At 63.9% G+C, this 54,832-nt stretch carries 58 protein-coding genes, 1 tRNA gene and 1 pseudogene (1 of these 60 cut by a window edge); 30 read left to right on the top strand and 30 right to left on the bottom strand.

Annotation, left to right across the window (positions count from 1 at the left end; genetic code table 11):
- Window positions 1–573, bottom strand: a pseudogene (locus IF809_RS19250) (LysR family transcriptional regulator) (it extends 299 nt beyond the left edge of the window).
- A 113-nt stretch (window positions 574–686) separates the two neighbouring features.
- On the opposite strand from IF809_RS19250, the gene IF809_RS19245 reads away from it, so the two are divergent.
- A complete protein-coding gene (locus tag IF809_RS19245; protein WP_453983449.1) occupies window positions 687–1,109 on the top strand; it encodes a tautomerase family protein in 423 nt (140 codons plus the stop codon).
- A gap of 43 nt (window positions 1,110–1,152) precedes the next feature.
- On the opposite strand, the gene IF809_RS19240 is transcribed toward IF809_RS19245, so the two are convergent.
- Entirely contained in the window at window positions 1,153–1,866 is a 714-nt protein-coding gene (locus IF809_RS19240; RefSeq protein ID WP_462838211.1) for a DNA helicase, read from the bottom strand.
- Between the two features lie 201 nt (window positions 1,867–2,067).
- Window positions 2,068–2,805, bottom strand: a complete 738-nt coding sequence (gene lipB / locus IF809_RS19235; RefSeq protein ID WP_462838210.1) for a lipoyl(octanoyl) transferase LipB — start codon at window positions 2,803–2,805, stop codon at window positions 2,068–2,070.
- Between the two features lie 112 nt (window positions 2,806–2,917).
- Between lipB and IF809_RS19230 the strand changes: the two genes are divergently transcribed.
- Together IF809_RS19230 and IF809_RS19225 are read left to right on the top strand one after the other, a co-directional pair.
- Complete coding sequence (locus tag IF809_RS19230; protein WP_011088012.1) at window positions 2,918–3,160, top strand: FliM/FliN family flagellar motor switch protein; 243 nt, start codon at window positions 2,918–2,920, stop codon at window positions 3,158–3,160.
- 176 nt (window positions 3,161–3,336) lie between these two features.
- A tRNA-Leu gene (locus IF809_RS19225) sits at window positions 3,337–3,421 on the top strand.
- A gap of 84 nt (window positions 3,422–3,505) precedes the next feature.
- Here the strand turns inward: IF809_RS19225 and IF809_RS19220 are convergent.
- The 3 genes from IF809_RS19220 to IF809_RS19210 form a co-directional block, all read right to left on the bottom strand.
- Complete coding sequence (locus tag IF809_RS19220; RefSeq protein ID WP_462838209.1) at window positions 3,506–4,327, bottom strand: DUF2182 domain-containing protein; 822 nt, start codon at window positions 4,325–4,327, stop codon at window positions 3,506–3,508.
- 50 nt (window positions 4,328–4,377) lie between these two features.
- On the bottom strand, window positions 4,378–5,007 hold the full coding sequence (locus IF809_RS19215) for a DUF1326 domain-containing protein (RefSeq protein ID WP_462838208.1): 630 nt from the start codon (window positions 5,005–5,007) through the stop codon (window positions 4,378–4,380).
- 158 nt (window positions 5,008–5,165) lie between these two features.
- Complete coding sequence (locus tag IF809_RS19210; RefSeq protein ID WP_164939034.1) at window positions 5,166–5,423, bottom strand: hypothetical protein; 258 nt, start codon at window positions 5,421–5,423, stop codon at window positions 5,166–5,168.
- A 238-nt stretch (window positions 5,424–5,661) separates the two neighbouring features.
- Between IF809_RS19210 and IF809_RS19205 the strand changes: the two genes are divergently transcribed.
- Entirely contained in the window at window positions 5,662–6,036 is a 375-nt protein-coding gene (locus tag IF809_RS19205) for a hypothetical protein (protein WP_128966727.1), read from the top strand.
- 10 nt (window positions 6,037–6,046) lie between these two features.
- Here IF809_RS19205 and IF809_RS19200 read toward each other — a convergent pair whose 3' ends face one another.
- Window positions 6,047–7,297, bottom strand: a complete 1,251-nt coding sequence (locus IF809_RS19200) for a polysaccharide deacetylase family protein (protein ID WP_453983454.1) — start codon at window positions 7,295–7,297, stop codon at window positions 6,047–6,049.
- A 180-nt stretch (window positions 7,298–7,477) separates the two neighbouring features.
- Window positions 7,478–8,284: a polysaccharide deacetylase family protein gene (locus IF809_RS19195; RefSeq protein WP_453983455.1), complete on the bottom strand. Its 807-nt coding sequence runs from the start codon at window positions 8,282–8,284 to the stop codon at window positions 7,478–7,480.
- A gap of 83 nt (window positions 8,285–8,367) precedes the next feature.
- Here IF809_RS19195 and mgtE point away from each other — a divergent pair, with 83 nt between their 5' ends.
- The 4 genes from mgtE (at window position 8,368) to IF809_RS19175 (ending at window position 12,137) form a co-directional block, all read left to right on the top strand.
- Window positions 8,368–9,789: a magnesium transporter gene (gene mgtE, locus IF809_RS19190; protein ID WP_462838207.1), complete on the top strand. Its 1,422-nt coding sequence runs from the start codon at window positions 8,368–8,370 to the stop codon at window positions 9,787–9,789.
- Between the two features lie 69 nt (window positions 9,790–9,858).
- Entirely contained in the window at window positions 9,859–10,170 is a 312-nt protein-coding gene (locus IF809_RS19185; RefSeq protein ID WP_453983457.1) for a helix-turn-helix domain-containing protein, read from the top strand.
- A gap of 142 nt (window positions 10,171–10,312) precedes the next feature.
- Entirely contained in the window at window positions 10,313–11,131 is an 819-nt protein-coding gene (locus tag IF809_RS19180) for an aldo/keto reductase (RefSeq protein WP_128966722.1), read from the top strand.
- A gap of 49 nt (window positions 11,132–11,180) precedes the next feature.
- Entirely contained in the window at window positions 11,181–12,137 is a 957-nt protein-coding gene (locus IF809_RS19175; protein WP_462838206.1) for a hypothetical protein, read from the top strand.
- 673 nt (window positions 12,138–12,810) lie between these two features.
- Here the strand turns inward: IF809_RS19175 and IF809_RS19170 are convergent.
- Window positions 12,811–13,521 carry a DUF599 domain-containing protein gene (locus IF809_RS19170; protein ID WP_453983460.1) on the bottom strand — a complete coding sequence of 237 codons (711 nt, stop codon included), beginning with the start codon at window positions 13,519–13,521 and terminating at the stop codon, window positions 12,811–12,813.
- Between the two features lie 121 nt (window positions 13,522–13,642).
- Here IF809_RS19170 and IF809_RS19165 point away from each other — a divergent pair, with 121 nt between their 5' ends.
- The 5 genes from IF809_RS19165 to IF809_RS19145 all read left to right on the top strand — a co-directional run bounded on the left by IF809_RS19165 (window position 13,643) and on the right by IF809_RS19145 (window position 16,833).
- A complete protein-coding gene (locus IF809_RS19165; RefSeq protein ID WP_453983461.1) occupies window positions 13,643–14,305 on the top strand; it encodes a glutathione S-transferase family protein in 663 nt (220 codons plus the stop codon).
- Between the two features lie 139 nt (window positions 14,306–14,444).
- Window positions 14,445–14,813, top strand: coding sequence for a YidB family protein (locus tag IF809_RS19160; RefSeq protein ID WP_453983462.1), 369 nt, complete (start codon window positions 14,445–14,447; stop codon window positions 14,811–14,813).
- Between the two features lie 205 nt (window positions 14,814–15,018).
- Window positions 15,019–15,210 carry a hypothetical protein gene (locus IF809_RS19155; protein WP_128966717.1) on the top strand — a complete coding sequence of 64 codons (192 nt, stop codon included), beginning with the start codon at window positions 15,019–15,021 and terminating at the stop codon, window positions 15,208–15,210.
- 156 nt (window positions 15,211–15,366) lie between these two features.
- On the top strand, window positions 15,367–16,350 hold the full coding sequence (locus tag IF809_RS19150) for a hypothetical protein (RefSeq protein WP_453983463.1): 984 nt from the start codon (window positions 15,367–15,369) through the stop codon (window positions 16,348–16,350).
- A gap of 42 nt (window positions 16,351–16,392) precedes the next feature.
- Window positions 16,393–16,833 (top strand): DUF1489 family protein, encoded by a 441-nt coding sequence (locus IF809_RS19145; RefSeq protein WP_128966715.1) that lies wholly within the window; start codon window positions 16,393–16,395, stop codon window positions 16,831–16,833.
- Here the strand turns inward: IF809_RS19145 and panC are convergent.
- Window positions 16,830–17,681, bottom strand: a complete 852-nt coding sequence (panC, locus tag IF809_RS19140; RefSeq protein WP_453983464.1) for a pantoate--beta-alanine ligase — start codon at window positions 17,679–17,681, stop codon at window positions 16,830–16,832. The two genes, IF809_RS19145 and panC, sit on opposite strands and share 4 nt — an antisense overlap.
- Window positions 17,682–17,939: 258 nt before the next feature.
- Between panC and IF809_RS19135 the strand changes: the two genes are divergently transcribed.
- The 4 genes from IF809_RS19135 to IF809_RS19120 all read left to right on the top strand — a co-directional run bounded on the left by IF809_RS19135 (window position 17,940) and on the right by IF809_RS19120 (window position 21,774).
- The gene (locus IF809_RS19135) at window positions 17,940–18,863 is read left to right on the top strand and encodes a division plane positioning ATPase MipZ (RefSeq protein ID WP_453983465.1); all 924 of its coding nucleotides are present in this window, start codon (window positions 17,940–17,942) and stop codon (window positions 18,861–18,863) included.
- Between the two features lie 343 nt (window positions 18,864–19,206).
- Window positions 19,207–20,067: an alpha/beta fold hydrolase gene (locus tag IF809_RS19130; protein WP_128966712.1), complete on the top strand. Its 861-nt coding sequence runs from the start codon at window positions 19,207–19,209 to the stop codon at window positions 20,065–20,067.
- A 154-nt stretch (window positions 20,068–20,221) separates the two neighbouring features.
- Window positions 20,222–20,977 (top strand): VWA domain-containing protein, encoded by a 756-nt coding sequence (locus IF809_RS19125; protein ID WP_453983466.1) that lies wholly within the window; start codon window positions 20,222–20,224, stop codon window positions 20,975–20,977.
- A 71-nt stretch (window positions 20,978–21,048) separates the two neighbouring features.
- Window positions 21,049–21,774, top strand: coding sequence for a DnaJ domain-containing protein (locus IF809_RS19120; RefSeq protein ID WP_453983467.1), 726 nt, complete (start codon window positions 21,049–21,051; stop codon window positions 21,772–21,774).
- Window positions 21,775–21,990: 216 nt separating this feature from the next.
- Here IF809_RS19120 and IF809_RS19115 read toward each other — a convergent pair whose 3' ends face one another.
- Window positions 21,991–23,808: a serine hydrolase gene (locus IF809_RS19115; protein WP_453983468.1), complete on the bottom strand. Its 1,818-nt coding sequence runs from the start codon at window positions 23,806–23,808 to the stop codon at window positions 21,991–21,993.
- Window positions 23,809–24,196: 388 nt separating this feature from the next.
- Between IF809_RS19115 and IF809_RS19110 the strand changes: the two genes are divergently transcribed.
- Entirely contained in the window at window positions 24,197–24,535 is a 339-nt protein-coding gene (locus IF809_RS19110) for a phasin family protein (RefSeq protein ID WP_128966708.1), read from the top strand.
- Between the two features lie 66 nt (window positions 24,536–24,601).
- On the opposite strand, the gene IF809_RS19105 is transcribed toward IF809_RS19110, so the two are convergent.
- From IF809_RS19105 to IF809_RS19095, 3 genes are read right to left on the bottom strand one after another with little or no spacing between them, the layout of a single operon-like run.
- A complete protein-coding gene (locus IF809_RS19105) occupies window positions 24,602–25,195 on the bottom strand; it encodes a TadE/TadG family type IV pilus assembly protein (protein WP_128966707.1) in 594 nt (197 codons plus the stop codon).
- A complete protein-coding gene (locus IF809_RS19100) occupies window positions 25,192–25,743 on the bottom strand; it encodes a TadE/TadG family type IV pilus assembly protein (protein ID WP_453983469.1) in 552 nt (183 codons plus the stop codon). The genes IF809_RS19105 and IF809_RS19100 overlap by 4 nt, the downstream gene beginning before the upstream one ends.
- An 8-nt stretch (window positions 25,744–25,751) precedes the next feature.
- The gene (locus tag IF809_RS19095; protein WP_453997334.1) at window positions 25,752–27,161 is read right to left on the bottom strand and encodes a TadE/TadG family type IV pilus assembly protein; all 1,410 of its coding nucleotides are present in this window, start codon (window positions 27,159–27,161) and stop codon (window positions 25,752–25,754) included.
- 479 nt (window positions 27,162–27,640) lie between these two features.
- Between IF809_RS19095 and clpS the strand changes: the two genes are divergently transcribed.
- Entirely contained in the window at window positions 27,641–27,973 is a 333-nt protein-coding gene (gene clpS / locus IF809_RS19090; protein WP_027530069.1) for an ATP-dependent Clp protease adapter ClpS, read from the top strand.
- Between the two features lie 318 nt (window positions 27,974–28,291).
- On the top strand, window positions 28,292–30,703 hold the full coding sequence (gene clpA / locus IF809_RS19085) for an ATP-dependent Clp protease ATP-binding subunit ClpA (RefSeq protein ID WP_128966703.1): 2,412 nt from the start codon (window positions 28,292–28,294) through the stop codon (window positions 30,701–30,703).
- A 78-nt stretch (window positions 30,704–30,781) separates the two neighbouring features.
- Here the strand turns inward: clpA and IF809_RS19080 are convergent, their stop codons facing one another.
- The 4 genes from IF809_RS19080 to IF809_RS19065 all read right to left on the bottom strand — a co-directional run bounded on the left by IF809_RS19080 (window position 30,782) and on the right by IF809_RS19065 (window position 33,849).
- Window positions 30,782–32,203, bottom strand: a complete 1,422-nt coding sequence (locus IF809_RS19080; RefSeq protein ID WP_453983471.1) for an MFS transporter — start codon at window positions 32,201–32,203, stop codon at window positions 30,782–30,784.
- A gap of 90 nt (window positions 32,204–32,293) precedes the next feature.
- Entirely contained in the window at window positions 32,294–32,632 is a 339-nt protein-coding gene (locus tag IF809_RS19075) for a c-type cytochrome (protein WP_462838205.1), read from the bottom strand.
- Between the two features lie 12 nt (window positions 32,633–32,644).
- Window positions 32,645–32,794 carry a hypothetical protein gene (locus tag IF809_RS19070; protein ID WP_462838204.1) on the bottom strand — a complete coding sequence of 50 codons (150 nt, stop codon included), beginning with the start codon at window positions 32,792–32,794 and terminating at the stop codon, window positions 32,645–32,647.
- A gap of 98 nt (window positions 32,795–32,892) precedes the next feature.
- Window positions 32,893–33,849, bottom strand: coding sequence for an AraC-like ligand-binding domain-containing protein (locus IF809_RS19065; protein WP_453997340.1), 957 nt, complete (start codon window positions 33,847–33,849; stop codon window positions 32,893–32,895).
- Window positions 33,850–34,031: 182 nt separating this feature from the next.
- On the opposite strand from IF809_RS19065, the gene IF809_RS19060 reads away from it, so the two are divergent.
- Both IF809_RS19060 and IF809_RS19055 read left to right on the top strand, forming a co-directional pair.
- On the top strand, window positions 34,032–35,048 hold the full coding sequence (locus IF809_RS19060; protein WP_453983474.1) for a carbon-nitrogen hydrolase family protein: 1,017 nt from the start codon (window positions 34,032–34,034) through the stop codon (window positions 35,046–35,048).
- A gap of 28 nt (window positions 35,049–35,076) precedes the next feature.
- Complete coding sequence (locus tag IF809_RS19055; RefSeq protein WP_462838203.1) at window positions 35,077–36,117, top strand: phenylacetaldoxime dehydratase family protein; 1,041 nt, start codon at window positions 35,077–35,079, stop codon at window positions 36,115–36,117.
- Here the strand turns inward: IF809_RS19055 and IF809_RS19050 are convergent.
- A complete protein-coding gene (locus IF809_RS19050; protein ID WP_453997344.1) occupies window positions 36,114–36,752 on the bottom strand; it encodes an HAD family hydrolase in 639 nt (212 codons plus the stop codon). The genes IF809_RS19055 and IF809_RS19050 overlap by 4 nt on opposite strands.
- Before the next feature lie 71 nt (window positions 36,753–36,823).
- Window positions 36,824–37,870, bottom strand: coding sequence for a TRAP transporter substrate-binding protein (locus tag IF809_RS19045; RefSeq protein WP_462838202.1), 1,047 nt, complete (start codon window positions 37,868–37,870; stop codon window positions 36,824–36,826).
- 39 nt (window positions 37,871–37,909) lie between these two features.
- On the opposite strand from IF809_RS19045, the gene IF809_RS19040 reads away from it, so the two are divergent.
- Window positions 37,910–38,935, top strand: a complete 1,026-nt coding sequence (locus tag IF809_RS19040) for a transglycosylase SLT domain-containing protein (protein WP_453997347.1) — start codon at window positions 37,910–37,912, stop codon at window positions 38,933–38,935.
- 101 nt (window positions 38,936–39,036) lie between these two features.
- A complete protein-coding gene (tsaA, locus tag IF809_RS19035) occupies window positions 39,037–39,528 on the top strand; it encodes a tRNA (N6-threonylcarbamoyladenosine(37)-N6)-methyltransferase TrmO (protein ID WP_453983479.1) in 492 nt (163 codons plus the stop codon).
- A 116-nt stretch (window positions 39,529–39,644) separates the two neighbouring features.
- Here tsaA and IF809_RS19030 read toward each other — a convergent pair whose 3' ends face one another.
- Genes IF809_RS19030 through IF809_RS19015 form a run of 4 tightly spaced genes read right to left on the bottom strand, consistent with a single transcriptional unit; the run spans window position 39,645 to window position 42,648 of the window.
- Window positions 39,645–40,073, bottom strand: coding sequence for an HIT family protein (locus IF809_RS19030; RefSeq protein ID WP_453983480.1), 429 nt, complete (start codon window positions 40,071–40,073; stop codon window positions 39,645–39,647).
- Between the two features lie 54 nt (window positions 40,074–40,127).
- On the bottom strand, window positions 40,128–41,369 hold the full coding sequence (locus IF809_RS19025; RefSeq protein WP_462838201.1) for a GNAT family N-acetyltransferase: 1,242 nt from the start codon (window positions 41,367–41,369) through the stop codon (window positions 40,128–40,130).
- Window positions 41,370–41,424: 55 nt separating this feature from the next.
- A complete protein-coding gene (locus IF809_RS19020) occupies window positions 41,425–42,171 on the bottom strand; it encodes a glycerophosphodiester phosphodiesterase (protein WP_453983482.1) in 747 nt (248 codons plus the stop codon).
- Window positions 42,172–42,180: 9 nt separating this feature from the next.
- On the bottom strand, window positions 42,181–42,648 hold the full coding sequence (locus tag IF809_RS19015) for a RidA family protein (RefSeq protein WP_128966690.1): 468 nt from the start codon (window positions 42,646–42,648) through the stop codon (window positions 42,181–42,183).
- Between the two features lie 260 nt (window positions 42,649–42,908).
- On the opposite strand from IF809_RS19015, the gene IF809_RS19010 reads away from it, so the two are divergent.
- Together IF809_RS19010 and IF809_RS19005 are read left to right on the top strand one after the other, a co-directional pair.
- The gene (locus IF809_RS19010) at window positions 42,909–43,754 is read left to right on the top strand and encodes a cell envelope integrity EipB family protein (RefSeq protein ID WP_128966689.1); all 846 of its coding nucleotides are present in this window, start codon (window positions 42,909–42,911) and stop codon (window positions 43,752–43,754) included.
- A gap of 70 nt (window positions 43,755–43,824) precedes the next feature.
- The gene (locus IF809_RS19005) at window positions 43,825–44,226 is read left to right on the top strand and encodes a RidA family protein (RefSeq protein WP_057751440.1); all 402 of its coding nucleotides are present in this window, start codon (window positions 43,825–43,827) and stop codon (window positions 44,224–44,226) included.
- 150 nt (window positions 44,227–44,376) lie between these two features.
- Here IF809_RS19005 and IF809_RS19000 read toward each other — a convergent pair whose 3' ends face one another.
- The 3 genes from IF809_RS19000 to IF809_RS18990 form a co-directional block, all read right to left on the bottom strand.
- A complete protein-coding gene (locus tag IF809_RS19000; protein WP_462838200.1) occupies window positions 44,377–44,781 on the bottom strand; it encodes an ACT domain-containing protein in 405 nt (134 codons plus the stop codon).
- A gap of 62 nt (window positions 44,782–44,843) precedes the next feature.
- A complete protein-coding gene (locus IF809_RS18995; RefSeq protein WP_462838199.1) occupies window positions 44,844–46,133 on the bottom strand; it encodes a DNA polymerase IV in 1,290 nt (429 codons plus the stop codon).
- Complete coding sequence (locus IF809_RS18990) at window positions 46,130–46,441, bottom strand: DUF3572 domain-containing protein (RefSeq protein ID WP_462838198.1); 312 nt, start codon at window positions 46,439–46,441, stop codon at window positions 46,130–46,132. The genes IF809_RS18995 and IF809_RS18990 overlap by 4 nt, the downstream gene beginning before the upstream one ends.
- 291 nt (window positions 46,442–46,732) lie before the next feature.
- Between IF809_RS18990 and IF809_RS18985 the strand changes: the two genes are divergently transcribed.
- Together IF809_RS18985 and IF809_RS18980 are read left to right on the top strand one after the other, a co-directional pair.
- Complete coding sequence (locus tag IF809_RS18985; RefSeq protein WP_008566616.1) at window positions 46,733–47,098, top strand: response regulator; 366 nt, start codon at window positions 46,733–46,735, stop codon at window positions 47,096–47,098.
- Between the two features lie 14 nt (window positions 47,099–47,112).
- A complete protein-coding gene (locus IF809_RS18980) occupies window positions 47,113–48,486 on the top strand; it encodes a PleD family two-component system response regulator (protein WP_453983487.1) in 1,374 nt (457 codons plus the stop codon).
- Between the two features lie 182 nt (window positions 48,487–48,668).
- On the opposite strand, the gene IF809_RS18975 is transcribed toward IF809_RS18980, so the two are convergent.
- The gene (locus IF809_RS18975; protein WP_462838197.1) at window positions 48,669–49,280 is read right to left on the bottom strand and encodes a TetR/AcrR family transcriptional regulator; all 612 of its coding nucleotides are present in this window, start codon (window positions 49,278–49,280) and stop codon (window positions 48,669–48,671) included.
- Between the two features lie 130 nt (window positions 49,281–49,410).
- On the opposite strand from IF809_RS18975, the gene IF809_RS18970 reads away from it, so the two are divergent.
- Together IF809_RS18970 and IF809_RS18965 are read left to right on the top strand one after the other, a co-directional pair.
- Window positions 49,411–50,649 (top strand): MFS transporter, encoded by a 1,239-nt coding sequence (locus IF809_RS18970; RefSeq protein ID WP_462838196.1) that lies wholly within the window; start codon window positions 49,411–49,413, stop codon window positions 50,647–50,649.
- 147 nt (window positions 50,650–50,796) lie between these two features.
- Window positions 50,797–52,872 carry a LuxR C-terminal-related transcriptional regulator gene (locus tag IF809_RS18965; protein ID WP_462838195.1) on the top strand — a complete coding sequence of 692 codons (2,076 nt, stop codon included), beginning with the start codon at window positions 50,797–50,799 and terminating at the stop codon, window positions 52,870–52,872.
- 868 nt (window positions 52,873–53,740) lie between these two features.
- Here IF809_RS18965 and rpmG read toward each other — a convergent pair.
- Window positions 53,741–53,908 carry a 50S ribosomal protein L33 gene (gene rpmG / locus IF809_RS18960; protein WP_057756569.1) on the bottom strand — a complete coding sequence of 56 codons (168 nt, stop codon included), beginning with the start codon at window positions 53,906–53,908 and terminating at the stop codon, window positions 53,741–53,743.
- A 125-nt stretch (window positions 53,909–54,033) separates the two neighbouring features.
- Window positions 54,034–54,832, bottom strand: a 799-nt coding sequence (locus IF809_RS18955; RefSeq protein ID WP_462838194.1) for an NtaA/DmoA family FMN-dependent monooxygenase, incomplete at its 5' end; no start/stop codon positions are given.

The raw sequence follows: 54,832 nt of genomic DNA, 5'->3' as shown, positions 1-54,832 counted from the left end.
CCCGGACGCCGCAGGGCGGAGCGAGGGTCGCGAGCGGCAGTGGCTCGCCTTTCGGCAGCGTGAAGCGTCTTGACGCGAACCAGCCGAATTCGTCCTCCGTCAGCTTCTCGCCGCCGCGACGATGCCTTCCTGACGTACGATCACCGCATCGAGCTCGCCCGCGTCATAGGCATCCTGCATCTCGCGCGAGAAGCCGATGGTGACGGCAAGCGTGAGGTTTGACGACGTGGCGTGCAGGCGTTCGAGCAGCGGCACCAGTTCAGGGCCTGCGGCGTGATCGGAGATACCGAGCGAGAGCGACCGTGCAGTCGGTGCATCGCCGGAGAGCGCGAGGTCATGCGCGGTCATCAGCGCGCGGGCGCGATCGAGGAACGCCGCGCCATCGGCGGTGAGCCGGACCGCGCGCGGCGAGCGTTCGACGAGGCGCTTTGTCAGCAACGTTTCCAGTCGTTACAGCTTGAGGCTGACCGCGGCCTGCGTCGTGCCGAGCGCCTCTGCGGCACGGGTGAAGCTCTGCAGGTCGGCAACCAGCAGGAAGGCCTCGACGGTCGTGATGTCGAGTGTTGCTGTCATTACAATCTGTTATCACTGGTATCAATCCTGATAAGATACCAAAATGCAGAGGGACGGTCTAGCTTCTCACCAACGCCGCGTCGACCCAGCCGCGGCATTTGAGGAGAACGACCATGCCCCTGATCACCGTAGCCTACACCTCGTCCCGCCAGTCGCCTTCGATGAAGGCGGATATCGCCAGCGCCGTGTCCGAGCTGACGGCCGGGATTCTGCACAAGGACCCCAACGTCACCGCGATCATCGTGAAGTCGGTCGATGCTGGGGACTGGTTCGCCGGCGGCAAGTCGCTCGCCGAGCAGAAGCTCGCCAGCTACTGGATCGACATCCACGTCACCGAAGGCACCAACACCAAGGACGAGAAGGCGGCCTATCTCGCCGCAATGTTCAAGCGCATGGCCGAGATTTTGGGCCCGCTGCACCCTGAGACCTATCTGCACGTCGACGAGGTCAGGGGCGATGCCTACGGCTTTGGCGGCTTGAGCCAGGAACGCCGTTATATCGCCGGCAAGCTCGACGTGTCGCTGAAGGCAGCGTGAGGCTTTTGAGCCGCGGGTGAGTGATCTCACCCGCGCTCGTTTGTCAGCTTGCGACCCGGAACTGGACTTCTGAATCATTCATGAAGCATGTCTTGTTGAACAGCTTCAGGTCCAGCGGGTTCGGCAGTCTGACATCGCTGAGCTCGGGGCAGGGCTTGGTCGCGGGATCATAGGACCGGTCGATCTGCGAGATGAAGACGATGATCAGCCCGTTGTCGCGTGCGAAGGATTTCAGCGCGCACACCTGCACGGTCAGATCGGGGTTCTCCCGCCTCTGGTCGAGCAGTTGCAGATAGTCGATCACGACGACCGTGCCGCGCGGCGCTGTTGCCATCTGCTTGACGATGTAGTCGGCGCTGATGGCATCGGAGCAATCGACCTCGAAGAGCTCGTCGAATTGCGCAGGCTGGGCGCCGATCGCACGCAGGCGGTCCAGCACGTCCTTCTCGGTGTAGTCGAGCGAGAAGAAGGCCGCGCGATGGCCTGACTTCATCGCCTCCACCGCGAGTTCGAGGCTCATCAAGGTCTTGCCCTGGCCGGGACGCGCGCCGACCAGCACCAGGTCGCCGGGCCTGAACTGCGGAAACAGCTTGTTGGCGGGCGTCAATGCCGCGGCCTTCGCCGCAAGCATGCTCCAGGCGGAAAAGCCTTCCGTCGTGGCGATGCGATCGAGCGCGTCGTGAAGCGGGATGCCTTCCTGGCGGGACAGGCGTTTTGCTTTGCGCTTCAGATGATAGATCGGCGCAGACAGTTTCATCGTCAGAACCTCCTGATGCGAGCAGAAAGCGCAATCCCTCCTTATGCCCAGTGCTCGAACAGTCGGTCCGATGGTCTAGTCGCCCGGCATGAGGTCTGCTTTCCCGGCGGAGGGGGGAGGCGTGGGTGGCACCGGAGACAAGCGTAGCTGATTCCGCGACGAGCGGTGAAGATGCCTCGCCAGGCTCGAACAGAAGAAGTATCAGGCGGCCGCTTCCGGCAGCAGTGCGCGAGTCGGTCCGAACAGGTCTTCAAACGCCTGCCGGAGCGCGACGTCGACATCTTCCATCGTCACGAGCTGGCCGAGATCGACCAGCGAGGTGACGCCGTAGCGGGGATCGGCGACGCCGCAAGGCACGATGCCGGCGAAATGCGACAGGTCCGGTTCGACATTGATCGCGATGCCGTGGAACGAGACCCAGCGCTTCAGCCGCACGCCGATCGCCGCGATCTTGTCCTCGTGCCCCTCGCCCTTGTCGGGCCGCTTCACCCAGACGCCGACCCGGTCCTCGCGCCGCTCGCCGCGGATGTTGAAGGCGGCGAGCGTCTTCAGGATCAGCTCCTCCAGGCTCGCGACATAGACCCGTACGTCCGGCCTGCGGCGCTTGAGGTCGAGCATGATGTAGGCCACCCGCTGGCCGGGGCCATGATAGGTGAGCTGTCCGCCGCGCCCGGTTGCGAACGTCGGGAAGCGGGCGTCGAGCAGGTCGGTCTCCTTGCCTGACGTCCCGGAGGTGTAGAGCGGGGGGTGCTCGAGCAGCCAGACCAGCTCGGGGGCCTCGCCCGCCGCGATCGCCGCGACCCGCGCCTCCATCTCGGCCACCGCTTGCGGATAGGGCACCGGCGCGTTGGAGATTCGCCACTCGACGGGCTCGCCGCCGGCGGCGGAAAACGACGTCAAATCGAGTTGTTGGCGGGAGTTTCGAGGCGGATTAACCATTGGCTAACCATAACGTGGTGATGATCGCAGGCGCAAATGCCAAGTCCTTTGGCGTTGAGTTCCAGATCTTAAGTCTCAAAGGTCTTAAGTCTCCAGTTGCGGCGGTTTGACAGTGCCCACACTCGATAAAGTCACCGTGGATCTCATGGTCGTGCTCGGGACGACCACCATGCCGATCCACCAAGTATTACGTCTTTCCCGCGGCGCCATCATCGAGCTGGATGCAACCGAGGCTGACGAGGTCAAGGTCCTGGCCAACAATCTACCGGTAGCCTCGGGCGTCGTGCTGGTCGACCGCAACCGGATCGCGGTCGAGGTCAAGCAGATGCTGCCCAGGACGCCGGGGACGCGGTAGCGCCCCGGGGACGCGGTAGCGCCCGCCCACCTGATAGGGCCGATCCGGGCGGGTGAGACTTTCCTGTCAAGCTTGTGGAATTCAGGGCCTTTGCAGGCTTGTATCCCCCTGATGGATTTGTTAGATCGGCGGCCGCTGATCCGGCCAGCCTCAAGACCTCAGGCCGGTATCTCCTAGCGCTCGTGGCGGAACTGGTAGACGCGCTGCCTTGAGGTGGCAGTGGGTAACACCGTGGGGGTTCGAGTCCCTCCGAGCGCACCAATATTCTCTCATAAAATGTTGAAATAGCTCATGGAGTGCTCGCGGACTATCCGTGCTTCGTGGCAATTGCTGAGCGGTCGCTCATCACTGCGGTAAGACCAGCAGCAGCCAGGAGCCCGCGGCCACGCATGCAAGGCCGGCGGCGCGCGCGATCCATCGTCCCACCGGGATGAGTTTCTCCAAGAGAACGAGCAGCGCCAGGAGCGCAATCCAAAGCACGTTCATCACCCCGCCTACGAACAGAAGCGCCATCAAAGCCCAGCAGCAGCCCACACAATAGCCGCCGTGCCGCAACCCCAGCAGCAGGCAGCCTCGTGGGCTGCCGCGAAAGCCGCCGTGGCGCATCAGGAACGTGAACGGCGACTGACATTGGGCGAGGCAGACCTCCTTGAGCGGTGTCCATTGATAGATTCCCGCCGCGATCAGCACGATTGCGCCGAGCAGGTTGCTCACCATCACCATCCGGGAATCCAAGAGGGCTGCCCGCTCGGTCATCCATTGGAGCAAGGTGGCTGCCAGCGAGAAGCCGCTCCAGGCGAGGAGATAGCCGGCAGCAAACCACCCGGTCGCGGCGAACGGCTTGCCCTGCGCCTTGCCCCGTCGGCCGACGCGGGCGTACATCAAAATCATGGGCGCTGCCGAGGGCGCCATCATTCCGACCATCATCACCGCCCACATCACGAACACATAGGCGAACTCGATCGCTCGCCACGGCTCGCTCGCCGGCATCATGATTCCGATACCGGCCGGGATCATCCGGAAGCCGGTCATGTCCATGCCGCCCATGTCCATGTCGTTGGCGAGCCAGAGCACATAGCTCCAGGCCAGCGCGACAATGATGCCGATGGCGCCGCTCACGACCCAGCGGTCGCGGCGCAGCACGGTTTCCAGGGCGCTGTCGGTCATTTGTGATGGACGTTGCCGGCCTCCTCGCAGGGCCGGCGTCGGAAGCTGCATCAAGTCTGGTTCGACCAGCGGATCGGCGCATAGAGGCCGTTCCTACCGGAATTATCCCAGTGCATGCCGTGATCGCTGAACGTGTTGCCGGCGGCGCCGACCGCCATGACCATGTTATCGGGGCTCACGGGATGACCGATGTTGGCCCACATTTCGCCGCTCGGATGCATCGTCGGCAACGGATCAACGGACATATGCAAAATACCCGGGATTTCCGCGGACCGGGTCTTGCCGTCGATACGGAACGTGATCGGGACCTTGCGTACGCCCAGGTTCTTGCTGATCAGCGGTGCGAAAGCGGCCATCGGACCACCGGCGGCGCCGGTGAAGATCGCTGCGAGCGCCTCGGTCTGCCGATCGTCGGCGCGCTGATCGATATAGGCGGCCACCGACCAATCTCCGTCGGCCATCACTCCGGGTGCGTGGAGGATGACCAGGACATTGAGTCCATCGAGCGCGATCTCGCCATAGCGACCGCTTTCGACGTGGAAGATCAAGGGGACGTTGCAGAAGCCCTCGGTCGGTTGCGATGTCAGCGGGGGAGCCGCCGACACGAGGCAGGGACACACGATGCTGCAATTGCAGTTTTCGAAATAGTCACCGGAAAGCTGCCATGGAACATCTGCCATCGCTCTCTCCCGCCAAGTCAATTCGAGAGATTTCTCTCGAACGAGCTGCGTGTCGTTGAAAGCTACGCCGGGCGGCGAAGTCCCGCAAGCCGGGAAAAAGCACCGATCGGGCGGAAATGCAGCCGAACCTTTTTGACCATTCCGCCCGAGCGCGCCTTTCAGCCGTATTCCTCGCCGATCCCATATTCCCGATAGATCTCGAGCGGATCGAGCTCGGGAAACAGGCGGCATTTGGCCTGGGCCAGATGCAGGCTCACCGCCGCCGGCTCCTTGCCGTTCGACAGCATCTTGCGGATGTCGTCCATATGTGCGGTCGGCTGGTGCTTGGCCTCGAGCTGCTCGAGCGCGACCAGGGCGGTCGCGAGCGCCTCGGTCAGAACCCAGTCGTCGTGCCCCGTGATTCCCTTCTTCGGCATCGGCAGACCCCAATCCGCAAGACTTCGCCGGTAGCGGTGGCAGCAGTCTACCGTAGCTTCCGTTGAATCTCCATCGAGCAGCGTTGGGCGGAGTGGCGCCTGGACTAGGGCGCCTCGCGCTCTCGCTTGCATTATGGCGGCACGTGGCTAAAAGGCGGCGGCGCGCGGGCGATCGTATTTTTGCTGAAACAGAGTTGGCGTAGACGGGCCTCGCGCGACTCATCCGGCTGGAGCCAGCATGGTCTTTCTAAGCTTCGTCTACCGTTTCCTGACCAATTTCGCATTCATGGCGCTGGTCTATTTCAGCCTGAACTTCATGGAGAAGTACCAGAACCGGGCGGTCCTCGCGATCCTGGTGCTGATCTATGCCGGCATGCGCGCGGCCTCGACGCTGCGGGCGTTCTACTTCTTCCAGAAGATCGAGAAGCTCGAAGCCGAGACCAAGCGGCTTCAGGCGCCGATCAATGACGGCTCGGGCGGGACCATCGCGCGCAAGCAGATCGTGATGGACGTCGCCCGGCTGCGCCGCGACGGCGAGCTCAAGTCCTATATGGACCTGTTCTTCCTGGCGCTGATCGTGCTGCTCTGCGTCGCCGCCATCATGCGGCAGTAACGGCTTCTGTTCAGGCGCGTTTCTTCACGCTGGTGGCAAGGCGGGTCGGGCGGGGCGCCGCGCTCTTGACCTGAGCTGCGTGCGCCGGCGCTGCGTGGGCAGGCGTCCGGCGCGCCTGCATCCTGCTAGCCTTTCCCTTGCCGGCATGCGGCGCCTCGGCCGCCATCGCGAGCCGCGTCGCCGCCCGGCGCGACAAGGTGGTCGACAGCAGCACTTCGACCGAGCCCTCCGGGATTGCGAAGAGATCGCGACTGGGCGCGGGCAGGGTGGCCGCGATATCGGCCTGTGCCATAGTTTTGTGCGGCAGCAATTGTGGCTGGCGAGCGGTCTGGGCGTTGAGATCGGCGAGGTCGGGCGCCGCCAAGGTCGCGGTCTGCGTGAAGACGAAATGCGGCACGGCTGGCCAGCGTGCGATCGGCGTCGTCTCCGTCGGCGGATGCAGCAGCCACTCGACCGGCGTGGTCGGCGTCGCCGGCCGGTCGGGCGTCGCGGGCACCACATGCACGATGTGATAGCCGCGCGCCTTCAGCTCGCGGATGATCTTCGGCAGCGCAGCCACGGTGCGGGCCTGGATGTCGTGCAGCAGCAGAATGCCCTTGCCCTTGGCCTCCAGCCGCTGGATCGCGAGCTGGTAGACGCGATCGGGCGAGACGTGCCGCCAGTCGTCCGCCGGGAAGTCGGCGCTCCAGACCTGGATGCCGCGCGAGATCAAATAGTCCTCGACGCCGTCAGCGCGCATCAGGCCGGGAATGCGGAAGAACGGCGCCAGCTTGGATGGGTCCGTCATTGCCGCCGAGGTCCACTCGATGCCGCCGTTGATCTCGGCCTCAGCCTTGTCGATCGGCATCCTGTTCATCGTCAGCGGATGGGTCATGCTGTGCGTGCCGACGGTGTGGCCCGCCGCCACCAGCTTGCGGACGCCTTCCGGATTCGCCTTGGCCTGGCTGCCGATGGTGAAGAAGGTCGCCTTGATGCACTCGCTCGCGAGGATCTGAAGCACCTGATTGGAGTATTTCGGCAGCGGACCGTCGTCGAAGGTGAGGACCACCTCGTGGTCTTTCAGCGGCAGCGTCTCGCGATACTGCATGGTGCCGATGCGCGGATGCTCGCGCGGGTCGACGACGAGGGTGCGCGACGTGCCGAGCGCATCAGGATGACCGGGGCAGTCGGCTGCGAAGGCGGCCGGCGACGCCGCGGTCAACACCCCCAGAAGCAGGACGGTCCACGATCGCGTCCGGATCACAGCACTACTGCCGGTCATGAACCCTGTAAGTCCTCATCTGCGACTGTCGCCACAATTAGGTCGGTGACATCGGGAAACGGTTCAGGCGCAACGACCGTTCCAGCCTCAGCCTCCCCTCAATCCTTGCATGGCGTAGCATGAACAGAGTGTTAATAGGCCTCAGATCACCCCATTTTGGTCAGGCGTGACATTCCGGCATCAATGCGCGTCGGCGTTGTTCCGCGCCGTGCCTGCCGGGACCACGTGAACCACGTGAAAGCCGTTCTCTTTGAGGTATCGCAGGAAGGCCGGCATCATGGCGGCCGTGCGCGCCTTGGGATCGTGGAACAGGATGATGCCCTTGCTGGCGGCAGCCACGCGCTCGGTGATCAGCTTCAACTCCTGCTCCGGCGTCATCTCGTTCCAGTCGCTGGCCCACAGATCGGCGCCGAACACGACGATGCCGCGCGACTGGAGCAGGTCGAGCTCGGCCGGCGTCGCTTCGAAATAGGGGAAGCGGAAGAACGGGGTCGACGGTGTCGTGGTCGAGACCCCGTGCAGCGCCATCTCGTCGGCGGCGATGCCGCGGTCGATTTCGCTGCTCGCCTTGCCGGCCGGGATCTTCGCCATGAACGGATGTGAGAAGGTGTGGTGACCGATAGTGTGGCCCTCGCGCGCAATGCGCTTGACCATATCAGGGTGTTCGGCGGCGTGCTGGCCGATCATGAAGAAGGTCGCGCGAACGCATTCTTGCGCCAATGCCGCCAGCACCTTCGACGTCGTCGGCGGATACGGACCGTCGTCGAAGGTCAGCACGACCTCGTGATCGGCGAGCGGCAGCGTCTGCGGAAAGCTCTTCAATCCGACGCGCGGCGTGGTCCTGGCATCGACGCTCAGGACGCGCGAGGTGCCGAGCGCATCCTTGCGCGGGCAGTCCGCGGCCGCAACAGAGCCGATCGTGCCGGGGCAGGCGAGAGCCAGGCCCATCGTGATCGAAGTCCATTTCGGTCGATGCATCTTTGCCATTGCGCTCGCGATTGCCTTGTGGGTATTGCCTGAACCATCGGCCCAGACCACTCGTTCCAACCTGTCAGACGGCGAGGCGCACCATGGATGAACATATGGACGGTGCTCACGCCGCTGAGGCTTCGGTACTCGACCACGTGCCGATGCGCAATGAAGACGGCCAAATCAGGCACGAATTCGTCGAGGAAGTCGCCCATGCGATCGAGGCTGCGGATAGCGCCGCGCTGCGCGCCTGCGTCGCCGAGCTGCACGAGGCCGACCTCGGTGATCTCATTGCGGCGCTGGCGCCCGACAACCGCGTCCGGCTGGTCGAGCTGACCGGCGCCGACTTCGACTTCTCCGCGCTGAACGAGGTTGACGAGAGCGTGCGCGAGGAGATCCTCGACGAGCTGCCGCCCGAGACGGTCGCCGAGGGTGTCCGCGAGCTCGAATCCGACGACGCGGTCGAGCTGCTCGAGACCCTCGACGAGGACGAGCAGGAGGAGATCCTCGAGAAGCTGCCGCTCAAGGAGCGCGTCGCGCTCGAGCGAAGCCTGCTGTATCCGGAAAACTCAGCCGGCCGGCGCATGCAGACCGAGTTCATCGCCGTGCCGCAGGATTTCACGGTCGGGCAGGCGATCGACTACATGCGCGATACGCCCGACCTGCCGGACCGCTTCTACGAGATCTATGTCGTCGACAAGGACCAGCACTGGCAGGGCGCGATTCCGCTCGACGTGATCCTGCGCGCGCGCCGGCCGGTGCCGCTCACCGAGCTGACCGATGAGGATCGCCGCCGCGTCTCCGTCCTGGAAGACCAGGAGGAGGTTGCGCGCATGTTCGGCAAGTACAATCTCGTCGCGGCCCCCGTGCTCGACACCCAGGACCGCCTCGTCGGCGTCATCACCGTCGACGACGTGGTCGACGTCATCGAGGAAGAGGCGGACGAGGACCTCAAGGCGCTCGGCGGTGTCACCAGCGACGAAGAGCTGTCGGACACGTTTCTGACCATTGCACGCGGCCGCTTCAACTGGCTGCTGATCAATCTCGCCACCGCTTTCCTCGCGTCCTCCGTGCTCGGCCTGTTCGAAGGCCAGCTCGAACAGATGGTGGCGCTTGCCGTGCTGGCGCCGATCGTGGCGAGCCAGGGCGGCAATGCCGCGACGCAGACCATGACGGTCGCGGTGCGCGCACTGGCCACCCGCGAGCTCGGCTCCTCCAATGCCTGGCGCGTGATCATCCGCGAAACCTTGGTCGGCCTCATCAACGGCGTCGCCTTTGCCGTGATCACGGGCATCGCGGCGGTGGCCTGGTTCAAGATCCCGGGCCTCGGCCTCGTCATCGGCCTTGCGATGATCTGCAACCTCATCGCAGGCGCGCTCGGCGGCATCCTGATCCCGATGGCGCTCGAACGCGTCAGGGCCGATCCGGCCGTGGCTTCCGGCACGTTCGTGACGACGGTGACCGACGTCGTCGGCTTCTTCTCCTTCCTCGGCATGGCGACGCTGTGGTTCGGGTTGAAGTAGGTGGCGTATCCCGGGCTACTTTAATCCGACTTTAAGCGACCTGCCGCATCATCGCCCGTGCTTGGGGGAATGAGCATGCGGTTGCGGCTGAAGGCGGACGGACGGGTCGTTGAATTGCGGGACGGGCAAGAGTTTCCCGTCCAGCCGGTCCCGCCTGCGGTTGAGAGTCCACCGGAAGAGGCTGGTTCGCTCGTGGTGCGCGATTTGCGCCGGCGCGCCTGCCTCACCCAGATGGAGTTTGCCGCCAAGCTCGGCGTGCCCGTCGAGACCATCCGCAACTGGGAGCAGGGCAAGCGCGCCCCGCGCGGACCCGCCCGGGCCCTGCTGGCTGTGATCGCGCATGCACCCGACACGGTGTTTCAGGCGCTGGCCAAGGCCTGACGTCAAGGCCTGATACCTCCCGTTGACGTTGCGGCCCAAGATCCTCACCCGGGGCCGATGTCGTCCGTTGCACTCTGGCGGACCGGGTCCATAATGACGCCACTGACGAGTCTGGGGGCTGCCGCAACAGAGAGGATTCCTCATGCTGTTCGTCGAGGCCAATGGCGCAAAAATCCCGGCGATCGGGCTGGGGACCTGGGAGCTGAGCGGCCGGAGCTGCGCGCGCGTCGTCGAGCAGGCGCTACGGCTCGGCTATCGTCACATCGATACCGCCCAGGTCTACGACAATGAGCGCGATGTCGGCGATGGCCTGCGCGCCTCCGGCGTCCGCCGCGATGACGTCTTCCTCACCACGAAAGTCTGGACTAACCATTTCGCGCCCCACGATCTCGAGCGGTCGGTCAAGGAAAGTCTGGCGCGCTTGCGGCTTCCCGCCGTCGACCTCGTGCTGCTGCACTGGCCCAATCCGCACGTGCCGCTGGAGGAGACGCTGGGTGCACTGGCGCATGCCAAGCGCATGGGCCTGACGCGGCACATCGGCGTTTCCAATTTCACGGTGGCGCTGATCGAGCAGGCCGCCGCCCTGTCGAGCGAGCCGCTGGTCTGCAACCAAGTCGAATATCACCCCTACCTGGATCAGGCGAAGGTGAGGGCGGCCTGCGACCAGCACGGGATGGCGCTGGTTGCCTACAGCCCGATCGCCAAGGGCCGCATCAAGTCCGACCAGACGCTCCTGGAAATCGGTCACGCCCATCATAAGACGCCGGCGCAAATCTGCCTGCGCTGGCTGGTGCAGCAGAATGTGTCGGCGATTCCCAGGACCTCACGGGTCGAGCGCCTGTCGGAAAACATCGAGATCTTCGATTTCGAGCTCTCGGATGACGAGATGGGGGCGATCTCCGCGCTGGCCAGCCCCAAGGGCCGCCTGACCGATTTCGGCTTCGCGCCGAAATGGGATTGAGGGGAGCCTGCGGTATGCTAGGAGCAGGCCGGCAACCCAAGATCGGGCGATGGAACTGCGGAAGATCATACGGACGGACATTGCGGCGTCGGCGATTGCACATCTGACGCTGGTGGCGCTGATCATCGTGATCAGCGAGGTCCATCCGTTTCATTCCCTGCCGCCCGAGACCGTGACCGTCGATATCGTCACGCCGGAGCAGGTGAAGCAGGAGGAGGCCAAGGCAGAAGAGAAGGCCGAGGAAAAAGAGAAGCCGCCGGAGCCGCTTCCCGACCTGAGGCTGCCCAAGCTGGATCTCACCGACAAGCCGGATGAGGCGCCGAAGCCTGCGCCGTCCAGCGAGAAGGCGCCGCCGCAGCAGAAGCAGGCCTCCCACGAGCCGCGACAGAAACAGCCACAGGCAGCAAAGCAGCAAGAGGCCAACGCACAGCCGCAATCTCAGCAACCCCAAGCGCAGCAGCGGCCGCAGCCGTTTCCATCGCAGGTGCCGCCGCAACAGCTGCCACCTCAGCCTCAGGCGACGCAGCAGCCAGCTCCGGCGGTGCCACAGCCGCAGGCCGCACCTCCGGCCTATCAGGCGCCGGAGCCCGACGTGACCGTCAAATATGGCGTCATGCTCGGCCTGCCGCCCGAATTGCCGCCCGCGCCGAAAGACGCGCCCAAGGATGACGGCGGTGATGCCAAGGATTCGATCGCAGCCAAGCTGCCGCCTGAGGTCATCGCCGAGCTTCGCCGTCACCTGAGGAACTGCGCGAAACTGCCGGCGGGCGTTGCGCCGACCGACGCCGTGCGTATCAAGCTGCGCGCGCTGCTCGCCACCGACGGCACACTGGCGCGTCCGCCGATCCTGATCGAGGCCCCTCCGTCCGCGAAGGGAGTGGCCATCGTGAAGTCCGCGATGAGCGCGATGCAGGCCTGCCAGCCCTACAAGATGCTGCCCGTCGACAAATACGCGGAATGGAAGGTGATGGACCTGACGTTCACGCCGCAGGATTTCGGGTCGTAGTCGGCGCAGAGTGCCCGACGGGCAAAACACCGCTGAGGCTGTCAATCCGCTTGCGCGAAGATATCCCGCTTTACCGAAATTCGGAAATGACGTATGTGTCGCCCATCCCGGCTTGGTCTTGAGGGGCGATCGTCCGTCACGTTCGCGAGCCGGGGATGCGGTGGACGCGGCAGCGTCGGCACGATGGGGTGCGGGCAGGGCGGGTAGTCCCTGTGAGCCCGAAACCTGCGTGGGGACGAACGAGGCTGTTCAGTTCGTTGCGCCAACATTCCTGCAGCGCGTGTGCACACTGCTGCAAGACCCTGTGGCCGGCGAATGCGCGTACGGCAAAACCGTGTGGTCCTGGCCGTCGTAGCTACGGTCAAGCCGTCGCGGAGGTGTGGAACGCCCGACCGGGTTAACTGCATCGCCAATTCGCGAGGCGAGGGAGGCCAGAGGGAAATCGGCTCCCGGGAGAGCGCGGCATAAGCCGTCAAACCATCGCGCAGGGAAGGCCGAGTGATTGGCACCACCTGTATGCCGCTGTGCGGTCTTTTTGCGCTACATCTTCGCGCAGCAGACCGCGGGAAACCGAGAGGCCGCGGCGTACTGGATTCCCCCGCCTTCGCGGTGAATGACAATGTCATGTGGAGACCCGCAGCCCCTCACTCCAACGATGTGGGAGGAGCGGGGCTCAATGACCGTGCGTCGTGGCGCCACCGCCATCAATCGGCGCCATCGCCGCCCAGGCACTGGACGCGAATTGCCGCCGCCAGGTCACGATCACCACGGCGGCCGTGGTCACGAACAGCACCCAGGGGCTGACGAACCAGCCGAGATAGCCGAGCGCGAAGAAGAAGGCGCGCTGGCCGCGGTTGAAATGGCGGCCGGCGGATTCGAACACGCGCGAGGTGCGGATCACATGGGCCTCGGCCTCCGGCGTGTCGCGCATGGAGGACGGCGGCATGCCTCCGAACAGGATGGCGACATAGTTGAACAGGCGATAGGCCCAGGCGAACTTGAAAAAGGCATAGACGCAGATCAGCACGAGGCCGACGCATTTCAGCTCCCACAGCGCCGGCGAGGGGCTGAGGTCGATCGGCAGCTTTGCCAGAATGGTGATGGCGTCGTTGGTCGCATGCAGCAGCGCCAGTGCGCCGCCGAGCGCGAACAGGCTCGTGGAGGCGAAGAAGGCGGTGCCGTTCTGCAGCGACGCCATGATCTGCATGTCCACCATGCGCGTCTCGCGCTCGAGCAGGCGACGGACCCAGACCTCGCGATACCTGTTCATCCGCGCTGACAGGCTGTCGCGGCCATAGGCGGAATGCTCGAGCGTGACGGCATAGGCCAGCCATTCGATAATGAAGAAGCCGACGGCGGTGATGTCGACCCAGTGCCTGCTCATGTCCGTCTCCTTGCGAGCCGCCACGATTGCCACGCATGGCTGGTAGCAGCAACGATTGATTGGCGGCAGGCGATGGCGTTAAAAGCAGCGCATCCAACAGACCTCCGGAAGGATCGGTGACATGGCAGCGCTCAAGCTCGCGATCGGCAACAAGAACTACTCGTCCTGGTCGATGCGGCCCTGGCTTGCGCTCCGCGCCAACGACATCCCGTTCGTCGAGACCATGATCCCGCTCTACACCGACGATCCCGCCGACAAGGAGCGGATCCTGTCCTTCAGCCGCGCGGGCAAGGTGCCGGTGCTGGTCGACGGCGATATCACGGTGTGGGATTCGCTTGCCATCATCGAGTATATTGCCGAGCGATATCCGGAGAAGAAGCTGTGGCCCGACGACGTCGCCGCGCGCGCGTTTGCCCGTTCGGTCTGCGCCGAGATGCATTCGGGTTTCATGGCCCTGCGCAGCGAGTGCGGGATGAACCTGCATCGGCCGGTGCGTCCCGTGACGCTCTCGGCGGACGCCAAGGCCAACATCGCGCGCGTGCAGGAGATCTGGCGCACGTGCCGGACCCGCTACGGCGCCGGCGGGCCGTTTTTGTTTGGCCGCTTCGGCGCGGCGGACGCGATGTATGCTCCGGTCGTCCATCGTTTCCGCACCTATGCGATCGAGGTCACGCCGGAGACCCAGGCCTATATGGACACGATGATGGCGATGCCGGCGTTCCAGGAGTGGACCCGCGATGGGCTCGCCGAAACGCTTGTCATCGAGAAGTTCGAGAACGTGTGAGCATGAGCATGACCCGGACAAGCGGGACAGGTTCTCCGCCAAGGTCATGCTTGCTTGAAATGTGATTGGGCGCCGCTTGACGGCATGCCGGCCCGCGGCGCTCAATCGAAGCGGATACGGCTCAGAAGAGGGGACGGCCATGGGAATTCTGGACTCGCTGGAGAACAACCCCGCGCTGCGCAGCGCGCTCGGCCAGCTCGGCGCCGCCGTCCTGCCGGCCGTGCTGAGCGAGGTGATGGGCAACAACAACCAGGGCGGCCTGGGCGCGATCGTCGCCAAGCTCGAGCAGGCTGGCTTTGGCAACCAGGTCAAGTCATGGCTCGGCAACGGCCAGAACCTGCCGATCTCGGCCGACCAGCTCCGCACCGTGCTGGGCAACGACACCGTCCGTCAGCTCGCCGCGCGCTACAACATCCCGGTCGACCAGCTCGGCGAGATCCTCGCCCAGGAGCTGCCGAAGGCCGTCGATCAGGCGAGTCCGAACGGTCAGCTGCCTAACGGCGCCTGAGGCCCGGTGGCTCCGGCGGTATCACAGGACCCCTGGTTCCCCACCTATCCTCCTGAGAACGTTGCGGGATTGGCGCATTTGGCATGCCCGCATACCGCTGGCCAAAACGCCGCATCGCGTGCTATACGTCACGCCGGGTTTCAGCCGGTCGTCGCAGTGGGGACCCTGGGCACGGCCGGCGCTGTTTGAGTGATGGAGATGGGCGTTGAAGCATAAATTCCCCGTGGGAACGCGCGTATTGTTCACGGCCAGCAATGTCGCGCGTCCGGCTGCGAGTGGCTCATACGAGGTTATTCGCCTGCTGCCGACGGAAGGCGACGACTACCAGTACCGGATCAAGAGCTCGACCGAAGCCTTCGAGCGGGTCGCCAAGGAAAGCCAGCTCGCGCTCTCGTAATGCGCTGAGGGCAATACCCACTGACATCGCGGACGAATTTGCTCGGCACGCCGTCAAAAGGCCCGCTTCACCTCGACAAGGTGGGCCGGGGGCAGTTGCCGGTTCGCGGTGCTCGCTTGACCATCAGCTCTTTGCTCGCGTGAGGGGACGTCGCGCATGAACTGGGCATGGGCCTCGTCGCTCGACCAAATCTGGCGCTCGCCGGCCTTTCCGATGTGGATGACGCTGGCGGCTGCCGGCTTCTTCGGATTGATCCTGCTGATCACGCTCGCGCGTGCCGAAAAATCGGTCGCCAACGGCGCGCTGACCGTCATCACGCTGCTCTCGATCGGCATCGCCGTGGCTGCGACCATGCGCATCTACGGGCCTGCGGCGCCCGAAACCTCGACCGTGGAAGCCCGCACCCAGGCCACGGTAACCGCGACCTTGCCGGCGCTGGCCTGCCTCGATGATCTCGCAGGCGATGCCGTGGCGGTTGGTTGTGAGAAGGCGCTGTTCGGCGCGCCCGATGCCGCCGCCGCCGCTGTCGCCTACACCGCCGCGCGGATAGACCGGCTGACTGCGCTCGGCGACGCTGCAACCGCCGACAAGAATTTGACGCTCGACACCAAGGTGCTGCGCAAGGCGCTGGAGCGTGACCGCTATGGCCTTGTGGCCCAGGTGCTGGTTGCGCGCGATGGCTGCACTCAGTTCGATTGCGCCGCGTTCCGTTCGCTGACGGATCAGCAGCAGGTCGCTGCCAACATGGATTCTCATCTCTACGATCAGCTGGTCGCGCGCTATGCGCCGACCTGGAATACGCCCGCGGCAATGCCGGGAGCGCTGCCCCCCAACCCGATCGCCGTGCTGCCGCCATCGATGCCGACAGGCAAGCCGACCAACGCCGAGTTTCCGAGCGCCGCGTCGACCCCGCCGGTGAGCATCATGAATCCGGAGCCACCGACAGCGGCTACGCGCCAGGCGCCCGCCGCCAATGCGGCCGCAGCAGCGCCGGCGCCACGTGCTAGCGCTGCGACCTCGGCAGCTCCTGCTGCCAAGAAGCCTCCCGCGCCGAAGGCTGCACGTGCCGCGCCCGCCGCCCCGGTTCCGCTGGCTCCGCCGCCGCCGGCCTCGGCGCCCGCGGCTGCGGATAACGACTAGTTCGGCTTTGAAAAGCTGCGCATGGCCCGCTAATGCTGGGCCATGCCACTCCATCTGATCAAGCTCGCCGTCGGCTGCGACTCCGTCAAGGAATTGAAGGGGTGGATCGCCGAACGGATGCAGACGGCCAAGAAAAAAGGCCTGCCGCAACACCACGTCCACGTCACCCGTATGGTGCCCAAGCGCGACGCCGAGATTCTGGCGGGCGGATCGCTCTATTGGGTCATCAAGGGTGAGATCGCCGCGCGCGAAAAGATCATTGGCATCGAGCCGTTCCGCGACAAGGACGGCATCGGTCGCTGCCGGATCGTGATGCAGCCGAAGGTCATCTCGGTGTCGCCGCGGCCGATGCGCCCGTTCCAGGGCTGGCGCTATCTCACCGACGATTCCGTGCCGCCCGATCTCGGCAGGTCGGCGGCAGGCACAATCGCGGCGATGCCGGAGCCGATGCGGCGCGAGCTGCGCGATCTCGGGCTGCTTTAAACCGCGATATTGTCGATCAGCCGTGTGCTGCCGAGCTTGGCCGCAACCAGGATTCGCAGCGGTCCATCCTCGCGCGAGGCGACCGGCGCCAGCGTCGCGGCATGGCGCGCCTCGAAATAGTCGAGCGCAAAGCCTGCCGCCTTGATGATCTCGGCGCCGCGCGCCATCGCGCCTGCGATGGCTTCGCCGGCCTGGATCCGGTGAGCGCTGTCCTTCATGGCGCGGTACAGGGTGGTGGCTGTCTGGCGCTCCTCGGCCGAGAGGTAGACGTTCCGCGAGGACATCGCGAGCCCGTCGCGCTCGCGCACGGTGCGGGAGCCGATCACCTTGACGCCGAGATCGAGATCGCGCGCCATCTGCGTCACCACGCGAAGCTGCTGGAAGTCCTTCTCGCCGAAGATTGCGACATCGGGCCGGCATTGCGTGAACAGCTTGCCCACGACGGTTGCGACACCGCCAAAGAAGTGCGGCCGGAAGCGGTCCTCGAGGCCGGCCAGGGCCGGCCCTTCCGGGACGATCAGCGTCGCGAAGCCTTCCGGATACATCGCTTCGACGCCGGGATGCCAGACGATGTCGACGTCCTCTGCCGCGAGCTTGGCGATGTCGGACTTCCAGGTCCGGGGATAGGCGCCGAAATCCTCTGACGGTGCGAACTGGGTCGGGTTGACGAAGATCGAGACCACGACGCGACTAGCGCGCCGCTTGGCGAGGCGCACCAGCGACACATGGCCGTCATGGAGCGCCCCCATGGTTGGAACCAGCGCGATCGTGGCCTTTCGCTTGCGAAGGCCGTCGACGGCGCGTCGCAGAGCGGGCACCGTGCGGGAAATCAAGGGGCTTGATGACATCAGGACTCGGCAAGGTTGGGAGGGCGCGGACGGCTAACCTTAACAAGCGGCGGTCGTGGACGCCATGCATCGACATCAGGCACAGAATCGTCCGCAGCGATTATGTCGCGCCGTTGTGAGCTGGATGATAGGCGCGACGTCGCGATACGATTCATAATGATGACCAGCGCATTCTGATTTCGTCATCCTGTCACGCATTTCACTTGACCGAAGACGCGGCCAACTCGAAGATATTGTTCAGGGGTGTTGAGGATCGCCATGCTTGTGCAGGCCAGCCAAAGCCAATCCGGCTCGGCGCACGTCGTCGTACTCGGCAATGAGAAGGGCGGCTCCGGCAAATCCACCACCGCCCTGCATATCGCGGTTGCGCTCTTGAAGGCCGGCCAGCGCGTCGCCACCATCGATCTCGACTGCCGCCAGCAAAGCTTCACCCGCTATATCAACAACCGATCCGCCTGGGCCCGCCGCACCAAGCTCGACCTCGAATTACCGGCGCATCGCTGCATCAAGCTCGGCGAGACCATGCAGATCGCCGAGAATGAGAATTCCGAGTTCCAGCAATTCATGGAGGCGGTCTCGGCGGTCGAGAGCAGCTTCGACTTCATCGTGATCGATACCCCAGGCACCGACAGCTACCTGATGCGGCTCGCCCATTCGATGGCCGACACACTGGTCACCCCAATCAACGACAGCTTCCTCGATTTCGACGTGCTCGGCACCGTCGATCCCGCCAACTATGCCGTAACGGGTGAGAGCCATTACGCGGAGATGGTGCGCGACGTCAGGCGGAAGCGCCGCCAGCTCGACGGCTCGACCACCGATTGGATCGTCGTCCGCAACCGCCTGTCGATGCTCGGCTCCCGCAACAAGCAGCTCGTCGCCGAGGGGTTGAAGGATTTGTCGCTCCGGCTCGGCTTCCGCTACGTCGACGGCTTCGCCGAACGCGTCGTCTATCGCGAGTTCTTCCCGCGAGGCCTGACGGCGCTGGACGAGATCGACGAGGCGACGCTCGGGATGCGGCCCAATCTCGGCCATCTCACTGCACGCGAAGAGGTCACGAGCCTGCTTCGCCAGCTGAAGCTGCCGCTCGACGAACGCGGACGGCGCCGTGCGGCAAATCGCGCCGAGTGGTTCAACCAGGTGGATAAGCCGCTCGAGGTTCACGATATCCTCGGGGCTTAGGCGGTACGATGCTACTTCTGGTCGTTCATGGCAGCCGGTTCCCACCGGAACCCGGCGCACCCGAAGTCGTTTTCACCGGACATTCATCGGGAAATTGAACCCGAAGGCGGTGGGTTGCGTCGGATGGTGGTCCGCATCCGGACGTAGCGGTATCAGAACAGGGTGCTCACGAAACGTGTGCGCCGCACAACGAAAGGGCTGCCGGATCACAATATTTAGCCTTCCTGTCACGCGCCTGTGACATATATTAGGGAATAGGCGCGAAGGAGCCGAAGAGCTCCTCGAACAACACGATTTTCAACAGGGATCAGGTCGGTCGAAAGACCTGAGGCTGAGGACGAAAATGAAGCGTGGAATTGCCGTTCTGGTTTCTGTCGGAGCCCTCTGCGGTGTCGCTTATTTCACGGCGAGCAAGTGGGCCATCAAGCACGAGACCATCACCTTCTACGACGCTTCGCGCGATAATCGTCCCGTCCCTGTCGACATCGCGGTTCGTCGCGACAAGGAAATGCAGGCGAATGCCGGCATGATCACCCTGCCGGTCGCCGTTATCAATCACGGCAATACCGTCAAGAACACCGAGTACGGCTTTCTGGCCAACGTCTTTGCAGCGCGCGGCTATCTCGTGGTCAGCCCGCAGCACGATCTGCCGACCGATCCGCCCATGGTGACCAAGCCCGGGGAGCTTTATGTCGGCCGCCTGCCGCAGATCCTGCGCGGTGTCGCCAACATTCATCTTGCAATGCAGGAAATGAGGAAGGTTCAGCCCAACGCGGATTACAGCCGGGTGACGATGGTCGGCCACTCAATGGGCGGCGACATCACGATGTATTTCGCCAAGCAGTATCCGGACGAGGTCAAGAAAGTCGTGACGCTGGATAATCTCCGCGTGCCGTTCGTGACCGCCGGCAAGTTCAAGATCCTGTCGTTCCGTTCTCATGATCCGCAGTTCAAGACCGATCCGGGCGTGATCCCCACCGACGAGGAATGCGAGAAGGCCGGTATTCAGGTCGTGAAGACGGACTTCCAGCACAACGACATGCGCGACACCGGTCCGGACGACGCCAAGAATTCGATCCAGGGCATGCTCGATAAATTCCTCAGCGACACCGACAGCGCCATCGCGCCGGTCGACACCACTTCGGCTCCGCCCAAAATCCTGGAGCCCGGTCCAGTCGCCCTGATGGCGCCCGCGAAAAGTTGATCCGAAGAAGAGCTGCTCCGAAAAAGCGCTGACCCATTCGGCCATAGTTGGAAACTTCAAAGCCTCCGCCGGCTGCCGCCCGCGGAGGCTTTGTGCATTGACCGGGAAGGGCACGCTATCCACATTGGGAGCGCGAGCCCAAGTGTGACCTCAGATGCCCGGCGATCCCATCAAACCGCGCGATCATGATGCTGTGTCGGCGAGGACCGAAAGCGACGCCGCGCTGCCGCAGGCAAAGACGTCGAGTTCGGCGGACGTCGCGGCCTTCGTCGCCAAGGCGCGTGCGCTGTCGCCGCATGCACCCGGCGCGAAGGGCCGCTTGATCTTTGCGCTGGATGCGACGATGAGCCGGCAACCGACCTGGGACATGGCCTGTGCGCTTCAGGCCGACATGTTTCGCGAAGCTGCGGCGCTCGGAAGTCTCGATATCAGGCTTGTCTATTACCGCGGCTACAACGAATGCCGTGCCACCGGGTGGATTTCCGACAGTGGCAAGCTCGCGGCGCTGATGAGCAAGATCGATTGCCGTGGCGGCGACACCCAGATCGGCAGGGTGCTGACCGACGCGCGGCGCGAGGCGGTCGCATCGGGCGTGCGTGCCGTGGTCTTCGTTGGCGACGCCATCGAGGAGAAGGTTGACGCGCTCTGTGCCAAGGCCGGCGAGCTCGGCATGTTGAAAGTGCCGGTGTTCCTGTTCCAGGAGGGCCATGATGTGCGCGCCGAGCAGACGTTTCGGGAGATCGCGCGTCTGACCGGCGGCGCCTGGTGCCGGTTCGATCCAGGCGCGGCGGCGCAGCTGCGCGATCTGTTGCGGGCCGCCGCAGCCTACGCTGCCGGGGGCCGCGAGGCGCTGCTGAGGCTGGCGAAGACGGCAAGCGGTGCGGCGCAGCTGATTGGACAGATGAAGTAGCAGCTCAACTGTGCAGCCTGTGCCGAGGCGGACGCCATGCAATTTGCCGGAAGGGCGGCTATATTCCGGAAATGACTCTGATCGCCGGCGTCGTCGCCGTTATCACACTCTATCTGTTGCTCCAGATGTTCCGCGCCGCCAATCCGGCGGTGCTGGCGCGCGCTATCAAGCTCGGCGGAGGCGTGGTCGCACTCGCAGTGGCCGCCTTCACCGGGTTGAGGGGTGAGCTGGCAGTCGCGATTCCGCTCGGGATATTCGGTGCCGGACTGCTCGGCTGGACGCCGCTGGCCAATGCGGGGTTCGGCAATATGGGCGGTCTATTCGGCGGTGGCGCAACACGCCCATCCGGACAGAGCTCGCGCGTGCGCTCGCAGTTTCTGGACATGCGGCTTGATCACGACTCCGGCCAGCTCTCGGGCCAGATCGTCGCCGGGCCCTACGCGGGGCGCAATCTCGACGAGTTCGATCTTGCGGGCCTGCTGGCGATGGTCCCGGCGTTCGACGCCGAGAGCGTGGCCTTACTTGAAAGCTATCTGGACCGCCGGTTTCCCGCTTGGCGTCAGAACGCGCAGGGCGATGCGGCAGGGGGGCAGCGCCGCACGGCGGCGAGCGGCAAAATGACGACGGAGGAAGCCTATCAGATCCTTGGCTTGCAGCCGGGAGCGGGGCGCGACGACATCAGCCGGGCGCACAAGTCCCTCATGAAGAAACTGCATCCCGACCAAGGGGGGTCGACGTACCTCGCTGCCCGTGTAAACGAGGCCAAGGATACTCTGCTTCGTACGCATAACGGCTAACTCCGGCACCACGCCACAAACGCCCGTACCGCGTAAGCTCCGCTTGCTCTGTTTGCCGTTGCCCGCCATTGTCGGCGTGGTCGATCCCTTGAGCAAAGTCTTAACCGTAAATTCTTGACGAGAGGTTGTCGCGGAACGGCCACCGGCGCCACCGCGTCCCAAAAACAAAAATGCCCGCGCAAGGCGCGGGCATTTTGCTGGGAAGGGGCTGAGAGATCAGTTGCGGACCGTCATGCAGGAGATGTCGGCGCGCTTCAGCGTCCGGCACACCGCTTCGGCCTGGTCTCGCTCGAGCCCAGCGAAGCGGGCCCGGTAGAGCTTGCGGTTATCCCTGGCGACGACCGGCTCGGTGAACGGATCGGCCTTGCTGAGCAGGCCGTGGGCCGAACTGCGGGCCGCTTCAATGCGCTGCTGCGCTTCGCTTTCGCTCTCGAGCGCGCCAACCTGGACGATCCAGCCGCTACGGGTGACGATCGGCTTGGTGGGGGCGCTCATCTGGATCGGCTGCGGCGCCGGATCGGCGGAGGCCATCTTGGCGACTGGCGCGGGCGCCGGTGCAGCGGCGGTGGCCGCCGGCAGCACGCCGAGGATGCCGTTGCCGGTGCCGAAGCCCACCGGCTGGTGCGGCAATTCGGCACGGGCGACATCGGCCTTGACCGGTTCCGGCTTATTGATCATGTCGGCCTTGGCAACGACCGCGCCGGAGGTTTCCGCGACGTCAGGACGGGGCGAAATCGTGCTGGTGACTTGCGGCGCGACCTGCGTGGGGGCGGCGGACGCGACCTTCACCGCACCAGCCTTGACTTGAACCGTCTTGACCCGCACGGGCTTCATCGGCTCGGACGAACCCGGGATCAGGGAGAGCGGCTGACTGGTGATCACGCCGCTGGTAAGCGGCGCGGGCTCAATCTTGGATTCCGTGGCCTTGGCTTCTGGCTTGGGCTGCATCGGCGGCATCGCGGCGGTCGCAGCGGCAAGCGTCGCCAGACGCGAGGGACGCGGCGCGGCTGCCTCGGGGGCAGGAGCGGCCGCGACCTGAACCGGGGGAACGGGACGGGCCGAGGTCTCCGAAGCATCGGCCACCTCGGTGCTGGCGTCAGCGCTGTTTCGCTCGGTCACTGCGGCAACAGTGTGGGTGGTTGCGCCCTTGTCGAGGTTCTCCGCAAGCAGGTTGCGCATGATGGCATCGCGCGAGCCGCCGCTGCGGCCGCCCAGCACCACACCGATCAGATGGCGGTTGCCGCGGCGTATCGAGGTCACGAGATTGAAGCCGGAAGCTCGGGTGTAGCCGGTCTTGATGCCGTCGACGCCCTCGACGCTGCCGAGCAGGTGATTGTGGTTGCGGATCTGCTCGCCACGCCAGGTGAACGAGGTAGTCGAGAAATAACGATAGTAGCGCGGGAAGCGCTCCTGGATGGCGCGGCCGAGCGTTGCCTGGTCGCGTGCCGTGGTGACCTGCTCGTCGTTGGGAAGGCCGTTGGCGTTGCGATAGACCGTCTTGGACATGCCGAGCGCGCGCGCCTTGCGCGTCATCATCGCGGCAAAATCGTCCTCGTCGCCGGCGATCGCTTCCGCAATCACCACGGCCGCGTCGTTGGCCGAGCGGGTGACAAGACCCTTGATCGCGTCCTCGACGCGGATGGTCTGGCCGGCGCGCAGATTGAGCTTGGTCGGGTCCTGGTCGGCGGCATGCTGGGATACCGGCATCTCGGTATCAAGCTTCATCTTGCCGGACTCGAGGCGCTCGAACAGCAGGTAGAGCGTCATGATCTTGGTGAGCGAGGCGGGATGGCGCAGCCCATCGGGGCTGGTTGCCTGCAGCACCGCGCCGGAATTGCCGTCGACGATGATCGACGCGAATTGCGGGCTGTAGCTCTCGGAGACGTCGCGATGCACCCGATGGTGCGCGGAATGGCGTCGGTAGCGCCGCGCGTCGGCCGCATCGGTCGTCACAATGACCGCCGCGGTGACCGTGAGAAGTCCGAAAACGCCAACCCGCGCCAAGCGCGAGGAAGACCACTTGTTACGAAGCATGGAACCCCGTCCCCGTTTGTGACTTGATCACCGGCTCGTGAGGCGAAATTGTGCCCTGCTGACCCGGGATCATTACCTGCTCAGGCTGTCCCTCCGCTGGTGCTCACTGCGGGGGACGTTGGACCTGAGCCGCTATTCTGGCTAAGGTGATGTTCTCGAACGGCTTTTGACCGTCTGCGGATGTGAACACGTCCAGGGAATCAGGGTAGGGGGCCGCGGTTTCCAAAAGCTTAAGGAACCCTTGCGGGAAAGCCCGAGAATTTCCGTAACTTGGATTGATATTTGTGCGATGCACAATATTCTTGACCTTTTTTGTGCGTTGCACTAATCGTGGGGACAGTCGGGGAGCCGGGGCTTCCGGACGCGAGCCAGGGAAAAGGATTCCAAGATGTTCAAGGTTGAAGACTTTCAGAACTACGGAAAAGAGCATTTCGAGAGCTGCGTTGCCTCCGCAACCTCCGTGCAGCACGGCCTCCAGGCAATCGCCAGCGCCTATGGCGACTACACGAAGAAGTCGTTCGAAGACACCAAGTCCTTCGTCGAGAAGCTGTCCGGTGTGAAGTCGCTGGACAAGGCGCTGGAAGCGCAGACCGATTTCGCCCGTTCTGCCTATGAGACGTTCGTCGCGGAATCGCAGAAGATCGCCGGGCTCTACAGCGACCTCGCCAAGCAGGCGTTCAAGCCGGTCGAAACAGTCGTGTCGAAGTTTACCCCGGCCGCCCAGTAATTTTCTGAACTCCTGGAATCGAAAGCCCGGCTGCTTCGGCCGGGCTTTTTTTGCGAGCGCAACAGGTCAAGAAGTGGGACACGAGGTTCCCGGCACCGGCGGCGTCGTCCCGCTCGTGATGGCGGGGACGAAGCTCGTCTGGCGAGGATAGAGGTAATAGCTGTCGCTGAGCGCAACCGTGCCGCTGATCGTGTAGCCGAGGTTGGGTGTATAGAAATACGTCGCTTCACCGAGGATGAGCCCACTCGTGGTGGGCACCCCCGTCAAGGCTGTCGGCAAATTGACGGTTGTCCCGACCGTCCGTGCCGTGCCGTTGAGCGATTGGCTCCAGATCACCTTGGCTGTGGCGTTGTCGCCGTTCGGCTGCACCTCCGACACGGTTACGACGGCCTTGGTGATGTCATAAGGCGAGAGGACGTAGGATGAGGCGCTCAGGATGCCGGTCACGTCGCTCGTGGTCACGCATTTGTTCTGCGACACGATGTCGGCGATCGTGTGCACCGTATTCGTCACCTTGACGTTGATCGAGAGCGCGTTGCCGAGCTCGACCCCGCCGATGCAAAGCAACAGCATGAACGGCAGTACGATGGCAAACTCGATCGCTGCCACCGCGTCTTCATTGGCTCGGAATTCCTTCAGGCGCACCGACCGGCGGATCATTGATAGGGCTCATTCTGGAATGCGGCGGACGCCGTGATCTGGCGATTGCCGTTCGGAAGGTTTGCGAGGGTAAAGCCGAGCGGTCCCCCGAACACCGGCCATTGGTAGATCACCTCCAGAATGACCTTGGAGCCGGGTCCTCCGGGGCTGTAGGGCCAGTTGTTGGTGACATTCCCGTTGGCATCGAACGTCAGTGTTGGAGCCGCCGCGCTCAACGTCGACCAGCTGCTCGCGGATTGGACGCTGATCATCAACTTGTTGCAGTTGAAGATGATGCGGACCTGCGAGCAGACCAGGTTCGAAAATTGGGTCTGCGTCATCCCGGCCCCTTGCACCTGACCGGTCAGAATCTGTCGAGCCGATTGCTGCACGACCTGCTGCAGCAATTGCTGACCGAAGAAGACCAGGAAGATCTGGATGATTCCAACCAGCAACGCGATGAATGCCGGTGCGACGAGGGCGAATTCGACCGCGTTCGCCCCTTTGGTGTCTTTGCGGAATGCGGCGAGGAGATCGCGCAGCCGCCATTTTCTCTGCGGGCCGGTCATGCGTTCTCTCAATTGGTCAGGTGAGGGGCCGTTTCCACGACCTTCTGGAAAAGTTTGTTCAGCGCGCCTGTGATGTCACCGCCCGATTGCACGTCAGAGAACAAGTCGGGTGACGACGCGCAGGATTGCAGGTTCTGCGCGATCTGTCCGCTCGACGACGAGGGGCTGTTGAATGTTGAGATGTAGGAATTATACCAGCTGTTGCTTGTGAGCGGCAGGTACTCGGTATAGAGCACCGCGATGCGAATCCCCCTGTTCTTGATCGTCGTGCATATCGACGTGTCGATGGGTTGCTGGCATCGGTATTTGGAGCCGGTGGCAATCGGCGTGCCGCTGCAGGACGACCTTAGCGATACGATCTTGTCGTCGACCCCGTCGGTGACGAGGAATACCACTTCCTGAGGCGTGTCCCCGGTTTGGTTGGATCCGCCGCCAGGTGCGGGCATGAGGGCATTGACGCTCGAGAGGGCATTCTCGATGTCGGTGCCATAGTCGGTGGTGATGGCGCATCCCGAGACCACACAGTTCTGATGGTCGACGGTGAGGAGAGAAATGTTGCTGGCGGCCTGACTGGCAGCAGTCGTCAGGTCGGCGGATGGCAGCCCCGATGGCGCGTAAACCGTGTTGAAGCCGTAGTCGAAAGTATAGATCGCGGCCTTGTAAGTGTTGTTGTTCACGGCCTCTTTGGCTTGCGCCGTGCTCATGAGACTTGCGGTGGCCTGGGCGACGAGATCGATGCGCAGCGTGATATTGTTGTTGCGCGCGATGGTAAGATTGTCCTTGGTCGAGGAGTTTGCGCCGCTGTCGAGGTTAGGATGGGCTTCATGGCAGGCGAACGCGCAATTTGCCGAGCCGCCGGGCTGGTTCTTCGTCGCCGTTATCATGTTGGAGATATCGTTCGCCGTCGCCGCGATGCCCATCGATGGCGAGTCATCCAGCAGCAGATAGAAGTTGATGTTCGGCGCACCGGAAGCGCTGGCGGTCGCTCCGCCCCTGATCGGCCACACCGGAGTGCCGAGCACGCTCGGGAAGGCGTTCCTGGAATTCGCGGTGTAAGTCACGGTCGCCGTGCGCACCAGACCGACATTGCCGACAGTGACCGTCAGGACCGGCGCCCCAGACAGGCCGCCGGCGATTGCGTTCGCGGTCGCGTTGAAAATGTTGGTGGCAGTCGTTTGTGCGACCGTCGTGGTTTGGGCCATCATCGATGGCGTCACGGCCGCGATAGCAGCAGCGTCGGCCGCGGCGTCGAGCTGCGATTGGCGACGTTGGGCCTGGGTGTAATCCATCGTCATGCCGAGCAGATAGATGGTCGGGAACAGCATGATCGCAAAGAGAACGGCGACGTTGGCCTGCTCGGCGGCGGCAAAACGCGTTAGGTATCGACGAATGCACCGGACAACGGGCAGGCGAAACATGATTTTCCCCGAAATCAATAATTTCTCCCGATTTCAGGCCCCGCAGTTGAATTCCAGGTAAACTCGACCGTACAAAGCCGGGGTTAGTGCCGCGCAAAAGGTCGCGTTCCCGTTCCGAACGGTGTTTCTGGTTAATGGCCCTGAAACTCGGGAGCGGATTGCTTTGTCAAATCGGTCCGAATTGATTAACCTTGGTGGGGATCGCCGGACCGGGAATCGGGACCGCCGCGGCCGCATCGGTTGGACCTCTGCACGCTTGCGGCGAGCCGGGGGCAGGCCCATATTCCCGGTAATCGCTCCGGCCCGACCGGACCGGTTGGAAGCGGCGATCAGGGCGGCGCGCCTGCGCGAGGCTCCCGAGGGCGGGGCCGGCCGGTGAGCCGTCATACGCTTCCGTGGGGAATTTGAACGCCTGAGCCATGCCGCAACTGACTTCCAGAGTAGACCTGTCCACGGCCGCTGCCGGCCACGCTCCCCGGATGAGCAATGACGAGAACCGTTCCGGTGGCCCGGCGGGTCCGAACACGTCCGTCATCACCAAGGTCAAACCGAAGACCAAGCGGCCGAACCTCTATCGCGTGCTGATCCTGAACGACGACTACACTCCGATGGAGTTCGTCGTCCACGTGCTGGAGAAGTTCTTCCAGAAGGACGTCGAGGCCGCGACGAAGATCATGTTGCACGTCCATCATCATGGCATCGGCGAGTGCGGCGTGTTCACCTACGAGATTGCCGAGACCAAGGTGACGCAGGTGATGGATTTCGCCCGCAAGCACCAGCACCCGCTGCAATGCGTGATGGAAAAGAAATAGGGCGCATCACGGCGCGTTCGAAGCCGACCCTGGCACATGGCGGAGCGTGATTTGCCGCGTGATGCCTCGTGATGGTGCTTTGGCGTGTCGTCCGGGCGCAGCTACCGGCAAAACTACGGAAATCCCGCCGGCGAGATTCTGTCTAAGACTCCTGCCCAAATCGGAACGGGTTTTGCATCGAGAATACCGCAGCTATCGAAGCCGCCGAGTCGCGGAACCGGTCTTTCGCCGCGACCTTGTATAACTATATGTGACAAAGGTTGTTGTTGCCTGACCGGGCGATGGCGATCATGATGGTGGGGGCCATAGAGGACGCGAATGCCGACTTTTTCCCAAAGCCTTGAACAATCCCTGCATCGTGCACTGGCGATCGCCAATGAGCGTCATCACCAATATGCGACGCTCGAGCATCTATTGCTCTCCCTGATCGACGATTCCGATGCAGCTGCGGTCATGCGCGCCTGTAGCGTCGATCTCGACAAGCTCCGTACGAGTCTCGTCAACTACCTTGAGACCGAATTCGAAAACCTGGTGACTGACGGAGCCGACGACGCCAAGCCGACCGCCGGTTTCCAGCGCGTGATCCAGCGCGCGGTAATCCACGTCCAGTCCTCCGGTCGCGAAGAGGTGACCGGCGCCAACGTGCTGATCGCGATCTTTGCCGAGCGCGAGAGCCATGCCGCGTACTTCCTGCAGGAGCAGGACATGACGCGCTATGACGCCGTCAACTACATCAGCCACGGCATCGCCAAGCGGCCGGGCGTCTCCGAGGCGCGGCCGGTGCGCGGCGTCGATGAGGAGACCGAGACCAAGGGCAGCGAGGACGCCAAGAAGAAGGGCGAAGCGCTCGAGACCTACTGCGTCAACCTCAACAAGAAGGCGCGCGACGGCAAGATCGACCCGGTGATCGGACGCAATTCCGAGATCAATCGCGCGATCCAGGTGCTGTGCCGCCGGCAGAAGAACAATCCGCTGTTCGTTGGCGAGGCCGGCGTCGGCAAGACTGCGATTGCGGAGGGCCTTGCCAAGCGTATCGTCGACAGCGAGGTGCCGGAGGTTCTGGCGGCCGCGACCGTGTTCTCGCTCGACATGGGCACGCTGCTCGCCGGCACGCGCTACCGTGGCGACTTCGAGGAGCGCCTCAAGCAGGTGCTGAAGGAACTCGAGGCGCACCCCAATGCCATCCTGTTCATCGACGAGATCCACACCGTGATCGGTGCGGGCGCAACGTCGGGCGGGGCGATGGATGCCTCGAACCTGCTCAAGCCCGCGCTTGCCTCTGGCACGATCCGCTGCATGGGTTCGACTACCTACAAGGAATACCGCCAGCACTTCGAGAAGGACCGCGCGCTGGTGCGGCGCTTCCAGAAGATCGACATCAACGAGCCGACGGTCGAGGACGCGATTGCCATCCTCAAGGGTCTCAAGCCCTACTTCGAAGACTACCACCGTCTGAAATACACCAATGAGGCGATTGAGGCCGCCGTACAGCTGTCCTCGCGCTATATCCACGACCGCAAGCTGCCCGACAAGGCGATCGACGTCATCGACGAATCAGGTGCGGCGCAGATGCTGGTGGCCGAGAACAAGCGCAAGAAGACCATCGGCATCAAGGAGATCGAGACCACGATCGCCTCGATGGCGCGGATCCCGCCAAAGAGCGTGTCGAAGGATGATGCCGAGGTGCTCAAGCATCTCGAGCAGACCCTGAAGCGCACCGTGTTCGGGCAGGACAAGGCGATCGAGTCGCTCGCGGCATCGATCAAGCTGGCGCGTGCCGGCCTGCGTGAGCCGGAGAAGCCGATCGGTTGCTATTTGTTCTCCGGTCCCACCGGCGTCGGCAAGACGGAGGTGGCAAAGCAGCTCGCGGCGAGCCTCGGCGTCGAGTTGTTGCGCTTCGACATGTCGGAATACATGGAGCGGCACACCGTGTCGCGCCTGATCGGCGCGCCTCCCGGCTATGTCGGCTTCGATCAGGGCGGCCTGCTCACCGACGGTGTCGACCAGCATCCGCACTGCGTGGTGCTGCTCGACGAAATCGAGAAGGCGCATCCCGACCTCTACAACGTGCTGCTCCAGATCATGGACCACGGCCGGCTCACCGACCACAATGGCAAGCAGGTCAACTTCCGCAACGTGATCCTGATCATGACCACGAACGCAGGTGCTTCGGATCTCGCCAAGCAGGCGTTCGGCTTCACGCGCTCGAAGCGGGAAGGCGACGACCACGAGGCGATCAACCGGCAGTTCGCGCCCGAATTCCGCAACCGTCTCGACGCCATCGTCTCGTTCGGTCATCTCAGCGTCGAAGTGATCGGCACCGTCGTCGAGAAGTTCGTGCTTCAGCTCGAAGCGCAGCTCGGCGACCGCGACGTCACCATCGAACTGTCCGACCCCGCCAAGGCTTGGCTGGTCCAGCATGGTTACGACGAGCAGATGGGCGCGCGCCCCATGGCCCGCGTGATCCAGGAGCACATCAAGAAACCTCTGGCTGATGAGGTGCTGTTCGGCAAGCTCAAGAGCGGTGGCCACGTTCGCGTTGTCCTGGTCAAGGACGAGGCCGACGAGACCAAGGAGAAGATCGGTTTCGAGTTCGTCGAGGGGCCGGTCACGCCGAAGCAGGAAAAGCTGCCCGGTGCCCGCAAGCGCCCGCCGGGCAAGCCCAACAAGCCGGGCGGCCCCGGCGGCTCCAAGGGGCCGACCTCGAAGGGTCCGCTGGTCAAGGTTTGATCCGCGCATCGTGAATCAGGAAGGCCGGCTGAAAAGCCGGCCTTTTTGTTGTTCCAGCTTCACGTCTGCCGGGTGGCCTCATTCGCCCCGCAGGCGTTGATCGTCCTGCACCCGGACATGTTCGGCGCCGCGGGCGCCCGCGGGCGACAGCCTCAGCATGCTCAGCATGGCGCCGCAGAGGGCAAATCCGACGCCGGTAAGGAGCGCGATGCGGGTCCCATCGATCGGATAGCGGCCGAGGAACAGCGCGACCAGCGCAGCTCCGGTGGTCTGGCCGAGCAGGCGCGCCGTGCCCAGCATGCCGCTGGCGCCGCCGGCGCGCTCGCGTGGGGCGGCGGCGATCATGGTGCGGTTGTTGGGCGTCTGGAACAGGCCGAAGCCGGCCCCCGCCAGCGCCATCCGCCAGATGACATCGAGTGGCGTCGGACTCGCCGGCAGCAGGGCCAGCGCGGCGAGACCACAGGCGAACAGTGCGAGTCCGATGCCGCCGAGCAGGCCGGCCGGATAGTGCTCGACAAGGCGGCCTGCGAGGGGAGCTGCGAACGCCACCGCGATTGGCCAGGGCGTGATCAGCAGGCCCATATGCACGGCCGAATAGCCGAAGCGGCTCTGGAGATAAAAGGGGATGGCCACGAAGGCCAGCATTTGCCCGCAGAACGATGCGATGGAGGTGGCAATCGATAGCCCGAACACCGGGATGCGCAGCAGATCGACCGGCAGGAGCGGCGATTTCATGTGCGTTTCGCGATAAATGAGCGAAGCGCCAGCGACGATTGCGATGGCGAACTGGATGAGACAGGTGATCGCCGCCTCGCCATGGCCGACGCTATCGATCGCGGCGATGCCGACGCCGAAGGTGATCGCAGAAAGCCCCGCGCTTTGCCAATCAAAGGAATGACTCGCCGGCGTTGTATGCGGCAGGCTGCGCAGGCCGAGCACGAGCGTGGCGATGCCAAGCGGGACGTTGATGGCGAACAGCCAGGGCCAGCTGCCGACTGCGAGGATGCCGGCAGCAAGCGTCGGTCCGACGGCAGCGGAGAAGGCGACGACGAGTGCGTTAAGTCCGATGCCGCGGCCGAGCAGGCTGCGCGGATAGGTAAAGCGCACCAGCGCCGAGTTGACGCTCATGATGCCGGCCGCGCCGAACCCCTGGATGATGCGTGCGATGGTGAGCAACGGCAGAGTATGCGCCAGCGCGCAGAAGGCAGATGCGAGCGTGAACAGCACGAGCCCGACCAGATACACGCGGCGATAGCCGACGATCTCGCCGAGCGAAGCCAGCGGCAGCAACGAGATGGTGATCGCGAGCTGGTAGCCATTGACGATCCAGATCGAGAACGCAGGGCTCGCATTCAGGTCGGCTGCGATCGTCGGCAGTGCGACATTGGCGATGGCGCTGTCGACCACGGCCATGATGATGCCGAGCGCAATGGTCAGCACCGCCTGGTTGCGTTGTGGCTGCGGCAGGCCGTCGACGTGCTCGATTGTGGTTGATGACATCGTAAAGCGAATTCGGTTGAGGCGCGGTCACTGGTCCGCAACTTGGTCCGACCCGGGATGGTTCCAGCCGAAGCCGTGGGCATTTCAGCCCTATTTCGACCTCCGCGGCTCCTGAATCGCCCTCAGGTAGCTTACCACGGCCTCGGCATCGTCACGGCCGAATCGAGCCGTCGGCATGGCGCGATGAATGCTGCTGTAGCCGTCTTGAAGGCGCTGCATGAAGTCGGGATCGTAGAGCTTGTTCTCGCCGAGATAACGGAACGGCGGCGCCAGTTCGTTCGGGCTCGCACCCGTCCTGCCGACGGCGTGGCACCGCGCGCACATCCGCTGCAGCATTGCTCCGGCGCGCCGCTGCTCGAGGTCCAGGGCTTGACTGGCGGTGCTCCACAGAACGCCGATGGCCAGCAGGATCGGCGCGAACCTCTTCATCGTGTACTCCCGTCATTCCCAGCGCGCGGTTGCCTTGGCCCAGACGTAGAGCGCAATCAAGGCGATCGTTACCGCTGTGGAGAAGATCAGGATGCGGCGATCCCAATCGATCCTCTCTCGCTCCCCTCTTCCGAACGAAAGAACCGTGAACAGGGCCTTCATGGCAAATCGGCGCATCGGGAGCCCCCGCGATCCTCGCAGGATGCCATGAACTGCGCAAGCGGACTTGATTCAGCTCAAGGGCGGGCGCGTGGCGGACGTCAGTGCCGCAGCTGGCTTTGCCTGTAATCGCGCGGCGACATGCCGAAATGCTCGCGAAAGACGCGGCCGAAATGCGAGACGTCGTTGAAGCCCCAGGCAAACGCAATTTCGCCGATGTGGCGGTGGGCGAGCACGGGCGAGGCGAGGTCGCGCTTGCACTGGGCGAGGCGCTCCGCGAGCACATGGCGCTGGAACGAGGTACCCTCGTCGGCGAGGAGATCATTGACATAGCGCGACGAGATCCCGAGCGCCGCGGCGGTATCGGCCAGCGAGAGATCGGGATCGGCGAGGCGCGCGCGGATATGCGCCTTGAGCCGGCAAAGCAGGGCGGAGCGATGGGTCGAGGAGGGCAGAGAAGTCTTGCCGAGTCGCTCGCTGAGCGCCATCGCCAGCAGGTCGACGGCCTGCTCGGACAAAGCGGCGGCGTTGTTGGGCGCGAGCCGGTCCGCGCTCTGGCAAAGCCTGAAGATGAAATCACAGGCCAGCCGTTCGAGCGGCACATCGGCCCCGAACGTGATCGCGGTGAGCGTCTCGGTGCCGCCCAGCCGCCGCTGCAACATTTCGCGGGGCACCTTGAATATCGTCTGGGAGAAGCTGTCCCTGAACTTCAGCTCATAGGGACGCGTGGTGTCGTAGAGCGCGAATTCGCCGGGATGAATCACGGTTTCGCGGCCGTCCTGCACCACGCCGCCATCGCCGCGATTGCCGAGCGCGACCAGGATATAGTCCTGATCCGAACGTGCGATGCGCGATGGCGTGCGGAAAACGTGTTGGCGGTCGGAGCGGACTTCGGAGCAAACGGCTTTGCCGAGCGGGATCTGCGTGACCGAGCCGTGAAAGGCGCTGCCGAGATCCGACTTGCAGTCGAGCCCGACGAAGACGTCGCAAACGATGTCCTGCCAGAGAGCGAGCCGCCGGTAGCCGGGGCTGCCGTCTGTCGTGAACTGGATCGTCATCGGCAGGCCTCCCTTTCTACTTCCAGCAAAACCAGACCACGCCCGCAGGCAAATTCCGTACCCGGCGCGCGATCCCTTCCAGTCGAGTTTTTGTTCCACCGTGGTCGAGCGCATGCCCGCACAGCTTGGCCCAATAGACTGCATCGGACGTGGTCTTGGATCAACCGGCAAAGGAGGTGGCAATGGGCATTGAACATCCGAAATACAAGGTCGCGGTGGTGCAGGCGGCGCCGGCCTGGCTCGACCTCGACGCCTCGATCGACAAGTCGATCGCGCTGATCAGGGAGGCGGCGGAGAAAGGCGCCAAGCTGATCGCGTTCCCAGAGGCCTTCATCCCCGGCTACCCCTGGCATATCTGGATGGACTCGCCTGCCTGGGCGATCGGCCGCGGCTTTGTGCAGCGCTATTTCGACAATTCACTGTCCTACGACAGCCCGCAGGCCGAGCGATTGCGCGATGCTGTCCGCAAGGCCAAGCTTACGGCGGTGATCGGCCTGTCCGAGCGCGATGGCGGCAGCCTCTATCTGGCGCAATGGCTGATCGGGCCGGACGGCGAGACGATCGCCAAGCGCCGCAAATTGCGGCCGACCCATGCCGAGCGCACGGTTTACGGCGAAGGCGACGGCAGCGATCTCGCGGTTCATGCGCGCCCGGACATCGGCCGCATCGGTGCGCTGTGCTGCTGGGAGCATCTCCAGCCACTGTCGAAATACGCCATGTATGCCCAGAACGAGCAGGTGCATGTCGCGGCGTGGCCGAGCTTCTCGTTGTATGATCCTTTCGCTCCGGCTCTCGGGGCTGAGGTCAACAACGCCGCCTCGCGCGTTTATGCGGTTGAAGGCTCCTGCTTCGTGCTGGCGCCTTGCGCGACGGTCTCGCAGGCGATGATCGACGAGCTCTGTGACCGGCCGGACAAGAACGCGTTGCTGCATGTGGGCGGCGGTTTCGCCGCGATCTATGGTCCCGACGGCAGCCAGATCGGCGACAAGCTTGCACCCGACCAAGAGGGGCTGCTGATGGCTGAGATCGATCTCGGCGCCATCGGCGTTGCCAAGAACGCCGCCGATCCCGCCGGGCACTACTCGCGGCCTGACGTCACGCGGCTGCTGCTCAACAAGAAGTCTTACAAGCGCGTCGAGCCGTTCGCGCTGCCGGTCGACACCGTCGAGCCGGCGGATATTGCCCTGGCAGCGAGTTGATCATCAGGGACGAGGGGAGGACATGATTATGGAATCCGCAATTCCTGCACATCTCGAAATCCAGCGTACCCGCCACAAACGCGTGCCCGATGATTACCGGCCGCCATATCCCTCGTTCGTGGCGCGCTACAAGCCCGGCGTGAACCGCGTCGTATTGGCTTATTTCGGCGTGCAATATCGTGGGACATCACCGGCGGCTGCGGCGGAAGCGCTCGCCGAAATCGCTCGGCTGTTTGCCGATGAGGGCGGCCCCTCGCATTGGGATCGCGCGCGCTATGTCGACGAGGCCGGGTACGTGAATATTGTCTCGGTGGCCTATTGGGACGATATCCCGCACTTCGACGCCTGGTTTATGCCCGCGCGCGAGGCGTGGACCGGAAAGACACGCGAGGACATCGGCACCTTCATCGAGGTGCTGCGTCCCACCGTGGCGCGGCACGAGACGCTGTTCTCCTCGCTCGGCAGGCCAGAAGGTGTCGCGGTCATCGCTGAGGGCATGAGCGGCGAGGTGCAGGAGCACGCCTATTGGGGCGGCATGCGCGACCGTATTCCGCTGTCGCAGACCGATCCGATGTCGCCGGGCGGCGATCCCGAACTGGTCCGCGACGGCGCACGGATGCGCGTAAAGGCGCACGACAATCTTTGCCTGATCCGCTCCGGGCAGGACTGGAGCGATACCGAGGCCTCGGAACGAAAGCTCTATCTCGACGACGTCGAGCCGGTGCTGCGCGAAGGCATGGATTTTCTGCGCGACGACGGCCTTGCAATCGGCTGCTATGCCAACCGTTACATGCAGGTGCTCTCGGCTGATGGCAGCGCGAGCGAGAAATCCTATGGTCAGAGCTGGTGGAAGAGCTTGGCCGCGCTGGAGCGGTGGGCGGAATCGCATCCGACCCATGTGAAGATCTTCGGTGCGGCGATGAAGTATCTGTCGACGCTGGGGCCGTCAGCGAAGCTGCGGCTCTATCATGAGGTCACGGTGGCAGCGGCCGATGAGCAGTTCTTCGAATATCTCAACTGTCATCCGAAGACAGGGATGCTTGCGGCTGTCGAGACAATCGCTGCCTAGGTCACGCAGTGACCGAGCAGTTCAGGATGCGCGGCACAGATGTGATGGGCGCCGGCATCCTTCAGTTCGGCCTCGCTGCCATAGCCATAGAGCACCCCGATCGCCGTCATGCCGTTGGTCCGGGCCCCGACCACATCATGGCTGCGGTCGCCGATCATAATGGCGCTGTCCGCATTCGCCTTGGTCTCCTCGAGCGCGTAGCGGAGGAGGTCACGCTTGTCCACGCGCGTGCCGTCGAGCTCCGAGCCGAACACACGCTCGAAATAGGACTTTAAACCGAAATGATCGACGATGCGGGTGGCGTAGACGGCAGGCTTGCTGGTCGCCACGAACATGCGCTGGTTGGTTGCTGCAAGCGTCGCCAGCGTATCCACTATGCCGGTATAGGCCTCGTTCTCAAACAGGCCGATATCGCTGAATCGCTCGCGATAGAGCAGCAGCGCCCGGTCGGCCAGGTCCGAGCTACCTGTGAGCTTCTGGAGGCTCGCATGCAGCGGCGGCCCGATGCACCAGGTCAGCTCATCCTCACTGGGGACGGCGAGGCTCAGCTTGTCCAGGGCGTACTGGATCGAGCGCGTGATCCCGGGTTTTGGGTTGGTCAGCGTGCCGTCGAGGTCGAAGAAGATTGTTGCCATCAGGAGCGGCCCGGGTTGAATCTGCCGGCCCGTTGCTAGTCGGATCGGACTTCAAGTCAAGAGCCGTCGCGTCATTGCTGTCTCGCCCATTCGACGATCGCGGCGGCATCTACGCCGGCTTGCGCTTCCCAAGCGGTGATCGTGCCCGTCGCGGCCGTTCGCAGCGCCGCGACAAGGGACGCAGGTGCGGGCTCGGTAATGTGGACGCCATTGTCCCGCATGCGGGCGTAATTTTCGGTCGATCGATGGGCTAGGAGCGCGAGCTGGGTTTGCTCGGTCTCGGCCGCGGCGGCCAGCACCTCGCGCTGCATCGGCTCGGGCAGCGCGGCGAACGCCTTGTTCCGGACGAAGGCGATCGAGACCGGCATTGCGTAGTTGATGGCCGCGAAATAGGGCAGGAAATCCCATAGCTTGCGTCCTGCGCCGCCGTCACCGGAGGTGAGGAATGCGTTCAGCCGGTGCTCCCTGAGCCCGGCAAGCGCGCTGTCCATCGGAAGGAATTGCGCGTTCGCGCCGGCCACCTTCATCACCTCGCTGGAATTGGCATCGTAAGCGCGCAGATGGAGTTTCGGCAGATCATCGGCGCCCGCAAGGGATCGGTCTGACCAAAGGCCCGTCGCCGGCCAGATCGTTAGATAGAGCAGCTTGAGGCCGCGGGCGGCGAGGGCCTTCTCGTAGAGCGGCCGCGCCCGCGAATTGACCGCGGCGGCAATATCGACCGATTGTACCACGAAGGGAAGAGTTGAAAGGCCGAGCACGGGGTCAACGCCGGAAAGCGCGCCTGCGAAGGCATCGCCTCCGGCGATCCGGCCATCCAGCGCCGCGCGCGGCATTTCGCCCGAGCTGATCTTCAGCTGATTGTCAAAGGCGTTGGTCACGGTCACGAAACCGTTTGTGCGCGCGGCGACGCGATCGGCGAAAGTGACGAGCCCGATCCCGGATATGTTGTTCTCTGGATATTCGGTGGTCATCCGCCAGACGGTTTGAGCGGTACTGTTCGGGCTGATTTGCGCCTTGGTCGGTGCGGCGCAGAACATGAGCGCGGCGAAGACGAAGACAAGGACGCTATGGATCCGTCGGGCGGGGGAAAGCATTGGGAGAAGCAGGTCACTCAGCATCGATTGGCAACTCGTCGAACTATGGCACAACGCCACGATATGGCAGACCATGTTGTTGCATACCGTGCCCGCGCCCACCACAATGATACGTGGGCAAGACTGGCGCGGATAGCGTCACTCGTCATTGTCGCATTGCTGGTCTCAGCGACACGGGGAGAGGCCGAGGACAGCCCGATTGAACCCGCGGCCCCGAGCGTCCAAGTGCCTGAGACGCCACCTGCCAAGCCACCGGAGAAGCCTGCAGACGACCGCGAAAGCGATACGCGGGAATCGATCTGCCTGATCGTGGAGGCCGCCGCCCGTGATGCGAATCTGCCGCTGGAATTCTTCGCCCGGGTGATCTGGCAGGAGAGCCGCTTCCAGGCCGATGCGGTGGGGCCCGTGACGCGCAGCGGCGAGCAGGCGCAGGGGATCGCGCAGTTCATGCCGGGCACGGCGAGCGAGCGGGGGCTGCTCAATCCCTTCAATCCGGTGCAGGCCCTGCCGAAGTCGGCGGAGTTCTTGAACGAGCTACGCAACCAGTTCGGCAATCTTGGCCTCGCGGCCGCCGCCTACAATGCCGGGCCGCGGCGGGTGCAGGAATGGCTCGCCGGCACCGGTGGCATGCCGGAGCAGACCCGCAACTACGTCTATGCCATCACTGGGGCTACAGTCGATACATGGGCCAAGGCCGGCAGCACCGGCAAGGGGCCGCCGAGCTCCCCGCCGACGAGCTGCCGCGACCTGATGGCGCTGCTGAAGCGCGCGCCGAACCCGTTCGTCGCCGAGCTCGAGCAGCATGTCGAGCTCGCGGCCGCCAAGATCTGGGGCGTGCAGCTCGCCGCCGGCTTCGACCGCAACAAGGCGCTGGCGATGTACTCACGCGCCGTCACGCGCCTGAGCGGCGTGATCGGTGACCGCGATCCCAGCCTGTTGAGCTCGGTCATGCGAAGCCGTGGTTCGCACGCCTTCTACCAGGTGCGCATCGGCGCCGACACGCGACCCGAGGCGGACGATCTCTGCAATCGCATCCGGAAAGCGGGCGGGGCGTGCTTCGTGCTGAAGAACCGCGGCGTGAGGGGGTAAGAAGAGCGCATGCACGGGCGTTTTCGCCGGGGAAGTCTTCACGCTGGCCGGCAGGTGTTGGTTGGGCTAAAACCACCTCGAATAGCCAAGGAACTGGAAATATGGTGCGCGAAAACGAGCTCCGCGAAGGCGAGGTTGCCATCGAGCTGCCTTCGACTGAGGATGCCGGCCTCGTCTTCATCGGCCGCATCCGTACGCCCTGGGCCTCGCGGCTGGAGACGCCCCGGCAGGGGCGCACTGACGGCCCGGTCTGTCGCCTTGAGATTTTCGAGCCCTTCGTGCCGGCGATCAAGGGCGTCGACTTCTACAGTAATCTCGAAGTGCTCTATTGGCTCGACAAGTCGCGCCGCGACATCGTGCTGCAAAGTCCGAAGAGCAATGAGAAGACCCGCGGCACGTTCTCGCTGCGCTCCCCGGTCAGGCCCAATCCGATCGGCACGTCGATCGTCAAGCTGATCGGAATCGAGGGCAACACCATCCTGGTTCGCGGCCTCGACTGCCTCGACGACACGCCGCTGATCGACATCAAGCCGGATCGCTGTGAGTTCACCCCGTTGGCAGCGCCGCAGTCGGGGGACTTTCAGACGGAATGAGGGTACACCGCTGCCTTCCCGTCATTGCAAGGAGCTCTTGCGACGAAGCAATCCAGGCGGTCCCTGCGAGGCAGTCTGGATTGCTTCGCTACGCCCGCAATGACGGGTGGTGAGATCTAGAGCGCCTTGAGCGCCGCGATCAGCTTGGTCGCGGTCTCTTCCAGGACCTTGGCGTCTTCCTTGCGGCTTGCAGGTGGCAGCATCGCAACGCCGTCATGGCGGGGCATCACGTGCATGTGGAGATGAAACACGACTTGGCCGCCGGCAGATTCGTTGAACTGCTGCACGGTGATGCCATCGGCATTGAACGCCTTCATCGCGGCGATCGCGATCATCTTCGCAGCCCGCGCCACATGGGCATAGTCGTCCGGCGTAACGTCGAGGATGTTGCGGGCAGGGGCCTTCGGGATCACCAGCGTGTGGCCGGGGACGCGGGGCATGATGTCGAGGAAGGCGAAGACATGCTCGTCTTCATAGATCTTGTGGCAGGGCAGCTCGCCGCGCAGGATCTTTGCGAAGATGTTGTTGGTGTCATAGGCGGTCATGGCGGCGGCTCCCTCGAAACTTTCCCGCTTACTGTCATCAGCGGCGGCAAACCGTCAAGGCGCCTCGTCAATGCCTTTCCGGAAGGGCCCGAGCTCAGCCAGCTCTCGTCCGGCTTCCGCGATATAGGCTCGCTCGCGCTTGAGGTAGTCGTCGATGGCGCGGCGCAGGCCTGGATCGGCGATGAAATGAGCCGAGTAGGTGGTTCGCGGCAGGTAGCCGCGCGCGATCTTGTGCTCGCCCTGCGCGCCGGCTTCGACATGCGCGAGGCCGTGTTTGATGGCGAAGTCGATCGCCTGATAGTAGCAGACCTCGAAATGCAGGAACGGATGATGCTCGACCGCACCCCAATTGCGGCCGAACAGCGTGTCCGAGCCGATAAAGTTGATGGCACCCGCGATCCACCGATCGTTGCGACGGGCCATCACCAGCAGCACGTCCTCGCTCATGGTCTCGCCGATCAGCGAAAAGAACTCGCGCGTCAGGTACGGCCGACCCCATTTGCGCGAGCCGGTCTCCATGTAGAATTCGAAAAAGGCATCCCAGGCCGCCTCGGTGATGTCTTTTCCGGTGAGCCAGTGGATGGTGATCCCCGAGGCGAGCGCGTCGCGTCGCTCGCGCTTGATCGATTTGCGGTGACGCGAATTCAGCGTGGCCAGGAAATCGTCGAACCTGGCAAAGCCCTCGTTGTGCCAGTGGAACTGCTGGTCGGTGCGCTGGAGGAAGCCGTGCCGGGCGAGCAGCTTCCACTCCGCCTCGCGCGCGAAGGTGACGTGCACGGAGGACGCCTTGCTGACGCCGCACAGCGCCACCAGCCCGCTCGCCAGCGCCTCCATGATGCGCTCGCGGTCGACGCCGTCGCGGACCAGGAGCCGGGGGCCCGTGGCGGGCGTGAAGGGAACCGAGACCTGGAGCTTCGGATAATAGCGTCCCCCGGCGCGCTCGTAAGCGTCGGCCCAGCCGCGATCGAAGACATATTCGCCTTGGCTGTGCGACTTCAGATAGCAGGGCACGACGCCGGCGACGCGGCCGTCGATCTTGGCCACAAGATGCCGCGGTCCCCAACCGGTGCGGATCGTTGCCGAACCCGATTTCTCGACCGCAGAAAGAAATGCGTGCGAGACGAAGGGGTTGTAGGCAGGTTTTAAGGGCGTGAGGGAATCGCCTGAAAGTGCGGATGAGGATCCCTTGTCGCCGCCCTTGCAGCGGCCGGCGGGATTGGCGCAGGCGTCCCAATCCTCGGGCGAGACATCGCTCATGGAGGGGACGGCCTCTAGCGTAATTTCAGATGATACCATTAAGCCCAAGATCGTGCATTGCAGCAGCGACTTCAAGGGGGCCGGAGGTGTGCCCCTACGGCACGAAGCCCTCGAAAATCATCTGATCCGCATATTGCGCGACCCGCCACCGCTGCTCGGGCGTGCGCACGGTCCAGCCGAGCAGGGCGCAGCCGAAGACGTTGCGGGCGATCCAGGGGGCGGGTGCCGGGAGGTGATCGACCTTGAAGGCGACGAAATGCGGCTGGGTCTGGAAGCCGTGGCGCAGGTGCAGCATGCTGTCGCGCTGCGCTTTGGTCAGGTGGGCCCAGTACTCGTCCTCATAGCTCCGCTGCGCGACGATGCCGCGGGGACGGGAGGGTAGCAAGTCGCGTAGCGCCAGCACCTGATCGGGATCGAAGGACATGCCCACAGCTCGCCCGTCATAGGAGGCCAGCACTTCGGCCATCCGCTTCACCAGCTTGCGGTCGCCGTCAAAACGGCTCTTCACCTCGATCACCAGCGGCACGCGGCCGGCGACGATGGCGCAGAGGTCGCTGAGCGACATCATCCGCTCGGGCGTATCCTTGAAGGGGATGGCTTTCAGCTCCGCAGCGGTCTTTGCGACCAGCGGACCGGTCGCCTCGGTGAGGCGGCCTAGCGCATGGTCGTGGTGCACCATGGCCTCGCCGTCAGCCGAGAGCTGGATATCGACCTCGATCGAGAAATTGCCCGATATCGCGGCTTGCACCGCGCCAGGCATGTTCTCGACGATGCCACGGGAAATGTCATGCAGGCCGCGGTGGGCGACCGGCCGCGCTGTCAGCCAATCCGGAGCACGCACGATGTTGCCTCAGGCGACTTCGAATACGCCTTCAACCTCGACGGCCGCATCCGCGGGCAGCGAAGCGACGCCGACGGTGGTGCGGGCGTGACGACCCTTGTCACCGAAGGCGGCGACCATCAGATCGGAGGCGCCGTTCAGCACTTTCGGGCCATCCAGGAAATCCGGCGCCGAGTTGATGAAGCCGCCAAGGCGCACCACGCGCACCACCTTATCGAGGTCGCCGACCGCCGCCTTGACCTGCGCGAGCAGGTTGACAGCACAGCCGCGCGCGGCTGCAGCACCGTCCTCGAGCGAGACGCCGGCGCCCAGTTTGCCCTTGGCGATCAGCTTGCCGGCGGGGTCGAAGCAGACCTGGCCGGAGATGAACAGCAGATTGCCGGTGCGCACGAACGGCACGTAATTGGCGACGGGGGTGGGGGCCTCGTGCAGCTTGATGCCCTGTTCCGCCAGTTTCTGCTCGACCGTGCCCGCCATGTTCGACCTCGTTGTCTAAAATCCGTTCAGGAATTCATCCGCCCGTGCGCGTCCGAGGGGCGCCGGGCGGCGCCCTGTTTCGCTCATTGGGCTGTCACATGCAAGCAACCGGAGGGGGCTGCAATCCGTTGTAACCGAGCAGGCGGTTCAAAGCCGGCGCCGCAAGTTTACGTGAACCGGCCTCAGTTGCGGCGCAATGGGACGGTCATTAAAATGTCGAATCTGCGCTTTCCCCAAGGACGCATCCTCAAGGAACAGACATGGTGCACCTTTTCCGGACTTCGCTCGGTGTGATGGCGCTCGCGGCGATCGCTTTCGGCCCCGCCAATGGGGCGCCGGCGGCCAGCGGCCCTTTCCTCGCGCATCAGGCGCTGTATGACCTCAGCCTGGTCAAATCTCGCTCGAACTCGATCAGCAGCGCGCGCGGCCGCATCCTCTACAACTTCACCGGAAGCACCTGCGAGGGCTACACCTCCGAATTCCGCCAGGTCTCCGAACTCGACAGCGGCGAGGGCAAGGTCACGCTGAGCGACCTCCGCTCCAACTCCTGGGAGGACGCCGCAGGAAAAAGCTATCGCTTCAAGATCGAGACGCGGATGAACGAGACCGAGTCTGGCCTCGTCGACGGCTCGGCTGAACGCGACGGCGATCACATCAACGTCAAGCTGAAGCTGCCGGCGCCGAAGACCTTCACCCTCGACGGCAAGATCGTGTTCCCCACCGAGCAGATCCAGCGCATCATTGCGGCTGCCAAGGAAGGCAAATCGCTGCTGGAGCTCTCCGTCTATGACGGCTCCGACGACGGCCAGAAGGTCTACAACACGCTGACGGTGATCGGCCAGCCGATCCCGGCCGACCACACCGCTTCGCCCGATCCGTCCACCTCCGACGAGCACATGAAATCGCTGAAGCGCTGGCCCGTGACCGTCAGCTATTTCGACCGTGACGTCAAACAGAAGGAAGGCGAGCAGACGCCTGTCTATGCGATGTCGTTCGAGCTCTACGAGAACGGCGTCTCCCGCCGGCTCGTACTCGACTACAACGACTTTGTCATCTCCGGAGCGATGGGCAAGTTCGACGTCAAGGACAGCAAGCCCTGCAATTAAGGGATGAGGCTAGCTCTCGACACAGTCTCCAGCTACGCTCCCCGTCAACCACAACTCCGGGAGCCAGCCCATGCCCAAGCTCGACCATCTGCGTCCCAGCGGCCTGCACCACAATCCCGCTTATTCCCACGTCGTCACCGCCTCCGGCGCACGCACGATCTACATCTCCGGCCAGGTGTCGGTAGACGAGGAGGGGCGGATCGTCGGCGAGGGCGACATCGCTGCGCAGACCACGCAGGTGATGCAGAATCTCGGCCATGCCCTGAAGGCGGCCGGCGCGACCTACGCCAACATCGTCAAGATCACGACCTTCGTCGTCGGCTACAAGCCGGAGCTGCGCCCGATCATCGGCAAGGCCCGCTCGGCCTTCTTCGAAGGCATGGAGCCGCCGGCTTCGACCCTCGTCGGTGTCTCCGCGCTCGCCGCGCCGGAATGGCTGATCGAGATCGAGGCGATCGCAGTGGCGGATTGAGGCGTGCCGGCCCGGACTTCATCAAAAAATGAGAAACAAACCCATGCACAGTAGAAGTCCGAGATCGATTTCGTATTTCGCGAATTCCATTTAACGCGTCGGCAAAACAGTGGCATGATGCCATGCTGACATTCTCGAAAAAGCGGCGAGCTACGAACCGTTCCTGGAGATTTCCTGCAAGACGGCCATCGCATCGTCGGCCCGATCCACGGGCACGAAGAGATGATCGTGGTGGAAGGCCGACACGGCATTGGCGCTGATGCCGGCTGCGGCGAGACGCGCCGTGATGGCTGCCAGGAAGCCCACGGCATCGAGCGCGGAGTGGACCGTCAAGGTGATCAGGCGCGAGGCAAACGCGAAAGCCAGTCCTGCCGCTGCGGCCTCTTCACGCGGGATGACCAGCGTCGTTCCCTCGTGCTCGCGGAACGTCAGCAGTGGATTGAGTGCTGCGGGAATGTTCTGATGTAGCGTGATGGTGCAGAACACGAAGATGCCGGGCTGAAGCTCAGGCTTCATGTGGTTCAGCAATACGTCGAGATCGCGTTCGCCTGTCATTGCGGCCTTCTTTCAGGAGGCGGTCCAGCCACGCAATGACGGCGTGGAAGCGGCCTGCCAGATCACTCCTGCGTCCTTTCCGGCCCGTCATACGCGATGCCGCGGATCACCGCGGCATTGCCGAATTTCTTGCGCAGGCTGTCGACCGCGCGCTCGGCATGGGCGGCGCGGCGATCGAGCATGTCGGTGTCGTCGGCGGGGGAGCCGTCGCGCAGCGCGCTGACGCCGGCGCCCATCAGGCGGAAGGCGGTGCCGTCGATTTCCTTGGCCAGCATCTCCCGGCAGATCGAAAAGATCTTGGCGGCAAGCTGCGTCGGCGCGGCGATCGACTGCGAGCGGGTGCGTTGGCGGAAATCGGCGGTCTTCAGCTTCAGCGTGACGGTCGAGCCGGCGAGTTCGCTGCTCTTGAGCCGCGACGAGGTCTTTTCGCACAGCCGCCAGAGGATTTTTTCAAGCGAGGCGAAATCGCGGATGTCCGTTTCGAACGTCGTTTCACTCGAAATCGTCTTGGCGCCGCGGTCCGGCTCGACGCGGCGGTCGTCGATGCCGCGCGCGAGCCGCCACAGCCGGCGGCCGTCGCTGGGGAATTGCCTCATCAACTCGATCTCATCGGCCTTTTGCAGATCGGCGATGATGCGGAAGCCGCGCTGCGCAAGGCGTTCCTGCGTGGCGGGCCCGACCCCGAAGATGAAGCCGACCGGCTTCTCGGCGAGCATCGTTCGCGCTTCTTCCTGGTCAAGCGCCGCAAAGCCGCGGGGCTTGTCGAGATCGGAGGCGATCTTGGCCAGGAACTTGTTGCAGGAGAGCCCAACCGAAACGGTGATGCCGATGTCGCGCTCGACGTCGCGGGCAAAGCGCGCCAGCACCTTTGCGGGAATCATGCGGTGCACGCGCTCGGTGCCCGAGAGATCGAGAAAGGCCTCGTCGATCGAGAGCGGCTCGACCAGCGGCGTCAGCGCCTGCATGGCCTGCCGTACCTCGCGGCCGACACGAACATACTTTGCCATGTCGGGTGGGATCACGGTGGCATGCGGGCAGGCTTCCAACGCCCTGAACATCGGCATCGCCGAACGTACGCCGTAGGTGCGTGCGATGTAGCAGGCCGCCGAGACCACGCCGCGCTTGCCGCCGCCGATGATGACCGGCTTGTCCGCGATCTCAGGATTGTCGCGCTTCTCGACCGTCGCATAAAAGGCGTCGCAGTCGATATGGGCGATGGTGAGCCCGGCGCGCCCGCGGTGGCGGACGAGGCGAGGGGAGCCGCAGGCGGAACAGCGCCGCCCGCCCATATCCAGATCGGCCAGACAATCCCGGCAGAAGCAGCGGGGCCCGGCCGGATCGGGGGCGGTCACGGCACGTCGCGCTCCCAGGTCCGGTCGCCGAGCGGATCGCCCAGCACTTGCCGCGCCGCGGCAACGTTGGTCGGATGCAGTTCCGAGGCCTTGGCGAAGGCCTTCACGGTCTCATCATCACGCAGCACGAAATCGAGCACGCTGAGCAGGAAATTCGGGTCCGAGGCGGCGTTCCGGAGGGTCTCCGGACCGACCCCTGTCTCGGCCAGGAACAGGCCCAGCCTTTCGGGGGCGCCCGCAACAAAAGACAGCGCCTGAATCGCAACGATTTCAGCAACTTCGCGGGGGTTGTGAACAGGCTTTTTCAAGGGCGAGGTTTGCCTTTCCGTTAACTTTCGGTGTCTACTTTGGACTATGCCCGAGTCTTGGCGCCGAGTCTTGGCGTTGAGTTTTGGCGTTGAGTTTTGGGACTGAGTCTTGGCGTTGCGTCTTGCGGCCCCAGACAAGCAACTGGAAACCACATCGCAGAAAGTGGCCGCTCGGGTTTAACGAAACTCAAGCGAATCTGAGGCTAGTTTGAATCCAGTTTTCGAAGCACCGGAAAGCGGTGCCTGAGGCGTTTACATGCACCGGTCGTCGGGACCAAACAGGAGGGCGGGATGGCTAAGACCGTCCTGATCGTGGAAGACAACGAGCTGAACATGAAGCTCTTCCGCGACCTGCTGGAGGCGCACGGCTACCAGACCTCCGGCACCAGCAACGGCTACGAGGCGCTCGACCTCGTGCGCAAGATGCGGCCCGACCTGGTGCTGATGGATATTCAATTGCCTCAGGTGTCGGGGCTCGAGGTGACACGCTGGATCAAGGACGATCCGGAACTGCGCGCCATTCCCGTCGTCGCGGTCACGGCGTTCGCGATGAAGGGCGACGAAGAGCGCATCCGCGAGGGCGGCTGCGAAGCCTATTTGTCCAAGCCGATCTCGGTCGGCAAATTCATTGAGACGGTCCGGCGTTTTATCGGATAGGAAGTGAGTTCAAAGTGTCCGCGCGTATCCTTGTGGTCGATGACGTTCCCGCCAACGTCAAACTGTTAGAGGCCCGTCTCTCCGCCGAATATTTCGACGTGATGACCGCCTCGAACGGCACCGAGGCGCTGGCGCTGGCCCGCCGCGCCGAATGCGACATCATCCTGCTCGACGTGATGATGCCCGACATGGACGGCTATGAAGTCTGCCGCCGGCTGAAGACCGATCCGGCCACCCACCACATCCCCGTCGTCATGGTCACCGCGCTCGACAGCCCGTCCGACCGCAACCGCGGCCTGGAAGCCGGCGCCGACGACTTCCTGACCAAGCCCGTCTCCGACGTGGTGCTGATCGCGCGCGTGCGCTCGCTGACGCGGTTGAAGATGATGACCGACGAGCTGCGCATGCGCGCCATCACCTCGCTCGAGATCGGCATGCAGGCCCCGGAGCGGAGCGCGGTGGCTGACACCGGCAAGGGCGGCCGCATCCTCCTGGTCGACGACCGCGAGTCCTCCTACGAGCGGCTGGCGACGATCCTCGCCGCCGAGCACACCGTGGAGGTCGAGCCCAACCCGACCGAAGCTCTGTTCCATGCCGCCGAGGGCAATTACGATCTCTTGATCGTGTCGCTCGATCTGAACAATTTCGACGGCCTCAGGCTATGCAGCCAGGCCCGCTCGCTGGAGCGCACCCGTCACGTGCCGATCCTCGCGATCGCGGAAGCGGAAAACTCCACGCGGCTGCTGCGTGGCCTCGAGATCGGCGTCAACGACTATTTGCTGCGCCCGATCGACAAGACCGAGCTCTTGGCGCGCGCCCGCACTCAGATCCGCCGCCGCCGCTATACCGATCATCTGCGCGACAACGTGCAGAACTCGATCGAGATGGCGATCACCGACGCGCTCACCGGCCTGCACAATCGCCGTTACATGGAGAGCCATCTGGCAACGCTCGCCGAGCAGGCCGCGACGCGCGGCAAGCCTCTGGCGCTCATGATCCTCGACATCGACTATTTCAAGTCGATCAACGACACCTATGGCCACGACGCCGGCGACGACGTGCTGCGGGAATTCGCCGTGCGCGTGCGCAAATCGATCCGCGGCATCGATCTCGCCTGCCGCTATGGCGGCGAGGAATTCGTCATCGTGATGCCCGAGACCGATCTCCACGTCGCGGGCATGGTTGCCGAGCGCCTGCGCCGCTCGATCGCGGGCGAGCCGTTCGCGGTCCACAAGGGCACCAAGCGGATCGAGGTCACGATCTCGATCGGGCTGACCACGCTGGAGCAGAAGGGCGAGGCAGTTTCCGACGTTCTCAAGCGCGCCGACACCGCGCTCTACCGCGCCAAGCACGACGGGCGCAATCGCGTGGTGTCGCACGCCGCGTGAGGCGAGGGGCGTTGGTGCGCGCCTAACACTCAGCTGTCGTCCCTGCGAACGCAGGGACCCATAACCCCAGGGAGGGGTTGGGGAGCGAGCTGACCACTCCGAGTCTTCGCCAAACAACTGCCTGTGGTTATCGATCCCGGATCTGCGCTCCGCTTCGCTGCGCTTGTCCGGGATGACAGCGGTCATTGGGGTGAGCGCTTGCCCTTCACGGGCGCTGGCTTCCTCGCATCACCACCCACATCCACGCCCGCATTCCGCAACAGCACCTTCGCGGCTTCCTTCGCGGCGCGTGCCATCGCGGGATCGTCACGCACCAAGTCCTGGGCAATCGAGCCGTCGACCAGCAGCACGAGTTGGGTGGCGAGTGCATCGGCCTCCGTAACGCCGAGTTCGGTCAGCCGCTCGCGAAACCAGAGGCGGCGGCTTTCTTTGAAGGCGATGGCGATCTTCTTCACGGCGCGGTCGGCAGGGCCGAGCTCGGCCACCGCATTCACGAACGGGCAGCCGCGAAAACCCTTCATCGCAAAGCGCCGCTCCAGCGAATCGAAGGTCGCGAGAATCTGTTCGGCCGGCGGCTTGTCGGAGGGGCGGGCGTGGACGAAGCGGCGCTCGAGATAGGCCGCGATCAGCGCGTCCTTGGAAGGGAAGTGGTTGTAGAGCGTGCGCTTGCTGATCCCGACCTCGGCCGCGATGGTGTCGACGCCGATGGCACGAATGCCTTGCAGATAGAACAGCTTGTCGGCGGTCTGGAGGATCCGCTCTTTCATCGTCTGTGGGGCGGGCGGGGGAGCCATGCGGTCGCGCGCATCCTGTTCGCTTGACAGTCGCAGCCATCTATAGCCTAAGTACACAGGTCTGTGTAATCAAAATCAGCGGCAAAAGCAGACGCCGGCACGCGTGCCGCGCCCAAAAGGGAGACAAAAAATGCCCCTGTTGCAGGTCCTGCGTCCGACATTGCCGATCCTGATCGGCGCCTCGATCATGCTGACGCTGAGCATGGGACTGCGGCAGTCGCTCGGCATCTTCATGCAGCCGCTGACGCACGACATCCACCTGTCGGTCTCGGACTTCACACTGGCCCTCGCCATGCAGAACCTGGCCTGGGGCTTTCTCCAGCCGCTTGCGGGCGCGATGACGGTGCGCTTCGGCTTCCGTCCCATCATGATCGCGGGCGCATTGATGTACATCGCGGGTCTCGCCTTGATGGCGACCGCGGGCGGGCTCGTCAGCATCATGATCGGCGCCGGCGTGTTGATCGGCACCTCGCTCGCCTGTACCGCGGCTGCGATCGCGATGTCGGTGGCGGCGCGCGCGGTGCCTGCGACGGTGCGCTCGACCGTGCTCGGGATCGTCTCCGGCGCGGGCTCGCTCGGCGCGCTGCTGTCGGCACCGATCGGGCAGATGCTCAACGAGGGGTTTGGCTGGCGGATCGGGCTCGCCGGTTTCGTCGTCATGTCGGTACTGATGATCCCCGCCGCATGGTACGCGGGCCGCGTCGACGCCATTCCGCTGCCGAAGCCGGCCGCCGACGACATCGGCGATGCCACGGCTGCCTCCGTGACCAGGGCGGCGTTCCGCAATGCTTCCTTTGTGGTGATGACCTGCGCCTATCTCGTCTGCGGCATGCAGCTCGTCTTCCTCACGACGCATCTGCCGTCGTATCTGGCGATCTGCGGCCTCGATCCGATGCTGAGCGCGCAGACGCTCGGCATGATCGGCGGCTTCAACGTGCTCGGTTCGCTGTTCTTCGGCTGGGCCGGCCAGCGCTGGAACAAGCTCGCGCTGCTGGGCGCCATCTACATCCTGCGCTCGCTCGCGCTGGCCTGGTACTTCACGCTGCCCGCGACGCCGTTCTCGACGTTGCTGTTCGGCGCCATCATGGGCTTCCTCTGGATGGGCGTCGGCCCGCTGGTCGCGGGCGCCGTCGCCGAGATGTTCGGCCTGCGCTGGCAGGCCATGATCCAGGGCCTCGCCTTCATGAGCCACCAGATCGGCAGCTTCCTCGGCGCCTACGGCGGAGGGCTGATCTACGACGCGCTCGGCTCCTACACCATGGCCTGGCGCATCGGCGTGGCGCTCGGTCTTGCCGGTGGCATCATCCAGGTCGCGTTCGCGCTGATCCGCCCCTCGCAGCCGCCGGCACCGGTGCTGCGGACGGCATAGGTCCGGGCCAGTCTTTCGGCGGGTCCACTGCAAGCAGGAACGCCCTCCGACCGGCGTTTTCTCCGGAACTTAGCGGGGCGTCATGCGTTGCTGCGCTGCTCTTGAAAGTAGCATGCCGCTGAACCTCAAACCGTCCTTGAGCGCATAATGTTGGCGACGAAAGCGCGCATGCGCCCCATCCGGCTTGTGATAGCAGATCGCCGCCCGATCGTTCTGCAGGGCTTTGCCTCGCTGTTTGCGGCAGAGCGCGATTTCGCGGTGGTCGCTTCGTGTCCCGATGGAGCCGGCTGCCTGAAGGCAATTCGGATGTTGGCGCCGGATCTCGTGCTTGTCGAGGACGGATTTTCAGACGTCACGGCTGCCGAGATGCTCGCCGTCGTCAAGGCCGAGAAGATTCCCACACGGCTGGTGTTCTACACCGCGTCGCTCGCACATGGCGAGCTTGCCGCCGCAATCGCTGCGGGCACTTGCTGTGCGATTTCGATGCGTGAGGAACCCAAACACCTGTTGCAGTCGCTGAGGCTGGTGGCACCCGCCTCCGACCGGGCGAGGCCCGGCAAGCAAGAAGATGGAGCGTTGGACGAAACTGGATTGGCCGCGCTGACGGATCAGGAGCGCAAGATCATGCGCCTGGTTGCTTGCGGCATGTCGAACAAACAGATCGCGCGCCAACTCAAGGTCTCCACAGGCACGATCAAGGCGCGGCTCAATCAAGTATCGACGCAGCTCGAGATCAAGAGCCGGACCGAGGTGGCGGCGTTCGCTCTGTCGCGGCTTTACGGCGGGATCGGTGCGCTCGCAGCTCTGATTTATGCCGCGCTCGAAGACTTCAGGGGCGCCAAGGCAACCGGATTCGGCGATGCATTGACCGATAGTTTTACGGTGGAGACCGCAGACGGCACCACCGAGGTCATCACCATCAAGGTCCACGACAAGAAGACGACGCCTGCCTCCGGCAAAGCGGCGAAATCCGCGTTCAAAGCCGTCCGCGGGGAAACTCCCATCACCGAGACGCTGGGGCGGGCCGGCAAGCTCGTCCAATCGAGCCCCGATATTGTCCCCGGGACGCTCGCGTTGCAGACCACCAACGCTGCAAGAGCTGCCCTGGGCAGCTACGCTCCTTTCCTGACGACGGCGGTCGGGATCTGGATCTGCGAGGTGCTGAACAGCGTCGCGCATGCGGCCAATTTTGCTGATGCCGTTCTTGCGTCGGCTCCCGGACACGATGCAGGCGAGGCGTCCGCGCTCAATTTGAGCGGCAACGCCGATGCGAATCTCGGCAGCTTCGACAATCTCGCTTGGCTGCATCCTGACATTGACCATCAATCGTTTGCGTTCGAGGGTCCCCGAAGCGATACCATCGGCGCACACGGCGATGCCGTTCAGATCATGGGTGTGGATGCGGGTGAAGTCGGCGCAAGCAACAACGCCACCCCGCATGTCGGATCCGGAGCCGTCGACGCCCCAATCGATCATGGCGGCATTGCGCAGACCGCCGCGACCGGCGCGTCGGGAAATAGCGAACATGACAGAACGCAGGCGGCCGGAGTAGACGAGTCCAATGCCGGTCAGCCGCAAACTGGTTTGCACGACGACGAGGACGGCGGCCCAGCCTCCAAGCAGCACGACAAGCAAGGCTCACCGGAGGTCGGTTCCAATCACGGGCAATCGCAGGGTGATGTGCAGGAGTCGAAAGACGACACCGGGCTCGCCAAGGGGCACTCCGAGCACGCATCGTCGGGTGACGAGTCCAATGATGCGCAGTCGCAGGGCGATTTACACAAGTCCGGTCACGGTTCGGCCGCTGCCGAACAACATGCCAGCGGTGAGGCGGGCCCGGCCGGCGGTGGCAAGTCCGGCCAGTCCGAGAGAGACTTGCACGAGTCCGCTGCAGGAAATCCGCATGCGGGCTCGAGCGGGCACGCTGAAGCCAAGGACCAAGCGACCGATCGCTCGGGTCCAGCACAAAAGGAAACTGCCCCAGAGCTCGGAGATTCATTTCATTTCAAAAATGAAAATGCGGCTTCCGGAACTTCAACGACGCCTGAGATGCATGGTGGCCACGGACCGGATTTCATTGGCTATGGTCTGCACGCAGCCGCGCATGAGGGACCGCCGCCAGTCTCGGCTTTCGACCTGGTTGGCCCTTCAGATGCGGAGCAAAGCGCCTTTGATCACGCGAGAGGCGTCCAGCATCATCTCACGCACGATTTGTTTGTATAGCGAACTTCGGGCGGGGCCGAGAGGCCCCGCGACAGTCGTCGGTCGAGTCCGCGATTCAGATCGCTGCTGGCTCAGCGACGTGCCGTTCGCTTGAGGTCTGCGACCTTGAACCTGTTGCCGACCTGCAGACTGCTGCAAAACCAGTGGGCTCGGTTTCGAAACTCGCCCAGGAAAACCTTCGTCTCGACGCAGTTTTCGTAGGACGTATGGGTGATGGTGTCTCGGCAGGTTGGCGAGAGAGGGCCATAATTGATGTTGCCGCCCGACTCGCTGCAGCCAATCCAGGGCTCTTTGCCGTGTGCGAAGCTCGATGCACAGCCACCATTGCAGCTGCTTGCGACGCTCTCCAGGTGGGCAATCCTCCCCATCACTGATCCCGGGGCATAGGAAGGTGTCCGTGCGGCTGAAGTTTGCGTGGCCGGGGACGCTCGGCGAGACGCTCCCGTATTTGTCTCGCGCTCCACGCGATGTGGCCTTTCCACCCGCTTCGGTGCATCGACCGAGACGGCGGGAAGCGTGGCGGCGGGACCTGTCGGGATCTGCGACGAGGCCGGGCTGCACAATAGGGCGGTGGACAGGGCAGCGATGGTTGAAGGCACGATCAAGCCTGACGACAACCTCATGACATGACCTCCCCAATCCGGGCCGGAAATGCCGTCCCGGTAAGTGCACGATAACATGCATTTGGAGACGAGCAACCAAGGGTTGATGAGATGTCTGCCGATAGAATCGGCATCGGCATGCGACGCGGCCGGGCCAAGAGCGTCACTTCGACGCTACGCGCTGCATCGCGTTCGGGACACGAGGGGGCACAAACGAAAACGGGGCCCGACAAGGCCCCGCAAATTCTTCAACGTATCAGCCGATCTTACTTGATCTTGGCTTCCTTGAATTCGACGTGCTTGCGCGCGACCGGATCGTACTTCTTCTTGACCAGCTTGTCGGTCATGGTGCGCGAATTCTTCTTGGCGACGTAGTAGAAGCCGGTGTCGGCCGAGGACACGAGCTTGACCTTGATGGTGACCGCTTTGGCCATGTTCTGAACCTCAGAAAATCAGGGGAATCTGGAGCCGGCCAAACGGCCCGCGTTGGACGGCAACCTAGCCAGAAACCGCCTGATGTCAAGGTTTTAGGGCTGGAAAACCAACCAAATCGGACCGATCAGGCCTCGAAGAACCGGTTTTTCGGCCGTGGAAGCCCCAGATTCTCCCTCAAAGTGGCCCCTTCATACTCTTTCCGGAAAATCCCGCGCCGCTGCAGCTCCGGGACGACCTTGTCGACGAAATCGTCGAGGCCTTGGGGCAGGAACGGGAACATGATGTTGAAGCCGTCGGAGCCGCGCCCGACCAGCCATTCCTCCATCTGGTCGGCGATCGTCTTGGCCGTGCCGACGAAGGACAGTCCGCCATAGCCGCCGACGCGCTGGGCGAGCTGGCGCACCGTGAGCTTGTCGCGCCTCGCAAGATCGACCAAGCGCTGGCGGCCGCTCTTGCTGGCATTGGTCTCCGGGATATCAGGCAATTGTCCGTCAGGGTCGAAGCCGGAGGCATCGGTGCCAAGGATGACCGAGAGCGAAGCGATGGCGCTGTCATAGTGCACGCGGCTGTCGAGCAGCGCCCGTTTCTCCCTGGCCTCGTCGACGCTGTCGCCGACCACGACGAAAGCGCCGGGCAGGATCTTCAGATGCTCGGGGTCGCGGCCGATCTTCTCCATGCGGCCCTTGATGTCGGCATAGAGCTTCTGGCCGTCGGCGAGGCTGCCGCCGCCGGTGAAGACGGCCTCCGCCGTCTCGGCCGCAAGCTGCTTGCCGTCTTCCGAGGCGCCCGCCTGCACGATCACGGGCCAGCCCTGCACGGGGCGGGCGATGTTGAGGGGGCCGCGCACCTTCAGATATTTGCCGTCGTGGTCGAGCACATGCATCTTCGCGGGATCGAAGAACAACCCGCTCTCGACATCGCGC

The sequence above is a fragment of the Bradyrhizobium sp. UFLA06-24 genome (genome assembly GCF_054967145.1).
This window is presented reverse-complemented; position numbering and strand designations above follow the sequence as displayed.

Excerpts from the sequence above, each read along its gene's own strand:
- IF809_RS19245 (WP_453983449.1), top strand. The coding sequence starts at position 687 with ATGCCCCTGATCACCGTAGCCTACACCTCGTCCCGCCAGTCGCCTTCG.
- IF809_RS19240 (WP_462838211.1), bottom strand. The coding sequence starts at position 1,866 with ATGAAACTGTCTGCGCCGATCTATCATCTGAAGCGCAAAGCAAAACGC.
- lipB (WP_462838210.1), bottom strand. The coding sequence starts at position 2,805 with ATGGTTAATCCGCCTCGAAACTCCCGCCAACAACTCGATTTGACGTCG.
- IF809_RS19220 (WP_462838209.1), bottom strand. The coding sequence starts at position 4,327 with ATGACCGACAGCGCCCTGGAAACCGTGCTGCGCCGCGACCGCTGGGTC.
- IF809_RS19215 (WP_462838208.1), bottom strand. The coding sequence starts at position 5,007 with ATGGCAGATGTTCCATGGCAGCTTTCCGGTGACTATTTCGAAAACTGC.
- IF809_RS19210 (WP_164939034.1), bottom strand. The coding sequence starts at position 5,423 with ATGCCGAAGAAGGGAATCACGGGGCACGACGACTGGGTTCTGACCGAG.
- IF809_RS19205 (WP_128966727.1), top strand. The coding sequence starts at position 5,662 with ATGGTCTTTCTAAGCTTCGTCTACCGTTTCCTGACCAATTTCGCATTC.
- IF809_RS19200 (WP_453983454.1), bottom strand. The coding sequence starts at position 7,297 with ATGACCGGCAGTAGTGCTGTGATCCGGACGCGATCGTGGACCGTCCTG.
- IF809_RS19195 (WP_453983455.1), bottom strand. The coding sequence starts at position 8,284 with ATGGCAAAGATGCATCGACCGAAATGGACTTCGATCACGATGGGCCTG.
- mgtE (WP_462838207.1), top strand. The coding sequence starts at position 8,368 with ATGGATGAACATATGGACGGTGCTCACGCCGCTGAGGCTTCGGTACTC.
- IF809_RS19185 (WP_453983457.1), top strand. The coding sequence starts at position 9,859 with ATGAGCATGCGGTTGCGGCTGAAGGCGGACGGACGGGTCGTTGAATTG.
- IF809_RS19180 (WP_128966722.1), top strand. The coding sequence starts at position 10,313 with ATGCTGTTCGTCGAGGCCAATGGCGCAAAAATCCCGGCGATCGGGCTG.
- IF809_RS19175 (WP_462838206.1), top strand. The coding sequence starts at position 11,181 with ATGGAACTGCGGAAGATCATACGGACGGACATTGCGGCGTCGGCGATT.
- IF809_RS19170 (WP_453983460.1), bottom strand. The coding sequence starts at position 13,521 with ATGAGCAGGCACTGGGTCGACATCACCGCCGTCGGCTTCTTCATTATC.
- IF809_RS19165 (WP_453983461.1), top strand. The coding sequence starts at position 13,643 with ATGGCAGCGCTCAAGCTCGCGATCGGCAACAAGAACTACTCGTCCTGG.
- IF809_RS19160 (WP_453983462.1), top strand. The coding sequence starts at position 14,445 with ATGGGAATTCTGGACTCGCTGGAGAACAACCCCGCGCTGCGCAGCGCG.
- IF809_RS19150 (WP_453983463.1), top strand. The coding sequence starts at position 15,367 with ATGAACTGGGCATGGGCCTCGTCGCTCGACCAAATCTGGCGCTCGCCG.
- IF809_RS19145 (WP_128966715.1), top strand. The coding sequence starts at position 16,393 with ATGCCACTCCATCTGATCAAGCTCGCCGTCGGCTGCGACTCCGTCAAG.
- panC (WP_453983464.1), bottom strand. The coding sequence starts at position 17,681 with ATGTCATCAAGCCCCTTGATTTCCCGCACGGTGCCCGCTCTGCGACGC.
- IF809_RS19135 (WP_453983465.1), top strand. The coding sequence starts at position 17,940 with ATGCTTGTGCAGGCCAGCCAAAGCCAATCCGGCTCGGCGCACGTCGTC.
- IF809_RS19130 (WP_128966712.1), top strand. The coding sequence starts at position 19,207 with ATGAAGCGTGGAATTGCCGTTCTGGTTTCTGTCGGAGCCCTCTGCGGT.
- IF809_RS19125 (WP_453983466.1), top strand. The coding sequence starts at position 20,222 with ATGCCCGGCGATCCCATCAAACCGCGCGATCATGATGCTGTGTCGGCG.
- IF809_RS19120 (WP_453983467.1), top strand. The coding sequence starts at position 21,049 with ATGACTCTGATCGCCGGCGTCGTCGCCGTTATCACACTCTATCTGTTG.
- IF809_RS19115 (WP_453983468.1), bottom strand. The coding sequence starts at position 23,808 with ATGCTTCGTAACAAGTGGTCTTCCTCGCGCTTGGCGCGGGTTGGCGTT.
- IF809_RS19110 (WP_128966708.1), top strand. The coding sequence starts at position 24,197 with ATGTTCAAGGTTGAAGACTTTCAGAACTACGGAAAAGAGCATTTCGAG.
- IF809_RS19105 (WP_128966707.1), bottom strand. The coding sequence starts at position 25,195 with ATGATCCGCCGGTCGGTGCGCCTGAAGGAATTCCGAGCCAATGAAGAC.
- IF809_RS19100 (WP_453983469.1), bottom strand. The coding sequence starts at position 25,743 with ATGACCGGCCCGCAGAGAAAATGGCGGCTGCGCGATCTCCTCGCCGCA.
- IF809_RS19095 (WP_453997334.1), bottom strand. The coding sequence starts at position 27,161 with ATGTTTCGCCTGCCCGTTGTCCGGTGCATTCGTCGATACCTAACGCGT.
- clpS (WP_027530069.1), top strand. The coding sequence starts at position 27,641 with ATGAGCAATGACGAGAACCGTTCCGGTGGCCCGGCGGGTCCGAACACG.
- clpA (WP_128966703.1), top strand. The coding sequence starts at position 28,292 with ATGCCGACTTTTTCCCAAAGCCTTGAACAATCCCTGCATCGTGCACTG.
- IF809_RS19080 (WP_453983471.1), bottom strand. The coding sequence starts at position 32,203 with ATGTCATCAACCACAATCGAGCACGTCGACGGCCTGCCGCAGCCACAA.
- IF809_RS19075 (WP_462838205.1), bottom strand. The coding sequence starts at position 32,632 with ATGAAGAGGTTCGCGCCGATCCTGCTGGCCATCGGCGTTCTGTGGAGC.
- IF809_RS19070 (WP_462838204.1), bottom strand. The coding sequence starts at position 32,794 with ATGAAGGCCCTGTTCACGGTTCTTTCGTTCGGAAGAGGGGAGCGAGAG.
- IF809_RS19065 (WP_453997340.1), bottom strand. The coding sequence starts at position 33,849 with ATGACGATCCAGTTCACGACAGACGGCAGCCCCGGCTACCGGCGGCTC.
- IF809_RS19060 (WP_453983474.1), top strand. The coding sequence starts at position 34,032 with ATGGGCATTGAACATCCGAAATACAAGGTCGCGGTGGTGCAGGCGGCG.
- IF809_RS19055 (WP_462838203.1), top strand. The coding sequence starts at position 35,077 with ATGGAATCCGCAATTCCTGCACATCTCGAAATCCAGCGTACCCGCCAC.
- IF809_RS19050 (WP_453997344.1), bottom strand. The coding sequence starts at position 36,752 with ATGGCAACAATCTTCTTCGACCTCGACGGCACGCTGACCAACCCAAAA.
- IF809_RS19045 (WP_462838202.1), bottom strand. The coding sequence starts at position 37,870 with ATGCTGAGTGACCTGCTTCTCCCAATGCTTTCCCCCGCCCGACGGATC.
- IF809_RS19040 (WP_453997347.1), top strand. The coding sequence starts at position 37,910 with ATGGCAGACCATGTTGTTGCATACCGTGCCCGCGCCCACCACAATGAT.
- tsaA (WP_453983479.1), top strand. The coding sequence starts at position 39,037 with ATGGTGCGCGAAAACGAGCTCCGCGAAGGCGAGGTTGCCATCGAGCTG.
- IF809_RS19030 (WP_453983480.1), bottom strand. The coding sequence starts at position 40,073 with ATGACCGCCTATGACACCAACAACATCTTCGCAAAGATCCTGCGCGGC.
- IF809_RS19025 (WP_462838201.1), bottom strand. The coding sequence starts at position 41,369 with ATGGTATCATCTGAAATTACGCTAGAGGCCGTCCCCTCCATGAGCGAT.
- IF809_RS19015 (WP_128966690.1), bottom strand. The coding sequence starts at position 42,648 with ATGGCGGGCACGGTCGAGCAGAAACTGGCGGAACAGGGCATCAAGCTG.
- IF809_RS19010 (WP_128966689.1), top strand. The coding sequence starts at position 42,909 with ATGGTGCACCTTTTCCGGACTTCGCTCGGTGTGATGGCGCTCGCGGCG.
- IF809_RS19005 (WP_057751440.1), top strand. The coding sequence starts at position 43,825 with ATGCCCAAGCTCGACCATCTGCGTCCCAGCGGCCTGCACCACAATCCC.
- IF809_RS19000 (WP_462838200.1), bottom strand. The coding sequence starts at position 44,781 with ATGACAGGCGAACGCGATCTCGACGTATTGCTGAACCACATGAAGCCT.
- IF809_RS18985 (WP_008566616.1), top strand. The coding sequence starts at position 46,733 with ATGGCTAAGACCGTCCTGATCGTGGAAGACAACGAGCTGAACATGAAG.
- IF809_RS18975 (WP_462838197.1), bottom strand. The coding sequence starts at position 49,280 with ATGGCTCCCCCGCCCGCCCCACAGACGATGAAAGAGCGGATCCTCCAG.
- IF809_RS18970 (WP_462838196.1), top strand. The coding sequence starts at position 49,411 with ATGCCCCTGTTGCAGGTCCTGCGTCCGACATTGCCGATCCTGATCGGC.
- IF809_RS18965 (WP_462838195.1), top strand. The coding sequence starts at position 50,797 with ATGTTGGCGACGAAAGCGCGCATGCGCCCCATCCGGCTTGTGATAGCA.
- rpmG (WP_057756569.1), bottom strand. The coding sequence starts at position 53,908 with ATGGCCAAAGCGGTCACCATCAAGGTCAAGCTCGTGTCCTCGGCCGAC.